Source organism: Burkholderia plantarii (assembly GCF_001411805.1).
Classification (GTDB): domain Bacteria; phylum Pseudomonadota; class Gammaproteobacteria; order Burkholderiales; family Burkholderiaceae; genus Burkholderia; species Burkholderia plantarii.
The window spans coordinates 3,478,877-3,533,375 of the sequence record NZ_CP007212.1 but is presented as its reverse complement, the minus strand read 5'-3'; the positions used below and the strand labels follow the sequence as shown (position 1 = coordinate 3,533,375).

Below are 54,499 nucleotides of genomic sequence, written 5' to 3'. Positions count from 1 at the left end.
GACGATCCCCGCCGCGGCGAACGCGTTGACCATGAATTCGTATTCAAACATCGTGCGCCTACTCGTGCGAAGTGCCGTGCGAATGATCGTGGCCGTGCCCATGTGAATGCGCATGGACGTGCCCGTGTCCGTGGTGGCCGTCGTCCTCGTGTTCGTGATCGTGCTTCTCCACCTCGACGTCGCCCGACATCACGAAGATCCGGCCGTTCACGTGCATCACGTCGATCGGCGAACCATACAGGCGCGACAGCACCGGCCGCGTGATCACCTCGTCGACGGTGCCGAGCGCGGCGGTGCCGTTGCCGAGATAGAGCACGCGGTCGAGCGCGTTCAGCAGCGGGTTCAGCTCGTGCGCCGAGAACAGCACGGTGATGCCGAGCTCGCGCTGCACGCGCCGCACCAGTTCCACCACGCCGCGCTGGTGATGCGGGTCGAGGCTGATCAGCGGCTCGTCGAGCAGCAGCAGTTTCGGCGCGCCGAGCAGGCACTGCGCGAGCAGCAGGCGCTGGCGCTCGCCGCCCGACAGTTCGGACAGCGGGCGCTGCGCGAGCGCCGCGGCGCCCACCAGGTCGAGCACGCGCGCCACGTCGGCGCGCACCGCCGGGTTCGCGCGCGGCAGCCCCCAGCGGTGGCCGTCGGCGGCCATCGCCACGAAGTCGTGGCCGCGCACGCGGCGCCCGGCCAGCGCGCTGCGGATCTGCGGCATGTAGCCGATCGCCGGATTGCCGCGCGAGACCGGCGCGCCGGCCACCGAGATGGTGCCGCGCGAGGCCGGCACGAGGCCCAGCACGGCGCGCATCAGCGTGGTCTTGCCGGCGCCGTTCGGGCCGAGCACGCCGACGAATTCGCCGGCCTCGACGGCCAGGCTGACGTCGCGCAGGATGGTGCGCCCGCCCAGTTCGAGCGTGACGCGATCGAGCGCGAGCGCGGCGGAAGCAGCGGCGGTCATGGTCTCAGTGGTGGCCCAGCGCGGCGCCCAGCGCATCGAGCTGCGCGAGCATCCACTGCTGGAAGGTCTTGCCGGCCGGTTCGGTCTCGGTGACGCTGACGGTCGGCACGGACGCGTCCTTCGCGATCTTGAGCATGCGCCTGGTCATCGGCTCCTCGGCCTGGCTGTTGTAGATCAGCGCGCGCACCTGGCGCGTGCGGAGGTCTTTCTCGAACGCCGCGATGTCGCTCGCGCTCGCCTCGGTGTCGTTCATGGTCGCGAGCTGGAAGCTCAGGTTGCGCATCGTCAGGCCGATCGCGTCCGACATGTAGCCGAACACCGGCTCGGTGGCCGTCACCGGCACGCCTTGGTACTGCGCGCGCAGCGCGGCGACCTTCGCGTCGATCGGCTTGAGCGAGGCGACGAAGCTCGCGAGGTTCTTCTCGTAGTCGGCCTGGTGCGCGGGATCGGCCGCCGTGAGGGCGGCGGCGATGGCGCGCGCGGCGGCCGGCATCGTGGCCGGATCGTACCAGAGGTGCGGGTTGTCGCCGGGCTTTTTGCCGACCAGGTCGGCCACCACGATGGTCTTGCGCGCGGCGTTGTTCGACGCGGCCAGCAGCTTGGCCATCCACGGATCGTAGTCGGCGCCGTTGTAGACCACCAGGTTCGCGTGCTGCAGCTCGCGCGCCGTCTTCGGGCTCGCCTCGAACAGGTGCGGATCCTGGTCCGGATTGCTGAGGATGCTCGACACCGCCACGTTGGCGCCGCCTATCTGCCGGACCACGTCGCCGTAGAAATTCTCGGCGGCCACCACCTGCAGCTTCGCGGCCTGCGCGAGCGCCGGCGCGGCGAGCGCGAGCGCGGCGCAGCCGGCGGCGAGCCAGCGGGCCAGGCGGTTGCGGGGGGCACGGGGGGAGCGGGCGCGCAGCGGCGCGCGCGACGTGGCGGCGAAAGTCATGCTTGTTCCTCGACGGGGTGGGCGAGCCGCGCGCCTGCGGGGGCACGCGGCGGGACGGGTCACGCGTTCGGCGCGCCCTTGGGGTGGGTTTTGCATTCGCCGCAGAGGCCCGTCAGTTCGACCACCTGACGATGCATCTCGAAGCCGTGGGCGGATTCGCTGGCGGAGAGCTGGCGCGCGAGATCGGCGCCGGGGATTTCGACCGTGTCGCCGCACGATTCGCAGATCAGGAACTGCCCCTGGTGGGGCGGGCCGATCTCGCAGCAGGCGAAGAACGCGTTGCGCGACTCGATGCGGTGGATGAAGCCGTGCTCGACGAGGAAATCGAGCGCGCGATAGACGGTGGTGGGCGGCATGCGGCCGCGTTCGGGCGTGAGTTCGGCGATCAGGTCGTAGGCGCCGATCGGCTTCTGCGCGGCCAGCACCTTTTCGTAGACCTGCCGCCGCAGCGGCGTCCAGGTCAGGCCGTGCTCGGCGGCGAACGCGTCGGCGCGGGCGAGGCGGGCATCCAGGGACGAGGTCGAGGCCATGGCGATACACCATCGAGAAGCGGAAGATGCCGGATGATATAACGTATCCAGCCATCGTGCATGCGGCCGGCTTGCGGAAACCGCGGCGGCGCTCTTCCAGCCCGGCCGCGCCGCCGTCCGCGCGATGCGGCAGCGCATCATCGAAAGCGGCGTTTTCGCCTTGACAGTCCCGCGGTGGTATCCGATTATTCGATCGCAATCTGAGCAAATGATCATTCGATGAGCGTTAGCTCACTGAATGCCGGATGACAGCACGAATAACGAAATCGGAGACAGCCAGTGAGATTGCAGGACAAGGTCGCGATCCTGACGGGCGCCGCCAGCGGCATCGGCGAGGCGGTCGCGCAGCGATATCTGGAAGAGGGCGCGCGCTGCGTGCTGGTCGATCTGAAACCGGCCGGCGGCTCGCTGGCGGCACTGATGGCCGCGCATCCGGAGCGTGCGATCGCGGTCACCGCGGACGTGACGCGGCGTGAGGACATCGCGCGCATCGTGGCCGCGGCCGTCGAGCAGTTCGGCGGCGTCGACATCCTGTTCAACAACGCGGCGCTGTTCGACATGCGCCCGCTGCTCGACGAATCCTGGGACATCTTCGACCGCCTGTTCGCGGTCAACGTGAAGGGCATGTTCTTCCTGATGCAGGCGGTCGCGCAGCGGATGGTCGAGCAGGGCCGCGGCGGCAAGATCGTCAACATGTCGTCGCAGGCGGGCCGCCGCGGCGAGGCGCTGGTCTCGCACTACTGCGCGACCAAGGCCGCCGTGCTCAGCTACACGCAATCGGCCGCGCTGGCGCTCGCGCCGCACAAGATCAACGTCAACGGCATCGCCCCGGGCGTGGTGGACACGCCGATGTGGGAGCAGGTCGATGCGCTGTTCGCGCGCTACGAGAACCGTCCGCTCGGCGAGAAGAAGCGCCTGGTGGGCGAGGCGGTGCCGCTGGGGCGCATGGGCCTGCCAGCCGACCTGACCGGCGCCGCGCTGTTCCTTGCCTCGGCCGACGCCGACTACATCACCGCCCAGACGCTCAACGTCGACGGCGGCAACTGGATGAGCTGACGCCATGGCCGAGATCGTCGTCGCGGGCGAGCTGCTCGCCGAATTCGTCGCCGTGAAGCGCGGCCAGGGTTTCGCGGCGCCGGGCGAATTCACCGGTCCGTTCCCGAGCGGCGCGCCGGCGATCTTCGCCGATCAGGCTGCGCGCATCGGCGTGTCGGTGGCCTACGCGGGCTGCGTCGGGCTTGATGCGTTCGGCGACGCGATCGTCGCGCGGCTCGATTCGCACGGCGTGCGCACCGGCGCGATCCGCCGCGTGGCGCGCCCCACCGGGCTCGCGTTCGTGGCCTACCGCGACGACGGCAGCCGCCAGTTCGTCTACAGCATCGATGGCAGCGCCTCGGCGCTGCTCGAGGCGGCCGACGTCACGGCCGAGCTGTTCGAGGGCTGCCGCTATTACCACGTGATGGGCTCGTCGCTGACGAGCGAGAACGCGATCGCCGCCGTCAAGCGCGGCGTGGTCGAGGCCGCGCGCGTGGGCGCGAAGATTTCGTTCGATCCGAACGTGCGCGCCGAGATGCTGGCCGCGTTCAAGCCGATGCGCGCCGCGCTCGAAGCACTGCTCGACGCCTGTCACCTGTTCCTGCCGAGCGAGGCCGACCTGCCGTTCTTCTGCGGCCCGCAGCCGGCCGAGCGTGCGATCGCCGGGCTGCTCGCCACGCGGCCGCTGCTCGAGCGCGTGGTGCTCAAGCGCGGCGCGGCCGGCAGCGCCGCGTTCGACCGCAATGGCCAGCTCGAAATCGGCGGCTACGACACCACCGAGGTCGATCCGACCGGCGCCGGCGACTGCTTCGGCGGCACGCTGGTGGCGAGCCTGATCCAGGGCTGGCCGATCGACGCGGCGCTGTCGCGCGCGAACGCGGCTGGCGCGCTGGCGGTGGCCAGGGTCGGCCCGATGGAGGGCAACAGCTCGCCGGCCGAGATCGTCGAATTCCTGACCCGCCGGGGGATCGCATGTCCGGCCTGAGCTCCGCCGCCGAACGTCACGAACGCCGCGAGCGCCGGGAAGCGCAGGTGGTCGACGCGGGCCGCACGCTCGGCGCGATCTTCGGCGCCAATCGCGCCGGCGCGCGGCGCGGCATCTATTCGGTCTGCAGCGCGCACGCGCTGGTGCTGGAGGCGGCGTGCGAGGCCGCGCGCGACGACGGCTCGCCGCTGCTGATCGAGGCGACCTGCAACCAGGTCAACCATCAGGGCGGCTACACCGGCGCGACGCCGGCCGATTTCCGCCGCGACGTGGAAGCGCTGGCCGCGCGCACCGGTTTCCCGCTCGACGCGCTGCTGCTGGGCGGCGATCACCTCGGCCCGAATCCGTGGCGCCATCTGCGCGCGAAGGATGCGATGCAGGAGGCGGCGGCGATGGTGGCCGCCTACGTGGCGGCCGGCTTCACCAAGATCCATCTCGACGCGAGCATGGCCTGCGCCGACGACAGCGCGCCGCTCACCGACACGATCGTCGCCGAACGCGCCGCGCAGCTCTGCGCGGCGGCCGAAGCCGCGGCCGAGGCGGCCGGCACGGCGCCCGTCTACGTGGTGGGCACCGAGGTGCCGGTGCCGGGCGGCGAGACCGGTGGCGAGGCGGCCTTGCAAGATGAAGAAGCGGGCGCCGGCCCGATGTCGCATATCAAGGTGACGCGCGCCGAGGCGATCCGCGCCACGCTCGACGCGCACCAGGACGCGTTCGCGCGCTACGGCCTCGACGCGGCCTGGGCCCGCACCGTGGCGGTGGTCGCGCAGCCCGGCGTCGATTTCGACGACCGCCAGGTGCTCGACTACGCGCCGGCCCGCGCCGAGGCGCTCGCCGCCAGCATCCTCGAGGTGCCGCGTTTCGTGTTCGAGGCCCACTCGACCGACTACCAGACCGAGGCCGCGCTCGCCGCGCTGGTGCGCGACCATTTCGCGATTCTGAAGGTCGGCCCCGGCCTGACCTTCGCGTTGCGCGAGGCGCTGTTCGCATTGAGCTACGTCGAGGACGCGCTGGTCGACGAGAATCAGCGCTCGCGGTTGCGCGACGTGGTGGACGAGGCGATGCTCGCGCGCCCCGAGCACTGGGCGCCGTATTACCGCGGCGACGCGGCCGCGCAGCGGCTCGCGCGCCAGTTCAGCTACAGCGACCGGATCCGCTACTACTGGCTGCAGCCGATGGTGGCCGCCGCGGTCGCGCGCCTGTTCGCGAACCTCGCGCGGCGCGCGCCGCCCGAGACGCTGCTCGCGCAGTGGCTGCCGGACGTCTACGAGGCGCGGCGCGCCCATGCGCTCGGCGACGATCCGGCCGCCTGGGTCCGGTTCCGGATCCGCCACACGATTGCCCGCTACGCTCGCGCGTGCGGGATGCAGCAAGGCGGGTGAGGGCGCACGACGGCGCGCCGCCGCCCGCAGATGGACAGACCCCAGACGACAAGCCGATAACACAGGAGACATGCCATGCAACGACCGACGCTCATCGCCGCCGCCACGCGAATTCTCGCGGGCGCCGCGCTCGCGTCGTCGGCACTGGCCGCGCAGGCGGCCACGCTGACGATCGCGACGCTGAACAACCCCGACATGATCGAGCTGAAGAAGCTCTCGCCGGCGTTCGAGAAGGCCAACCCGGACATCAAGCTGAACTGGGTGATTCTGGAAGAGAACGTGCTGCGCCAGCGCGCCACCACCGACATCACCACCGGCAGCGGCCAGTTCGACGTGATGGCGATCGGCACCTACGAGGCGCCGCAGTGGGGCAAGCGCGGCTGGCTCTCGCCGATGACGGGCCTGCCCGCCGACTACGATCTGAACGACGTCGTGAAGACGGCGCGCGACAGCCTCTCGTACAACGGCCAGCTCTACGCGCTGCCGTTCTACGTCGAGAGCTCGATGACCTACTACCGCAAGGACCTGTTCGCGGCCAAGGGCCTCAAGATGCCCGACCAGCCGAGCTACGACCAGATCCAGCAGTTCGCCGACAAGCTGACCGACAAGGCCAACGGCGTCTACGGCATCTGCCTGCGCGGCAAGGCCGGCTGGGGCGAGAACATGGCCTACGTGTCGACCGTGGTGAACACCTTCGGCGGCCGCTGGTTCGACGAGAACTGGAACGCCCAGCTGACCTCGCCGGAATGGAAGAAGGCGATCAACTTCTACGTCGACCTGCTGAGGAAGGACGGCCCCCCGGGAGCAAGCTCGAACGGCTTCAACGAGAACCTGACGCTGACCGCCTCGGGCAAGTGCGCGATGTGGATCGACGCCACGGTGGCGGCCGGCATGCTCTACAACAAGCAGCAGTCGCAGGTGGCCGACAAGATCGGCTTCGCGGCCGCGCCGGTGGCCGTCACGCCGAAGGGCTCGCACTGGCTGTGGGCCTGGGCGCTGGCGATCCCGAAGACCTCCAAGCAGCAGGACGCCGCGAAGAAGTTCATCACCTGGGCGACCTCGAAGCAGTACGTGGAAGCGGTGGGCAAGGACGAGGGCTGGGCGTCGGTGCCGCCGGGCACGCGCCAGTCCACCTACGCGCGAGCCGAGTACAAGGCCGCCGCGCCGTTCTCGGACTTCGTGCTGAAGGCGATCGAGACGGCCGACGTCAACGATCCGTCGCTGAAGAAGGTGCCGTACACGGGCGTGCAGTACGTCGGGATTCCTGAATTCCAGTCGTTCGGCACGGTCGTCGGCCAGTCGATCGCGGGCGCGGTGGCCGGCCAGATGACGGTCGACCAGGCGCTCGCCGCCGGCCAGGCCGCCGCCGACCGCGCGGTCCGCCAGGCCGGCTACAAGAAGTAATCGAGCCAGCCGCGATCCGTGCCGGGCCGGCGCGGATCGCCTCGATGCAAGGCACGCGCGCCGCCGCGCGGCACGCGTGCATCCGCTTCAAGAGGTCCGAGCATGCGTCACTTACGTCTTCCCCTACATCACCCGGCGCCCATGACCGATTCGTCTCCCGCCTCCGCCGCGTCCTCGCGCGGCAAGCCCGCCCGCTGGCTCGTCACGCCTTCGGTGGCGGTGCTGCTGCTGTGGATGTCGATCCCGCTCGCGATGACGATCTGGTATTCGTTCACGCGCTACAACCTGCTGAATCCCGACGAGAAGGGCTTCACCGGGCTCGACAACTACCGCTACCTGGCCACCGACCCGTCGTTCCTGCCGGCGATCTGGCACACGCTGGTGCTGATCGTGGCGGTGCTCGCGATCACCGTGGTCGGCGGCGTGCTGATGGCCGTGCTGTTCGACCGCAAGTTCTACGGGCAGGGCATCGCGCGCCTGCTCGCGATCGCGCCGTTCTTCGTGATGCCGACCGTCTCGGCGCTGATCTGGAAGAACATGATCCTGAACCCCGTCTACGGCCTGATCGCCCACCTGATGCGCGGGCTCGGCATGGCGCCGATCGACTGGTTCGCCGAATACCCGCTGACCGCCGTGATCATGATCGTCGCCTGGCAGTGGCTGCCGTTCGCGTTCCTGATCCTGTTCACCGCGATCCAGTCGCTCGACCAGGAGCAGAAGGAGGCCGCGCGCATCGACGGCGCCGGGCCGTTCGCGATGTTCTTCTACATCACGCTGCCGCACCTGAAGCGCGCGATCGCCGTGGTGGTGATGATGGAAACCATCTTCCTGCTGTCGATCTTCGCCGAGATCTACACGACCACCGGCGGCGGCCCCGGCAACGCCACCACCAACCTGTCCTACCTGATCTACGCGCTCGGGCTGCAGCAGTTCGACGTCGGCCTCGCCTCGGCGGGCGGCATCCTCGCCGTCGTGCTCGCGAACGTCGTGTCGTTCTTCCTGGTGCGGATGCTCGCGAAAAACCTCAAAGGGGAGTACGAAGCATGAGCGACCTGACCGCAACCCCGCGCGCCGCGGGCGCGTCCGGCCCGTCCGGCGGCCTCGGCGCCGCGCTCGGCACCGTCCGGCGCGCGATTCCCGGCGTGCTCGCGTGGCTGATCGCGCTGCTGCTGTTCTTCCCGATCTTCTGGATGGCGATCACCGCGTTCAAGACCGAGCAGCAGGCCTACTCGATGTCGCTGATCTTCACGCCGACGCTCGACAGCTTCCGCGAGGTGTTCGCGCGGAGCAACTACTTCGGCTTCGCCTGGAACTCGATCCTGATCTCGGTCGGCGTGACGCTGCTGTGCCTGCTGCTGGCGGTGCCGGCCGCCTACGCGATGGCGTTCTTCCCGACCCGGCGCACCCAGAAGGTGCTGCTGTGGATGCTGTCCACCAAGATGATGCCGTCGGTGGGCGTGCTGGTGCCGATCTACCTGCTCTGGAAGAACTCGGGCCTGCTCGACACCGTAAGCGGCCTCGTGATCGTCTACACGCTGATCAACCTGCCGATCGCGGTGTGGATGACGTTCACCTATTTCGCCGAGATCCCGCGCGACATCCTGGAGGCGGGCCGCATCGACGGCGCCAGCACCTGGCAGGAGATCGTCTACCTGCTGATGCCGATGGCGCTGCCGGGCCTCGCGTCCACCGCGCTGCTGCTGGTGATCCTGTCCTGGAACGAGGCGTTCTGGAGCATCAACCTGACGAGTTCGAACGCGGCGCCGCTGACCGTGTTCATCGCCTCCTACTCGAGCCCCGAGGGGCTGTTCTGGGCCAAGCTGTCGGCCGCCTCGCTGCTGGCCGTGGCGCCGATCCTGATCGTCGGCTGGCTGTCGCAGAAGCAGCTGGTGCGCGGCCTCACGTTCGGGGCGGTCAAATGAGCGCGAACGGCATGAGCCTGCCGGCCGGCGAGGGGCGCGACCGCCTGCTGATCTGCGATTGCGACGGCGTGCTGATCGACAGCGAGGCGGTGGCCGCCGGCGTGCTGGTGAGCGAGCTGGAAGCGCGCTGGCCCGGCGTGGACGTGCGCCCGGTGGTGATGCCGCTGCTTGGCCTGCGCACCGAACGCGTGCTGGAGCGCGCGGCCGAACAGGTCGGCCGCGCGCTCGCGGCCGCCGAGGTCGCCGCGATCCGCACGGCGGTGGAGCGCGCGGCGGTGCTCGCGCCGGCCGTGGACGGCATCGACGCGGCGCTCGCCGCGATCGCGCTGCCGATCGCCTGCGCGAGCAACAGCAATCGCGCCTACGTGGAGGCAGCGCTGACCCGCACCGGCCTCAAGCGCCATTTCGGCGAGCGGCTGTTCTGCGCCGACGGCGTCGAGCGGCCCAAGCCCGCGCCCGACGTCTACCTGGCCGCCGCCCACACGCTCGGCTTCGCGCCCGAGCACTGCCTGGTGGTGGAGGACAGCGCGACCGGCATCACCGCCGCGGCCGCGGCCGGCATGACGGTGATCGGCTTCATCGGCGGCGGCCACGCCTCGCCGTCGCAGGTCGACGCGCTGCGCGCGATCGGCGCGCGCCACGTGTTCGACCGGATGGACGCGCTGCCCGGCCTCGCCGCGCAGTGGATCGCGACCGGCAGCGTGCCGTCGCAGTGAGCGAAACGAATTGCGCGCCGCGCCGGCCGATCCGGCGGCGCGGCGCGTCACGAACCCAGCGGTAAGGAAAGCGGAGACAAAACATGGCAAGCCTGCTTCTGCGCAACATCGGCAAGCGCTACGACGACAACGAAGTGCTCGGCAACGTCAATCTCGACATCGCGGACGGCGAGTTCGTGGTGTTCGTCGGCCCGAGCGGCTGCGGCAAGTCCACCCTGATGCGGATGATCGCCGGGCTCGAGGACATTTCCAGCGGCGACCTGCTGATCGACGGCATGCGCGTGAACGATCTGGCGAGCGCCAAGCGCGGCATCGCGATGGTGTTCCAGTCCTACGCGCTGTACCCGCACATGACGCTGTACGACAACATGGCGTTCGGCCTCAAGCTGGCCGGCGCGAAGAAGCCCGAGATCGACGCGGCGGTGCGCAACGCGGCGAAGATCCTGCACATCGACCACCTGCTCGACCGCAAGCCGAAGCAGCTCTCGGGCGGCCAGCGCCAGCGCGTCGCGATCGGCCGCGCGATCACGCGCAAGCCGAAGGTGTTCCTGTTCGACGAGCCGCTGTCGAACCTCGATGCGGCGCTGCGCGTGAAGATGCGCCTCGAGTTCGCGCGGCTGCACGACGAGCTGAAGACCACCATGATCTACGTGACGCACGACCAGGTCGAGGCGATGACGCTGGCCGACAAGATCGTGGTGCTGTCGGCCGGCAGCGTGCAGCAGGTGGGCGCGCCGAACACGCTGTATCACGCGCCGGCCAACCGGTTCGTGGCGGGCTTCATCGGCTCGCCGAAGATGAACTTCCTGGAAGGCGTGGCGCAGGCCGTGACGGCCGACGAGGCGGTGGTGCGCTTCGAATCCGGAGAAGCGCAGCGCGTGGCGGTGCGCACCGGCGCGCTGAAGGCCGGCGACAAGGTGACGGTCGGCATCCGCCCCGAGCATCTGCTGGTGGGGGCCGCGCCCGACGGCGGGGGCGTGTCGGTGCGCACCATGGCCGTGGAGTCGCTCGGCGACGCCGCCTACCTGTACGCCGAATCGCCGGTCGCGCCGGACGGCATGATCGCGCGGATTCCGCCGCTCGAGACGCACCGGCCGGGCGAGATGCTGCGGGTCCACGCGCAGCCCGAGCACTGCCATCTGTTCAACGAGGACGGCCTCGCGTTCGAGCGGCGTTCGCCGCACGCGCTGGCCGCCTGAGGCGGCGCCGGGCCGCCGCGGGCGGCTCGGTGGGCGTGATGACGGGAAGGAAGCGACGCCGCGCGTTTTTTGCGCGGCGTTGTTGTTTGCGGCGTCGAACGTGGGTGTCGTGGATGGCGGGGCGGGCGTTGTTCCCGATGTCGGGGATGCACCGCGGGTTCGGCATCGCGGGGCGGGCGGCTGCGATCGTCTCGCGCGTGGTGGCGTCGGCCGGCGCGGTGACGATGCGATGCGCAGGCGTCAGGCGCCGCGGATGGCGCGCCACGCGTCTGCGTGAAGGAGTCTGGATGACGCGGCCGCGGCCGCGCGTTCAGTCGGCCAGCGCGGCCCGCGCGCAGGTCTCGTCGGTGACGAGCCCCGACAGCCAGCCGCCGCGCAGCGCGGCCAGCACGGCCGCCTGCTTGCGCGGCCCGCCCGCGAAGCCGATGGTCGGCCGGCGCGGCGGCGTCTCCATCGACACGCTCGTCACGCGCGCCGTCGACGGCGTGACCACGCGCCGGCCGTTCGCGTCGATCGGCAGCCCGACCATCTCGGCCACCGCGCCGCTGGCCATCATCTCGTTCAGCTCGTCGGGCGTGAGGAAGCCGTCCACGAACAGCGGACAGTCCGGGCCGACGTTGCCGATCCCGACGAACGCCACGTCGGCGTCGGCCGTCAGCTGCTCGACGATGCGATAGAGCCGGTGGTTGCACCACTGCGCGCGTTCGGCGTCGTTGTCGGCGACGAGCGGCGCCGGCAGCAGGAAGTGCTTGCCGCCCGTCTTCTCCGAGATGTGCTGCGCGACGTCGTAGGGGTTCGACGAGCCGTCGCGCGCGATCGCGCCCACCATCGACACGAGCCGGTGCTGGCGTCGATCGATCTGCGCGATCTGCGCGACCGCGGCCTTCAGCGTGCGGCCGCTGCTGACCGCGATCACCATCGCGCGATCCTCGTTCAGGTAGCGCTCCATCACCTGCGCGCCCGCCACCGCGAGCTTGCGGTCGACCGCGTCCGGGGTGTCCGAATCGATCGGCACCACCTCGCACATCGACAGCCCGTAGCGCTTCGAGAGCTGCGCGGCCAGGTCGAGGCAGTCGGCCACGCCGTGATCGACGCGCACGCGGATCAGGTTCTTCTCGACCGCGAACGCGACCAGCCGCTGCGCGACCGGGCGCGACACCTGCAGCTTTTCGGCGATCTCGCTCTGGGTGTCGCCGGCCACGTAGTAGAGCCAGGCGGCGCGGGTCGCGAGATCGAGTTTTTCAGAGGACTTGGGCACGGTGCGTGGGCGCTCGGGCGGGTGGCTGGCTGGCTGGAGAAGGAACGGATCGTAACGCAACCGGCGTCAGGCAAGGCGCGCGCGCGACGGCTCGAACAGCGGCCGGACATGGCGATACAGCGCGCGATAGGTGTCGAGCCGCTCGCGCAACCATGCATGGCGGCCCGCGTCGGGCACGTACTCGGCCGACAGCGGCGGCTTGGTCAGCACCTGCGACGGATCGCCTCCGTCGGCGAGCCAGCCGAGCCGCGCCGCGCCGAGCGCCGCGCCGGTCGCGCCGCCGCCGAGCTGATGGGTGCGCACGTCGAGCGCGTCGGCCACCAGCTGCGCCCAGTACGCGCTGCGCGCGCCGCCGCCGATCAGCGCCAGCGAGCCGGCCGCCGAGCCGGCCGCGACGAGCGCGTCGTGCCCGTCGGCGAGCGCCAGCGTCACGCCTTCGAGCACCGCGTAGCCGAGCCGCGCGCGATCGGTGCCATGCGTCATGCCGTAGAACACGCCCTGCGCGTAGGGGTCGTTGTGCGGCGTGCGCTCGCCCGACAGGTAAGGCAGGAACAGCGGCGCGTCGGCGAGCGCGGCCGGATCGAGCGCCTCGACCTCGCCGATCAGCGTCGGCTCGTCGGTGCCGGTCAGCTTGCAGACCCAGCGCAGGCAGCTCGCCGCCGACAGCACCACGCTCATCTGCTGCCAGCGGTCGGGAATCGCGTGGCAGAACGCGTGCAGCGCCGATTCGGGATAGGGCATGAAGCGGTCGCCGACGATGCTGAGCACGCCCGAGGTGCCGAGCGAGACGAAGCCGTCGCCGGGCTGGGTGGCGCCGATGCCGAGCGCGCTGGTGGCGTTGTCGCCGCCGCCGCCCGCCACCACGATGCCTTCGCGCAGGCCCAGCTCGCGCGCCACCTCGGCGCGCAGCGTGCCGGACGGCGCGTTGCCCTCGACGATGCGGGGCATCTGCTCGCGCGTCATGCCGCCAGCCTCGAGCAGCGAGCCCGACCAGTCGCGGCGCGCCACGTCGAGCCACAGCGTGCCGGCCGCGTCGGACGGATCGGACACGCGGTTGCCGGTCAGCCGCAGCCGCAGGTAGTCCTTCGGCAGCAGCACGCAGGCGATCCTCGCGAACGTGTCGGGTTCGTGGGCCGCCACCCAGATCAGCTTGGGCGCCGTGAAGCCGGGCATCGCGAGATTGCCGGCGAGCCGGTGCAGGTCCGGCGCGCGCTGCGTGAGCGCCGTGCATTCCTCGTCGCTGCGCATGTCGTTCCAGAGGATCGCGGGGCGCAGCACGCGGTCGTCGCGATCGAGCAGCACCGCGCCGTGCATCTGGCCCGACAGGCCGATCCCGCGCACCTGCGCGTACTCGGCCGGATGGCGCTCGCGCAGCGCGGCGAGCGCCTCGCGCGTGCCCTGCCACCAGTCTTCCGGATGCTGCTCCGCCCAGCGCGGATGCGGGCGCGACACGGTAAACGGCGTACCCGCCGTGCCGACGACCGCGCCGTCGGGGGAAAGCAGCAGCACCTTGACTTCCGAGGTGCCGAGATCGATGCCGAGATACATGATGGGCGCTAGCAGTTGGTCGTCTGAGAGTCGCTAATGTAGCCGCGCGACGCGGCCCGTGCCAATGCCGGTTGACCCGGAGCGGCGGCGGCCCGGAGCGTGCCGGGCCGCTGCCGCCGCGCGCGCCGCGCTCACGGATGCCACGCGTCGACGCGCGCGAGCCCGGCGCGCAGCGCCCTCACGAGCCGCGCGTCGCCGGCCAGCGAGCCCCACAGCAGCCGCTCGGCGGCCAGCGCGGCGACCGGATCGTCGGCCGCCACGATGGCGCGCGCGACGCCCGCGTCCATCACGCCGTCCTGGTATTCGTAGGGCAGCAGGCCCTGCGCCCAGCGGCCGAGGAAGCGCAGGAACAGCGCCGGCAGCACCGCGGTGGAGACCGGCTCGGCGCCGCGCGCGAAGCAGTCGGCGAAGGTTGGCGCGATGAAGCCGGGAATCTTCGAGAAGCCGTCGGCCGCGACGCGCTGGTTGGTGTCGAGGATGTACGGGTTGCCGAAGCGTTCGAGCACCACGTCGCGATAGCGCGCGAGATCGAGCGGGCTCGGCGTGAGCGAGTCGATCACGTCGTCGGTCACGTAGGCGTGCGCGAACGCGCGGATCGCCGGATCGTGGGTGCCTTCGTGGATGTAGGTCAGGCCCGCGAGCGTGCCGGCCCAGGCGATGCAGCTGTGGGTCGCGTTGAGGATGCGGATCTTCGCTTCCTCGTAGGGATGGACGTCGTCCACCAGTTCCGCGCCGGCCAGCTCCCAGCGCGGGCGGCCCGCCACGAAATCGTCCTCGATCACCCACTGGATGAACGATTCGCCCATCACCGGGCAGGCGTCGTCCACGCCGGTGGCGGCCTTCACGCGCTCGCGCACGTCGGGCGTCGGGCGCGGCGTGATGCGGTCGACCATCGCGCTCGGGCACGACACGTGCGCGTCGAACCAGCCGAGCAGGTCGGTCAGGCCGCGCCGTTCGAGGAACTCGCGCATGCCGGCGCGAAACCGCGCGCCGTTGCTGCGCAGGTTGTCGCAGCTCTGCAGCGTCAGCGGGCCGGCGCCGCGCGCCCGCCGTTCAGCCAGCAGCGCCGCGAGCGCGCCGTAGATGGTGGTGCGCGCTCCTTGCAGATCGGCCGCGAGGTCCGGGTTGCCGGCGTCGAGGCGGTTGTGCTCGTCGAGGTAGTAGCCGCCCTCGGTGACCGTGAACGAGACGATCCGGCAATCCGGATCGGCGCCCGCCTCGATCAGCGCGGCGAGGTCGATCGACCACGGCAGCACGCGCGTGATCGAGCCGATCGTCTCGTAGGCGCGCTCGCCGTCGGGCGTCACTGTCTCGAGTGTGTAGCGGCCCTGCTGCGCGGCCAGCGCGTCCATCGTCGCGCGCATGTCGTCGCGGATGTTGGCGACGACCAGCGACCAGCGGCCGGCCGGATCGTCCGGCGCGGCCTGCTCGTTGACGCGGTGCAGATACCAGGCCTGATGCGCGCGGTGGAACGAACCGGCGCCGATGTGGAGGATCACCGGCGCGGCGGTCGGCGGAGGATTCATCCGTTGTCTCCTTGCGGCCGAACACGGCCTCGTTAAGATCATTTGCTCTCGTGGTGGGCGAATGATCGTATTCGATTTCATGAAAGTCAAGGCGACCGGACTGGATTTCGATGCTGCACTGCGGCGCCTGAAAGCCCGGCCGCCTTTTTGTTCGCCCGCCCGGGGGCATCGAATCGTCTTATGATGCGCAGGCTCGTTCGGCGCCACGGCGCCAACCGGCGTGCGCGACGGGCGGGCGCGCCGGGAATCACGACAGGCCGCCTTTCGGCCGCCGCCGGCCATCTGCGTGCGGACCGGGGATTCCGAGGAGAGAAGAACATGAACCGATCCGTGCCGCGTCGCGCGATCCGATCCGGATTGCCCGCATCGCTCGCACCGTGCTTTCCGCGCGCGGCTGCGCCGGCCGCCGCCGCGCGCGTCGCCGTGCGCCGGAGGCGGGCATGAGCGCGGCGCGCGAGGCGGCCGCGCCGGCTCCCGTCGATGTCGGCGCGGCGCTCGACCATGGGCCGTTCACGCCGATGCAGGCGCTCGCGGTGCTGCTCGCCGCGCTGTCGATCGTGCTCGACGGCTTCGACGGCCAACTGATCGGCTTCGCGATCCCGGCGCTGATCCGCGAGTGGCACCTGACGCGCGACGCGTTCGCGCCCGCGGTGGCGGCGGGCCTCGTCGGGATGGGTATCGGCAGCGCCGGCGCGGGCCTGTTCGCCGACCGCTTCGGGCGCCGCCGCGCGGTGATCGCGAGCGTGTTCGTGTTCGGCGCGGCGACCTGCGCGGTGGGCGCCGCGCCCGACATCGTCACGCTCGCGTTGCTGCGCTTCGTGGCGGGCCTCGGGATCGGCGGCGCGCTGCCCACCGCCACCACGCTGACGGCCGAATTCACGCCGGCGCGGCGCCGCACGCTGATGGTGACGGCCACCATTGTCTGCGTGCCGCTCGGCGGCATGCTGGCCGGGCTGTTCGCGCACGACATGCTGCCGGCCTACGGCTGGCGCGGGCTGTTCATCGCCGGCGGGGCGCTGCCGCTGATGTTGGGCCTGGTGCTGGTTGCCGCGCTGCCCGAGTCGCCGCGCTTCCTCGCGCGCGAGCCGGCGCGCTGGCCCGAACTCGGCCGGCTGCTCGCGCGGATGCGCCGGCCGGCCGCCCCCGGCGCCCGCTTCATCGATCTCGTCGAGCCTCACCCGGGTCTGCGCCGCCGCGGCTTTCGCGCGCTGTTCGTCGACGGCCTCGCGCGCGACACGATCGCGCTCTGGTGCGCGTTCTTCATGTCGCTGCTGGCCGTCTACAGTGCGTTCAGCTGGCTGCCGGCGATGCTCGCCGCGCAGGGCCTGAGCGTGTCGGTGGCCGGCAGCGGGCTGACCGCCTACAACCTCGGCGGCGTGTTCGGCGCGCTCGGCTGCGCGGTGGCGATCGCGCGCTTCGGCTCGCGCTGGCCGCTGGTGGTCTGCAGCCTCGGCGGCGCGGCGAGCGCGGCCTGGCTGCTCGGCGTGGACGCGGCCAGCCAGCGCGGCTGGCTGCTGCTCGGGCTCGGCCTGCACGGCCTGTTCGTCAACGCGGTGCAGGCCACCATGTACGCGCTGTGCGCCTTCCTGTATCCGACGCAGGTGCGCGCCACCGGCGCCGCCGGCGCGCTGATGTTCGGGCGCCTCGGCGCGATCCTCAGCGCGTTCGCGGGCGCGTTCGTGATCACTTCGGGCGGCGCCGCGGGCTACCTGTGCATGCTGGCCGCGGCGATGGCGATCGCCGGGCTCGCGCTGGCGCTGCTGCGCGGCCATCTGAAACCGTTGCGCGCGCAACGGGCGGCGGCGCTCAGCGAACTGGCGGGACAGGGGCGCTGAACGGCGGGGGCGGCACGATGGATGACGTGCCGCGCGACCGCGCCATCGAGGGAAGGCGGGAGGACGCGACGGCCGGCGCGAATGCCGGCCGTGCAGGAACGCTTACAGCGTCGTGCGGACGTGCCAGAGTTCCGGAAACAGCACCACGTCGAGCATCTTGCGCAGATAGGGCGCGCCGTTGGTGCCGCCCGTGCCCTGCTTGAAGCCGATGATGCGCTCGACCGTCGTGACGTGGCGGAAGCGCCACTGGCGAAACGCATCCTCGAGGTCGACGAGTTCCTCGGCCATCTCGTACAGATCCCAGTGCGCCGACGGCTCGCGGTAGACGGCGAGCCAGGCCGCCTCGACCGACACGTCGTGCGTGGTCGGCGCGCGCCAGTCGCGCGCGAGCCGTTCGGCCGCGATCGGGAAGCCGCGTCGCGCGAGCAGGCGCACCACCTCGTCGTAGAGCGACGGCGCGTCGAGCGTGGCCTCGACCTCGGCCAGGATCTCGGGCCGGTGCGCATGCGGCTTCAGCATCTGCGCGTTCTTGTTGCCGAGCAGGAATTCGAGCTGCCGGTACTGGTACGACTGGAAGCCCGACGACGCGCCGAGGTAAGGCCGCATCGCCGAATACTCGGACGGCGTCATGGTGGCCAGCACGTTCCAGGCCTGCACCAGCTGTTCGAGGATCCGCGAGACGCGCGCGAGCATCTTGAACGCGGGCGGCAGCGCGTCGCCGCGGATCGAGGCGAGCGCCGCGCGCAGTTCGTAGAGCGCGAGCTTCATCCAGAGTTCGCTGGTCTGATGCTGGATGATGAACAGCATCTCGTTGTGGTCGGGCGAGAGCGGATGCTGGGCCGTGAGGATCGGGCCGAGCGAGAGGTAATCGCCGTAGCTCATCGACTTCGAGAAGTCGAGCTGGGCGTCGTGCCAGCCCTCGGGGCCGGCCGGCGCGGCGGCCGGCTCGCCCGAGAACGGGCAGCGCGCGGCGTCGGGTGCGCCCGCTTGCGGTGGTTGGGAACTCATGATTGGGGGACTCTCCGGCGGGTGTTCTTGGAAACGGACGGCTGCTCAGGTCACGGTGGTCCGAGCGGCGTACTCGGGCGCGCGCCAGGCCTCGGTATCGAGGATCTCGCGCAGCACTTCCACGGCATCCCAGACGTCCACGTAGCGCGTGTAGAGCGGCGTGAAGCCGAAGCGCAGGATGCGCGGCTCGCGGTAGTCGCCGATCACGCCGCGCGCGATCAGCGCGCGCATCACCTCGTAGCCGTGCGGATGCTCGAAGCTGACCTGCGAGCCGCGCCGCGCGTGCTCGCGCGGCGTGACGAGCGTCAGGTCGAAGCCGGCGCAGCGGCGTTCGACGAGCGCGATGAAGGCGTCGGCCAGCGCCAGCGACTTGCGGCGGATCGCCGGCATGTCGGTCTCGTGGAAGACGTCGAGCCCGCACTCGACCATCGCCATCGAGACGATCGGCTGGGTGCCGCACTGGAAGCGCGCGATCCCGGCGTCGGGCGCGAAACCGGGCTCCATCGCGAACGGCGCGCGGTGGCCCCACCAGCCCGAGAGCGGCTGCTCGAACTGCGCGACGTGGCGCTGCGGCACCCAGACGAAGGCCGGCGAGCCGGGGCCGCCGTTCAGGTACTTGTAGGTGCAGCCGACCGCGCCGTCCGCGCCGGCGCCGTTCAGGTCGACCGGCACCGCGCCGGCCGAATGCGCGAGATCCCACAGCATCAGCGCGCCGGCCTGCTGGGCGTGGCGCGTGACGGCCGGCATGTCGTGCATGCGGCCGGTGCGGTAGTTGACGTGCGTGATCATCGCCACGGCCGTCTGCGCGTCGATCGCCGTGTCGAGTTCGGCCGGATCGTCGACGAGTCGCAGCGTGTAGCCGCGATCGAGCTGGGCGATCAGGCCCTGCGCGATGTAGAGGTCGGTCGGGAAGTTCGAGCGCTCCGAGACGATCACGCGGCGCTCGGGCGCGCGCCTGGCCTGCTCGCGCAGCATCGCCGAGAGCAGCTTGAACAGGTTCACCGAGATCGTGTCGGTGATCGTCACCTCGCCGCTCGCCGCGCCGATCAGCGGGGCGAGCCGGTCGCCCAGGCGGCGCGGCAGCGCGAACCAGCCCGCGGTGTTCCAGCTGCGGATCAGGTCGCGGCCCCATTCGTCCTCGATCACGGCCTGGGCACGCGCGGCCGAGGCGGCCGGCCGCGCGCCGAGCGAGTTGCCGTCAAGATAGATCGTGTCGTCGGGCAGCAGGAAGCGGCCGCGCAGCGCGGCGAGGGGATCGTCGCGATCGAGCGCGAGTGCGTCTTCACGTGAGTTCATGGCGGAATCCGGGTGAGGAAGAAGAGAGTCTTTGATTCTGACCGGCCGCGCCGGGCGGGCGGATGATCGGGATCGGGTTGTCGATCATTCGGCTGCCCGGCGCGGGGCGGGGCGCCGTCGCGGCGACGGCCTACGGCGTGGCCGGCAGCGCGCGCAGCACCGCGCGCACCGGGCTCGCGTCGAGCGTCGTGAACTTGAGCGGCAGCGCGATCAGTTCGTAGTCGCCGGCGGCGACGTCGTCGAGCACGAGCCCCTCGAGGATCGCCATCGCATGCGCCGACACGCGCCGGTGCGCGTCCATCGTCTTCGATTCCTGCGGGTCGAGCGACGGCGTGTCGATGCCGACCAGCCGCACGCCGTGCGCGGCGAGCAGGTCGATGGTCTCGGGCGCCACGGCGCAGAACGCGCTGTCCCATGCCTCGCGCGGCGCGTGCGCGTAGGTGCGCAGCAGCACGCGCGGCGGCGCGCCGGCCAGCGAGGCGGCCACCTGTTCGGGACGCACCACCGGCGTGGCGCCGAGGCAGTGGATCACGCGGCAGGCGCCGAGATAGGTATCGAGCGGCACCGCGCCGATCGGCGCACCGTGCGCGTCGTAGTGCAGCGGCGCGTCGGCATGCGCGCCGGTGTGCGGCGAGAGCGTCAGCCGCGCGACGTTGACGGGCGAACCGGCCTCGATGCGCCAGACGCCGTCGACCGACACGGGAGTGTCACCCGGCCAGACCGGTGTATCGGGGAAAATGTCGGGAGAAATGTCCCAGAGCGTAGCCATCTGCGTTTGTTTTCGGGATATCGATGGGTTCGATCATAAGTAAACGTCGCCGAAAGGTGCTTGCGAAATAAACATGGACATTCGGCAAATATCGCAGATAATTTGAACGATAGCCAAAACGGGGACCAGAAATGCATGCAATCTCGCTGGACGCTACCGATTGCCGTATTCTCGCCGTATTGCAGCAAGAGGGCCGGATCAGTAACCTCGATCTGGCCGAACGTATTGCCCTGTCGCCGTCGGCCTGCCTGAGGCGCATGCGCCTGCTCGAGGAGCAGGGCGTGATCGAGTGCTACCGGGCCTGCCTGAGCCGCGAGAAGCTCGGTTTCGAGCTCGAGGCGTTCGTGCAGGTGTCGATGCGCAACGATCAGGAACAGTGGCACGAGCGTTTCGCGGAGGCGCTGAAGGCCTGGCCCGAGGTGGTGTCGGCGTTCGTCGTGACGGGCGAGACGCACTACCTGCTGCGCGTGCTCGCGCACAATTTGAAGCACTATTCGGATTTCGTGCTGAACCAGCTCTACAAGGCGCCGGGCGTGATGGACATCCGCTCGAACATCGTGCTGCAGACGCTGAAGGACGAGGCGGGCGCGCCCGTGTCGCTGGCGCGCACCGGTTCGGTCAGAGCGGACTGACGCCGTGGAACGTGCCGCCGTGGAACACCAGCGGCGCGGCCGAACCGAGGTCCGCGTGCAGCCCGCAGCGCTCGACCTCGCCCACGAAGATCACGTGGTCGCCTTCCTCGTAGCGGCTGCGGTTGTGGCACTCGAACCAGGCCAGCGCGTCGTTTAGCACCGGCATCCCCGATTGCCCCGCCGCGTGTGACACCCCCTCGAAGCGGTCTCCCTTGACGGTCGCGAAGCGCTTGCACAGGTCGAGCTGCGAGGCGGCCAGCACGTTGATCACGTAATGACTGTTGCCGCGGAACACCGGCAGCGAGGCCGAGCGCGTGGCCAGGCTCCACAGCACGAGCGGCGGATCGAGCGATACCGAATTGAACGAACTGGCGGTGATGCCGATCGGCGCGCCCGACGGCGCGCGCGTCGTGATCACCGTGACGCCGGTGGCGAACTGGCCGAGCGCCTGCCGGAACGCGGCGGTATCGAAATCGGGGGGCGCGGCGTGGGACGTCATCGCGGCACCGCCTGCGGCGCCGCGGCGGCAGGTGCCGGGGCCGGAAAGCGAGAAATCACGAAAGGAGCGGTCATCGGGCACTCGGAAAAGGTGTTCCGATTCTAGCGGAATCGATGGCGGGCCGGCTCGTTTGTCAATCGGCCCGGCCGATTGCGCCGCCGGGCGTTCGCGCGCGGACGGCAGCGCAAAGAATAATTTCGGCGGGCACCACGCAGCGGCGCCGGAGACGGGCATCATCATGCGAGACGATCTGCGCCGGCCGGGCCGGCGATGGAGACGGCACGGCGGGGCGCGATGGTCGACCCGGCCGTGCGGGGAAGCACGTTCGCCCGACAGTATTTCGCATCGTTCGACGGAAGGGAGATCCGGCATGAATCGCGGAAACGGTAAAAAAAATGGATCCGGCGTCGCGGCGTCGTCGAGCGTCCTCTCGCCGCAACAGCCTCATGAACCGCCGCCGCCGCGCGATCTGGTCACGGCGACGCTGGCGATTTCGGCGCCGCAAAGCACGCTGACGGGCGGCCGCGACAGCCTCGAGATCACGGGGAAAAACACCGGATGGACGAAGGGACCGGGCGCCGATGCCGCGGTGCCGCGCTACGGCTCGCGCAAGGCCTATCTGGAGCAAAATCAGGCGGGCCATCCGTTCGCGCGGCATTTCGCGAATCGTCACGTGCAGGCCGACGAGGCCGAGGACAAGCGGGGTCTGTCCTGCGCGGAAGGACACAGCGTGCTCGAGTCCCACCAGCGGCTGTCGAGCGAGGGCAAGACCTATGGCCTGGAGCACCTGGAGGCGCTCAAGCAGGCGATGGTGCCGATGCCGAAATTCAGCGCGAACACCAGTTCCACCCACAAGCGGAAGATGCTGAACAAGCGCGATGAGGCGTTGGGGGCCATCCTCGCCAGCACCGGCATGGATAGCTGGGAGCAGTATGTCGGCAGGGAGTCGTCGTATCTGGCATGGAACGACATCCAGCAGCACGCCCGGTTCTCGCGGGTGCGCCATGATCCGGCGAGCGACATCAAGCCGGGGCAGGACATGGATTACTGCACGCGATGCCGGACCGAGATCGCCGATCAATTGAAGAACGAGTCGTGAGGATGCGTTGCGCGGCTGCACGCGCCGCGGGCAAACGAAAAGCACCGCCGGGTGCTTTTTTGTTTGGTCGGGCAGCCGGTCTGCGACGGCGCCGCGCCGGGCGCTCCCGTTTTCCGCGAAGGCCGGCGGCCGGCCCCGCGTCCGGCCGCGGCAACTCGGCTAAACTTGCCGCATCGAAGCGGTCGTTGCGATCGCTCCGGACACATTGCATTTTCGAGAGGACATGACATGGAAAATCAGGTTTCGACGGCCGTGCTCGGCGGCGGATGTTTCTGGTGCACCGAAGCGGTGTTCCTCGACGTCGCCGGCGTCCACTCGGTCGAGTCGGGCTACGCCGGCGGCGCCGTCCGCAACCCGAGCTACGCGGCGGTCTGCGAGGGCGACACGGGCCACGCGGAAGTCGTGAAAGTCACGTTCGATCCGGCGCGCATCGGCTATCGCGAGATCCTCGAGATCTTCTTCGCGACGCACGATCCGACGCAACTGAACCGGCAGGGCGCCGACGTCGGCACGCAATATCGCTCGGCGGTGTTCGCCGAAAACGAGGAGCAGCGCGCGATCGCGCACGAAGTGATCGATGCGCTCGAGCGCGACAAGGTGTTCGACGCCCCGATCGTCACGCGCGTCGACATGCTCGACGGCAATTTCTGGCCGGCCGAGGAATATCACCGCGACTACTTCGCGCGCAATCCGCAGCAAGGTTATTGCGCGGCCGTGATCGGGCCGAAGATCGCGAAATTCCGCAAGAAGTTCGCGCATCGCCTGAAATCGAACGGCGGCTGAGCGAGCGGGACCGGGTGCAAGGCCCGATGCAGGAACCGACGGCGGCACAGGAATGTGCCGCCGTTTTTCATGGTGTCGTTGAATTTGCCGAGCCGCGCCGCAAGGCGCGTGTCTCAGGCCGGGTCCGCGCGCAGCCGCTCGATCGCCGCGTCGATCGCCTTGGCCAGTTCGATGCACGACAGCGGCGCCGAGCCTTCCGCCTTGTTGTTGATGGTGATCAGCACCGGCTGGCCGGCCAGCGCGTATCGCGCGGCCAGGTCGGCGAGCGCGCGACGCGTCTGCGGGTCCTCGTCGACGAGCCGGTCGAACGGATCGTATTTCGCCTTCGCCTGCTCGTATTTGAAGCCGCCGTGCAGGCTCCAGCGCACCACCAGCGGGCCGGGCGCGTCGCCGTCGAGCAGCGCGAGCGCCGCCGCCTGCCGCAGCGGGTCCGGCATCCGCGCGTGCAGGCCGACGCAGTAGCGCACGCCGGCCGCGGCGAGCGCGCGAATGAAGCGCGGCGTGAGCAGGCTCGCGTCGCGGATCTCGATCGCGTAGCGCGGGCCGTCGGTCTCGCCGCTTTCCGCTGATGGAGATGGCAGCGGCGGCAGCGCCGCGAAGAACGCCGCGAGCCGCTCGATCAGCGCGGCCGGATCGGCCAGCAGCCCGTCGGGCAGCGGCGAGAACTGGAACACCAGCGCGCCGGCCTTGCGGCCAAGGCCGTCGAGGCAGGGGCGCACGAAATCGTCGGTGGCGATGCGCGCGTCGAGGAACGCCGGGTTCGGTCCGGCCGGTTCGCCGCGCGGACCTCGCACGACGGCGTCGGTGACCGAGGCCGGCGCCTTCACGACGAAGCGGAAATCGTCGGGTACCTGCTGCGCGTAACGCAGATAGTCGGCCACCGACAGCGGCGCGTAGAACGAGCGGTCGATGCTGACGCTCTTGAGCAGCGGATGCGCGCCATAGGCATCGAGCCCGTCGCGAGAGAGCTTCTGCGCGGAGTAGTCGTCGCCGTAGACGATGCCGTTCCAGCCCGGAAACGACCAGGTCGAGGTGCCGAGCCGCACGTTCGGCGGCAGCGCGGCCGCGGTCGCGGCGACCTCGTCGCTGATCGCGGCGCGCGCCACGCCGCGTTTGCGCGAACGGCGCGGCGCGGCGGCCGGCTGGCCGGCGGCGCTGCCAGAAGCAGCGGAAGCGGGCGGCGGTGCCTCGTCGCCCCACAGCGACGGGGACGGTGCCGCTTCATTTTCGGCGGGCGCGGGGTGACGGGAGGGGGCGGGAGGCGGGGACGAACCGGCCGAGGCGGGCGGCGCTTCATCCACTGCGGGATCGGCCGTGGGCTCGACAGCAGGCTCAGGCGGCGCCGCGCCGAACAGGTCGAACTGTTCGGCGTCGCGCGGCGCCTCGTCGTGCTTCGTCGTTCGCGCGGCGTCGCGCCGCGTGCTGCCGTCACCCATGCATGGTCATTGCGTCGTCGGACGCCGCCGTCAGCGCGGCAGCGGGTTCTCGTAGATGTAGCGCCGCGACCACGGCAGCGTTTTCGCGCTGCGGCCGGCCTTGCGGCAGACGAGCTGATAGATCGACACGTCGTCGTTCTCGAACGCGTAGGCACAGCCGGCGAGATAGACGCGCCAGATCCGGAACTTCTCGTCGTCGACGAGCTGCCTCGCCGCGTCGGCCTTCGCCTCGAAGTTGTCGGTCCAGATGTCGAGCGTGCGCGCATAGTGCCGGCGCAGGCTTTCGACGTCAACCACTTCCAGGCCGCCGCGCTGCGCCGATTCGAGCGCGAGGCCGATGTGCGGCAGCTCGCCTTCCGGGAACACGTAGCGGTCGATGAATTCGCCGCCGCCCAGCGAGGTCTCGCCGCTGTCGGCGTCCGTCGAGGTGATGCCGTGGTTCATCGCGATGCCGTCGTCGGCCAGCAGCTCGCGCACCTTGCTGAAGTAGCCCGGCAGGTTCTTGCGGCCGACGTGCTCGAACATGCCGACGCTGGTGATCCGGTCGAACTGGCCGTCCACGTCGCGGTAGTCCTGCAGGCGGATCTCGATCTGGTTCTCGAGGCCGGCCTGCCTGACGCGCTCGGTGGCGAGGTCGAACTGGTTCTGCGAGAGCGTGACGCCCACGCAGCGCGCGCCGAACTTCTGCGCGGCGCGCAGCACCAGCGCGCCCCAGCCGCAGCCGATGTCGAGCAGGCGCTGGCCCGGCTGCAGCTGGATCTTGGTCAGGATGTGGTCGATCTTCTTGATCTGCGCGGTGGCGAGGTCTTCGTCGCCGTTCTCGAAGTAGGCGCAGGAATAGACCATGTTCTCGTCGAGCCACAGCTTGTAGAACTCGTTCGAGACGTCGTAGTGATACTGGATCGACTTCTTGTCCGAGTTCTTGGTGTGGCTGAAGTAGCGCGTCACGCGCGCGAGCTTGCTCGCGTTGGTGACGGTGTTGCGCGCGAGCGAATAGCCGATGTTGATGATGTCGGGCAGCCGGCCCTCGATGTCGATCTTGCCCTTCACGTAGGCCTCGCCGAGATTGTCGAGGCTCGGTTCGAGCAGCAGCGGCAGCGCCGAGGCGCTGTTGACCTTCAGCGTGACGTCCGGCGCGCTGAAGGTGCCGAAATCATGCTGGTCGCCGTTCCAGAGCACCAGGCGCGCCGGCAGGTTCGCCTTTTCCCGTACTTCGTCCGCCCACTGTGCCAGCTTCTTTTCCCAGAACATTTGGATTCTCCGTTGCCTGTTGAAATGAATACAGCCAAGTCATTGTTCCGGTCCGCCGCGGCGAGGCGGCGGGCCGTCATGCAAACCGAAACACGGAAGGCCGCGGAGCAACCCGGGCGGACCGGTGGGTGGCGCTGGCGCGGGCGATCAGCGCATCAGGGCGAGAGGCGCTCGACCACCCAGCGATCGGGGGCGCCGGCGTCGCGCGTGTAGCGCAGGCGATCGTGCAGCCGCGACGGCCGGCCCTGCCAGAACTCGATCGATTCCGGCACGACCCGGAAGCCGCCCCAATGCGGCGGACGCGGCGGGTTATCGCCGTAGCGCTCGCGGGCCTCGCGCTCGCGCGTTTCCAGCACGGCGCGGTCGGCGATCACGGTGCTCTGCGCCGACGCCCAGGCGCCGAGCCGCGAGCCGACCGGACGCGACGCGTAATAGGCATCGCTTTCCTCGGCGGCGATCTTTTCGAGGCGGCCTTCGATGCGCACCTGACGCTCCAGCTCGATCCAGTAGAACAGCAGCGCCGCGTGCGGGTTCGCCTCGATCTCGCGGCCCTTGCGGCTCTCGTAGTTCGTGAAGAACACGAAGCCGCGCTGGTCCACGCCCTTGATCAGCATGATGCGCGCGGACGGGCGCCCGGCGGCGTCCGCGGTCGCGAGCGTCATCGTGTTCGGCTCGGGCAGCTTGGCGTCGAGCGCCTCGTTGAGCCACTTGTCGAATTGCCGGAACGGATCGGATGCCACGTCGTGCTCGTCGAGCGACGCGCGGGAATAGTTGATACGGAGATCAGCGAGAGAAGTCATTTTTATGCGAACCCTTCAATCTGGGGCCAGTATAGCCAAGGATGCAAAATCATGCGTCGAGACGACACGCCCGGCCGACACCGCGCCGATCAGGCAAAATAGGCGCTTTCGCGGCCAGGCCGCTTTCATTTCACTTACCTCAGCATGGCCCGAATCGACGTCGTCACGACGCAAGCCGATCTTACTCCTGGCCCGGCGGGACATTTTGACCCGGATCGGGCGCGACGCTTTGGCGGCGTCTCGCGCCTGTACGGGTCCGACGCGCTGGCCGCGTTCGAGCGCGCGCACGTGGCCGTGATCGGCATCGGCGGGGTCGGCTCGTGGACGGTCGAGGCGCTCGCGCGCAGTGCGATCGGCAACCTGACCCTGATCGATCTCGACAATATCGCGGAAAGCAACACGAACCGCCAGATCCACGCGCTCGACGGCAATTACGGAAAGGCCAAGGTGGACGCGATGGCCGAGCGGATCGCGCTGATCGATCCGGCCTGCCGCGTGCATCGCGTGGAGGATTTCGCCGAGGCCGGGAACTTCGACGCGCTGCTCGGCGGCGGCTTCGACTACGTGATCGACGCGATCGACAGCGTGCGCACCAAGGTGGCGCTGATCGCCTGGTGCGTCGCGCGCGGCCAGCCGCTCGTGACGGTCGGCGGCGCGGGCGGCCAGCTCGACCCGACGCGGATCCGCATCGACGACCTGGCGCTGACGATCCAGGATCCGCTGCTCTCGAAGGTACGCGCGCAGCTGCGCAAGCAGCACGGCTTCCCGCGCGGGCCGAAGGCGAAGTTCAAGGTCAGCGCGGTCTATTCGGACGAGCCGCTGATCTATCCGGAAGCGGCGGCCTGCGAGATCGACGACGCGACGGCCGGCGACGTGGCCGGCACGGGCGGGCCGGCCGGGCTCAACTGCGCCGGCTTCGGGTCGAGCGTGTGCGTGACGGCGAGCTTCGGGTTCGCGGCCGCCGCGCACGCGCTGCGCGCGCTCGCGGCGCGATAGCGGACACGGTAACCGCCGCAGTCACCCCCTGGCAAAAAAACGGGCGCGTGCCACGATGGCACGCGCCCGTTTTGCGTCCGGCGTCCGGCCGCGCCGGCGCCTCAGTACAGCAGCGCGCTGAGCTTGCGGCGCCACGCGGAGACCAGGTTCGGCTGGTCGGCGGCCAGCTCGAACACCGACACCATGGTCTTGCGGCCGACGTCGTCCTTGAACGCGCGGTCGCGCTTGACGATCTCGAGCAGCTGCTCCAGCGCGCCTTCGTAGACGCGGTGCGCGATCAGCAGCTGGGCGAGATCGAAGCGTGCCTCGAGATCGTTGCCGTCGGCGGCGATGCGGGCTTCCAGCGCGTCGGTCGGCGGCAGCTCGACGGCGGCGTCGAGCGAGTCGAAGCGCGTCTTGATCGCCTGGTAGCGCGGGTCCACGCCGTTCACGGTCTGCGGCGAGAGGCGCGTGGCCTCGTCGCGCGCGGCCTCGACGCGATCGATGGCCAGCAGCAGCTCGATCAGGTCGAGGCGGATGTCGTCCTGGCCCGGATTCAGCGCGAGCGCCGACTGCAGGTGCGTGACGGCGTCGTCGTAGCGTTCCTCGGCCAGCGCGATCTGCGCGGCGCGGCGCTCGGCGTCGTCGGGCGACGGCAGCAGGCGGTCGATGAAGGCGCGGATCTGGCCTTCGGGCAGCATGCCGATGAACTGGTCGACGGCACGGCCGTCGGCGAACGCGATCACGTGGGGGATGCTGCGGGTCTGGAAATGCGCGGCGAGTTCCTGGTTCTCGTCGACGTTGACCTTGACGAGTTTCCAGCGCCCCGCGTAGTCAGCCTCGAGGCGTTCGAGCAGCGGGCCGAGCGTCTTGCACGGGCCGCACCAGGGCGCCCAGAAGTCGACGAGTACCGGGGCGTCGAGCGATGCTTCGATGACGTCGCGTTCGAAGGTGGCGAGCGTGGTTTCCATGGAGGTCCTCGTGGATCGGATTAATCGCGTAGATGGGGCCGAAGCCGGATCTTTCAATGCGGGCGCGCCGGCCGCCGCGGGCCGTCGGCGCGCCCCGGGGTTCAATGCGCGCGGCGCTCGGGCAGCGGAATCCAGTCGGTCTCGCCCGGTACGCCGCCCATCGTCTGTTCGGTCCAGGCCGTCTTCGCGCGCTCGATCGCCTCGCGGCTGCTCGCCACGAAATTCCACTCGATGAAGCGCTCGCCGGCCAGCTTCGCGCCGCCCAGCAGCATCAGGCGCGCGCCGCCGCGGCTCGCGAGCGAGACCGCCGCGCCGGGCGTGAGCACGGCCATCTGTTCCGCTTCGAGCGGCGTGCCGTCGATCGTCAGGTCGCCCGCCACCAGGTAGACGGCGCGTTCCTCGTGATCGGCATCGAACGCGAGCGTCGCGCCGGCCGCGAACTCGGCGGCCGCGTAGAGCGTGCGCGAGAACGTGGTGACGGGCGAGACGAGGCCGAACGCGTCGCCGGCGATCACGGTCAGCGCGACGCCGTCGCGCGCGAGCTTCGGCAGCGTCGCGGCCGGATGGTGCTCGAACGCGGGCTCGGTGGTCTCGTGTTCGAGCGGCAGCGCCACCCAGGTCTGGATGCCGTGGATGGTCTGGCCGCGCTCGCGGACTTCGGCGGGCGTGCGCTCGGAGTGGACGATGCCGCGCCCGGCCGTCATCCAGTTCACGTCGCCGGGCACGATGGTCTGCACCGAACCGAGGCTGTCGCGGTGCAGGATCGCGCCGTCGAACAGGTAGGTGACCGTGGCGAGGCCGATGTGCGGATGCGGGCGCACGTCGAGGCCGCTGCCGGGCGGCAGCTCGGCCGGCCCCATGTGGTCGAAGAAGATGAACGGGCCGACGAGGCGCGCGGCCATCGCGGGCAGCGTGCGGCGCACCTGCAGGTTGCCGATGTCGCGGACATGCGGTTTCAGGACCGCTCGGATCGAATCGCTCATGGTGGTCGTGGGGCCGGCTGAGGGCGGACTGGAATTGCGCTCATTGTATCGGGCTCGCGGAAAGCGCGGCGACAGGTTGCCGCAGCCGTTACACTGCCGGGTTCGTGCAATCGGGATAACGGAGGACATGACGCGATGATGGCCATGAAGGACCTGCTGCTCGCGCTGGTGGTGATCGTCGCGTGGGGCGTCAATTTCGTCGTGATCAAGGTGGGCCTGCACGGCGTGCCGCCGATGCTGCTCGGCGCGCTGCGCTTCACGCTCGCGGCGCTGCCGGCGGTATTTTTCGTGCCGCGGCCGCGCATCCCGCTGCGCATGCTGGTGCTGTATGGCGCGACCATCCTGCTCGCGCAGTTCGTGTTCCTGTTCACCGCGATGAACGTCGGCATGCCGGCCGGGGTCGCCTCGCTGGTGCTGCAGGCGCAGGCGTTCTTCACGCTTGGCTTCGCGCGGGTGTTCCTCGGTGAGCGCGTGCGCATCTGGAACCTGACGGGCCTCGCGATCGCCGCGCTCGGGCTCGTGACGATCGCCGCGCAAAGCGGCGGGGCGATGACGCTGGCCGGCTTCGCGCTGACCATCTGCGCGGCCGCCTCGTGGGCGCTCGGCAACATCGTCACGAAGCGGATCGGCAAGGTGGAGCTGGTGCCGCTGGTGGTGTGGGGCAGCCTGGTGCCGCCGCTGCCGTTCTTCGCGCTGTCGCTCGCGCTCGAAGGTCCGGCGCGGATCGAGGCCGCGCTCGGCGCGCTGTCGGGCGCGTCGATCTTCGCGATCGTCTATCTCGCGTTCGTCGCCACGCTGGTCGGCTACGCGCTGTGGGGGCGCCTGCTGTCGCGCTACCCGGCCGCGCAGGTCGCGCCGTTCTCGCTGGTGGTGCCGGTGGTCGGCATCGCCTCGTCGGCGCTGCTGCTCGGTGAACGGATGAGCGGCGCCGAATATCTCGGCGCCCTGCTGGTGATGGGGGGGCTGGTGGTCAACGTGTTCGGCGGCCGGCTCGCGCGGCGCGCGGCCTGAGGGCGGCTGCCGGCGGCACGCCTGGCGCCGGAAGGAAAAAGGCCCCGCGAACGCGGGGCCTTTGCGTCCGGCGGCGCTTTGTGGCCATGAAGCGGCCATGAAGCGGCCGTGAAGTTGCCGCAAACCGGCGGCCGGGGTTCAGGCCATCCGGCTTTTCGCGAGCGGCGGATTCGCCGCGAAGTAGCGCTTGATGCCGCGGAAGATCGCGTCGGCCATCTGCTCGCGATAGGCGTCGTCGTTGAGGCGACGCTCTTCTTCCGGATTGCTGATGAACGCGGTCTCGACCAGGATCGACGGAATGTCGGGCGCCTTCAGCACCGCGAAGCCGGCCTGCTCGACCGAGCCCTTGTGCAGTTTGTTGATGGTGCCGACTTCCTTCAGCACGAAGTTGCCGTAGCGCAGCGAGTCGCGGATCTGCGCCGTGGTCGACATGTCGAACAGCGCGCGGTTCACCGACACGTCCTGCGTCTTCACGTTGATCCCGCCGATCGTGTCCGACGAGTTCTCCTTGTTCGCCATCCAGCGCGCGGCGGCGCTGGTCGCGCCATGGTCGGACAGCGCGAACACCGACGAGCCGTGCGCCTGCGGCGTGGTGAACGCGTCGGCGTGGATCGACACGAACAGGTCGGCGCCGACGCGCCGCGCCTTCTGCACGCGCACGTTCAGCGGCACGAAGAAGTCGTTGTCGCGCGTCATCATCGAGCGCATGTTCGGCGCACCGTCGATCTTCGCGCGCAGCCGCTTGGCGATGTCGAGCGCGACGTGCTTCTCGTAGGTGCCGCCGCCGCCGATCGCGCCGGGATCCTCGCCGCCGTGGCCCGGGTCGATCGCGACGGTGAGCAGCCGCACCGTGCCGTTCTTGCCCTTCGGCGCCGTGAACGCATAGGACGAGTCGGTGTCGTCATCGTCGTCCTGCTTCGCGACGGCGGGCGGCGGCTTGATGGCGGGCCTGGCCGGGCTCGACGGCGCGGCGGGCGAGGGCCGCGCGGCCGGCGCCGTGTTCTGCGCGAAGCGCTGGAAGAACGCGTCGCTGCCGTCGCCGTTCGCGGGCGGCGGCGTGCCGGGGCCGTTCAGCGCCGCCTGCGGCGGCTGCGCTTCCTGCGCGCGCACCGAGTCGTTCAGCTGCTGTTGCTTGTGCTCGGTCTGCGCGATCAGGTCCGACAGCGGATCGGGCGCGACGGCCGGATACAGGTCGAACACCAGCCGGTAGCGATACGAGCCGACCGGCGGCAGCGTGAACATCTGCGGCTTCACCAAACCTTTCAGGTCGAACACCATGCGCACCACGTGCGGCTGGTACTGGCCGACGCGCACCGACTGGATCTGCGGATCGTTCGGCGCGATCTTCGAGACGAGCTCGCGCAGCGCCTGGTCGAGGTCGAGCCCGTCGAGGTCGACCACCAGCCGGTCGGGGCCTTGCAGCAGCTGCTGGGCCGCCTGCAGCGGCTGGTCGGATTCGATCGTCACGCGCGTGTAGTCGCGCGCGGGCCAGACCCGCACGCCGAGCACCGACGACGCGCGCGCCAGGCTCGGCGCGACCAGCCCGAGCACGAGCGTCGAGGCGCCCGCGACGAGCACCTGCCGGCGCCGCCAGTTGTGGGTGACGGTGGCGGCCGATTCGATCGACCGGAACGGTTTGATCAACATCTTTCGAGACATGCGGTTCCTGAAGCGCTGTAGGCCCGCGCGTCGAGCCGGCGGCCGTCGCCGTCGACATCGAGCGCGAACACGAGATCCGGCACGCCGAGCAGGGTACCGGCCTGCTGCGGCCATTCGACGAGGCAGATCGCACCGGCGTTGAAATATTCGCGAAAGCCCGCGTCCGCCCATTCGGCCGGATCACTGAATCGGTAGAGATCGAAATGATGGACCGTGAGTTCCCCGTTTTCGCGCGCGAGCACGTAGGGCTCGACGAGCGTGTAGGTGGGACTCTTCACGCGGCCGGCGTGGCCGAGGCCGCGCAGGATCGCGCGAACCAGCGTGGTCTTGCCGGCGCCGAGGTCGCCCGCGAGCTGGATCTGCAGGCCGGTGAACGCGTGCCGGGCGACGGCCTGCGCGCGCACCGCGTCGAGCGCGTGCGCGAAGCGTTCGCCGAACGCGGCGGTCGCGGCCTCGTCCGGGAGCGCGAAGCGGCGCTCGGCCAGCGGTGCGGCGGGGACGGACACGGCGTGCGGATGGCTGGGCTGCGCGGGCATTCTCGTAAAATAGCGCGATGAACCGTAAACCGGAACTCGCCGTGATCGACGCGCCCGCTTCGCAAAGCGACGGCGCCGCGTGGCGCCGCCTCGACGATGCGGCGCTGGAGGCGCTTGCGCGGCGCATCCGGGCCTGGGGGCGCGAACTGGGTTTCGGGGCGATCGGCATCAGCGATACCGATCTCTCGGATGCCGAAGCGGGGCTCGCCGCCTGGCTGGAAGCCGGTTGCCACGGCGAAATGGATTATATGGCCAAACACGGCATGAAACGCGCGCGCCCGGCCGAACTTGTGGCCGGTACGCGACGTGTGATCTCGGCGCGGCTCGCCTATCTGCCGGCCGCCACGGTGGCCGACGGCGCCGCGTCGGACGCAGGCGGCTGGCGCGCGCACGAGCTCGCGCGGCTCGAGGACCCGGCCGCTGCCGTGGTGTCGATCTACGCGCGCGGCCGCGATTATCACAAGGTGCTGCGCAACCGGCTGCAGACGCTCGCCGAGCGCATCGAGGCCGAGATCGGCCCGTTCGGCTATCGCGTGTTCACCGATTCGGCGCCGGTGCTCGAGGTCGAACTCGCGCAGAAGGCCGGCAACGGCTGGCGCGGCAAGCACACGCTGCTGCTGCAGCGCGACGCCGGCTCGCTGTTCTTCCTCGGCGAGATCTTCGTCGACGTGCCGCTGCCGACCGACGCCGAGCTGCACCCCGAGGCCGCGCCCGAAACGCCGGGCTCGCATTGCGGCAGTTGCACGCGCTGTCTCGACGCCTGCCCGACGGCGGCGATCGTCGAGCCGTTTCGCGTCGATGCGCGGCGCTGCATCTCGTACCTGACGATCGAACTGAAAGGCAGTATTCCGGAAGCGATGCGCCCGCTGATCGGCAATCGCGTGTATGGCTGCGACGACTGCCAGCTCGTCTGCCCCTGGAACAAGTTCGCACAGGCCGCGCCGGTGGCCGATTTCGACGTGCGCCACGGGCTCGACCGGGCCTCGCTCGTCGAGCTGTTCGGCTGGAGCGCGACGGAATTCGACGAGCGCATGCAGGGCAGCGCGATCCGGCGCATCGGCTACGAACGCTGGCTGCGCAACCTCGCGGTCGGGCTCGGCAACGCGCTGCGCGCGCCGGCCGGGCGCGTGACCGACGAGGCGCGCGCGGCGATCGTGGCGGCGCTCGCGGCACGCGCCGACGATGCCTCCGGGCTCGTGCGCGAACATGTGGAATGGGCGCTGCGGGCCGCCTGACGGCGGCATGGCGCGGCGGAGGATGAATGGGTGGCGGGGATCGCGCGGCGCCGGCCGCGCTTCGGGAGACCGTGATGTTCAATGCAGTGATCGACGCGCCGTTCGGCAGGATCGGCATTCGCACCGAAGGGAGCGTGGTGCGCGAGCTCGTCTATCTGCCCGATTCGGTGCGCGCCGTGGCGCCCGACAACGCGCTCGCGCGGCGCGCCGCGAAGCAGATCGAGCGGTATTTCGAGCGGGCCTCGGCGCGCTTCACGCTGCCGCTCGCCGAGGTCGGCTCGGCGTTCCAGCAGCGCGTCTGGCAGGCGATCCGCGAGGTGCCCCCCGGCAACGTGGTGACTTACGGCCAGCTCGCGAAGCGGATCGGCAGCGCACCGCGCGCGGTCGGCCAGGCCTGCGGCGCGAACTGGTTTCCGCTCGTGATCCCGTGCCATCGCGTCGTCGCGGCGAGCGGCATCGGCGGCTTCTCGAATCACGACGATGAAGGTTATTTCCTGAAGATCAAGCGCTGGCTGCTCGCGCATGAAGGGATTCGTTACTGATGGCGACGCGGATCGACGAACAGACCGGCGTGCCGGCGGATGAGCCGCGCGAGGCGCGGGCGTCCGGCGCGGACGAGGACACGGCGGTGTCGCCTGGTGGACAGGGTGGCGTGCCTTCGGCGACCGTGGGCGCCACGGGCGCGATCGACGCGGCCGCCGGCGAGGCGGCCGACGGCGCGAAGCCTGTCAAGGGTGCGAAGGGCACGAAGGCCGTGAAGGATGTGAAGGGCACGAGAGGCGCCGCCGCAGCGCCGGCAGCGGCGGGCAAGCCGCCTGTCGTGGCGGGCCGAAAGCCACGCGCGGCGGCGGGGCGGCCGGCCGGGTCCGGTGCCGGCGACGGGCCGGCCGACGGCGGACATCCGCTCGGCGGCAGCCCCGAGCGCGAGGCGAGCCGGACCTCGATCGACCTGTTCTGCGACGCGCTCTGGCTCGAGCACGGCCTGTCGCAGAACACGCTCGATGCCTACCGGCGCGATCTGACGTTGTTCGCGCAATGGCTCGCGGCCGCGCACGGCGCGAATGTCGACGCCGTGGACGAGGCGATGCTGACGGGCTACATCGCGGCGCGCAGCGACGGCAAGGCCACCTCGTCGAACCGGCGCCTGTCGGTGTTCCGCCGCTACTACGGCTGGGCGCTGCGCGAGCATCGCGCCGCGACCGATCCGACGCTGCGCATCCTGTCCGCGAAGCAGCCGGCGCGGTTTCCGTCGACGCTGTCGGAGGCGCAGGTCGAGGCGCTGCTCGCGGCGCCCGACGTCGAGACCGCGCTCGGGCTGCGCGACCGCACCATGCTCGAACTGATGTACGCGAGCGGGCTGCGCGTGAGCGAACTCGTGACGCTGAAGAGCGTCGAGGTCGGCCTCAACGACGGCGTGGTGCGCGTGATGGGCAAGGGCTCGAAGGAGCGGCTGGTGCCGTTCGGCGAGGTCGCGCACGGCTGGATCGAGCGCTACCTGCGCGAAGCGCGCCCGGCGCTGCTCGGCGCGCGCGCCTCGGACGCGCTGTTCGTGACCGCGCGCGGCGAAGGCATGACGCGCCAGCAGTTCTGGAACATCATCAAGCGCCACGCGACGCACGCCGAGATCCGTGCGCACCTGTCGCCGCACACGCTGCGGCACGCGTTCGCGACGCATCTGCTCAACCACGGCGCCGACCTGCGCGTGGTGCAGATGCTGCTCGGCCACAGCGACATCTCGACGACGCAGATCTACACGCACGTCGCGCGCGAGCGGCTGAGGACGCTGCACGCCGCGCATCATCCGCGCGGCTGAAGCGGCTTGGGCTGGCGTCAGCGATCCACGGCACGGGATCGCCGCATCGAATCACGCACGGTGCAGCGCGGCGCCCCACGAGCGCCGCGCCGCATCACTGGCCATAGGCAGGATGCTCGCGCAGCCGATGCTTGAGCACCTTGCCCGTCGAGGCGGCCGGCAGCGCATCGACGGCGACGATGCGCGCGGGCCGCTTGTACGGCGCGAGCCGCGCCGCGCACCAGGCCTCGAGTTCGTCATGCGCGAGCGCCGCGCCCGGCGTCAGCTCGACGAAGGCCATCACTTCCTCGTTGTCCGCCACCGGCCGGCCGATCACGGCCGACTGCACGACCGCCGGATGCGCGTTGAGCACATGCTCGACCTCGGCCGGATAGACGTTGAACCCCGAGCGGATGATCAGTTCCTTGCTGCGGCCGGCGATGGTCAGCGCGCCGTCGCCAGCGGCGCTCGCGAGGTCGCCCGTCTTCAGCCAGCCGTCGGCCGTCACCGCCGCGCGCGTCGCCTCCGGGTTGCGGTAATAGCCGAGCATCACGTTCGGCCCGCGCACGAGGATTTCGCCGACTTCGCCGGGTGCCACGTCGCGGCCGTCCACACCGGCCAGGCGCACCTCGATGCCGGGAATCGGCGTGCCGACCGAGCAGTCGGCGCGCGGCGCGTCGAGCGAGGTCTGCGTGACGGTCGGGCTGCTCTCGGTCATGCCGTAGCCGTTGTGCATTGGCAGGCCGTAGATGCGCTCGACGCGCGCCTTCAGGTCGGCGTCGAGCGGCGAGCCGCCCGAATAGATGAAGCGCAGATGCGGCGCATGCCACGCGTGGCCTCGCGCCTGCAGATGGTCGAGCAGCTTCGCGTGCATCGCCGGCACGCCCTGGAAGATCGTCACGCGTTCGTCGGCGAGCGCGCGGCGCACGGCCTCGGGCGTGAAGCGCTGCACCAGCCGCAGCGTGGCGCCGGCGTAGAGGCTGCCGAGGCAGACCGAGGTCAGGCCGTAGACGTGCGATATCGGCAGCACCGTGTAGACGACGTCGTCGGCGCTCACGCGCCGCAGCGTGCTCGACATCGCGGCGACGAACAGCAGGTTGCGGTGCGACAGCATCACGCCCTTCGGCGTGCCGGTGGTGCCGGTGGTGTAGATCAGCGCCGCGCACTGCCGGGCCGCGTCGGATTCGACCGGCTCGGCGGTGGCGTCGGGATCGAGCGCGACGGCCCAGGTGCCGATGTCGGGCTCGCCCGTGGCGGCGGGCAGCGCGCGGTGGCGTGCCGCGTGGGCGGCCGCGTCGGGCGAGGTGGCGGTGACGAACGCGATCGCGCGCGGCCGCGCGTGCGCGGCGATCGCGTCGAGTTCGGCCGCCGACAGCCGCGCGTTCGCGAGGAACGCCCAGGCATCGAGGGAGGCGGCCGCGAACAGCAGCACGATCTGCGCGATGCTGTTCTCGGCGACGATCATCACACGGTCGCCGCCGCGCACGCCGAGCGCGCGCAACCGGCCGGCCGTCGCGTCGACGGCCGCCACGAGCTGCCGGTAGCTGAGCCGGCGCGCATCCTCGACGAGCGCCGGGTGATCGGGCAGGCGCGCCGCGATCCGCGCGGGCACCTCGGTAATCCGCTCGGGCAGCGCGGCGAGCAGCGCCGCGACGTCGAGGCTCGGGGAGGGCGGTGAAAGGGGCATCAGGGCTCCGGAAACGAGGCCGGCGCGGGCGGGGCGCGGCCTTTCGCAGGAAAACGTGCCGATCGTGCCACGCCCACCCCGGGCGCCGCAATCGGCCGAACGGACAATAGTGCTTCGCGGCGCCCGCAATTAAAATGCGCGCATGAGCAAATCCCGACACGTATCCGAAACACCGGCGACGCAATGGTTGCGCCGCCACGGCATCGCCTTCGGCGAACACACCTACGATTACGTCGAGCACGGCGGCACCGGCGAATCGGCGCGCCAGCTCGGCGTGGACGAGCACGCCGTGGTCAAGACGCTGGTGATGGAGGACGAGCACGCCAAGCCGCTGGTGATCCTGATGCACGGCGACCGCACCGTGTCGACCAAGAACCTGGCGCGGCAGATCGGGGCCAAGCGCGTCGAGCCTTGCAAGCCCGAGGTCGCCAACCGCCATTCCGGCTATCTGGTCGGCGGCACGTCGCCGTTCGGCACGAAGAAGGCGATGCCGGTCTACGTCGAGGCGAGCGTGCTCGACTTGCCCTCGATCTTCGTCAACGGCGGCCGGCGCGGCTACCTCGTGAGCCTCGCGCCGGCGGTGCTGACCACGGTGCTCGGTGCGACGCCGGTGCAGTGCGCGAGCGTCGACTGAGGGTTTCACCGGCGGCCCCGGCCGGCGCGCTTCGGTAGAATGGGCGCCGCCGCGGCCCGGCAGACGGCGCCGCTTCCTCATTCATTCGTCGAAATTACGTCCCCATGCAGATTCTGATCGCTACCGTCGCTGCCTACCTGATCGGCTCGGTGTCGTTCGCCGTCGTCGTCAGCGCGTTGATGGGTCTCGCCGATCCCCGCTCGTATGGCTCGAAGAACCCCGGCGCGACCAATGTACTGCGCAGCGGCAACCGCAAGGCCGCGATCCTGACGCTGCTCGGCGACGCGTTCAAGGGCTGGCTGGCCGTCTGGCTGGTGCGGCACTTCGGGATCGGCGGCGAGACCGGCATCGGGCTGGCCGCGATCGCGGTGTTCCTCGGCCACCTGTACCCGGTATTCTTCCGCTTCCAGGGCGGCAAGGGCGTGGCGACGGCGGCCGGCGTGCTGCTCGCGATCTCGCCTGCGCTCGGCATCGCGACGCTCTTGACCTGGCTCGTGATCGCGTTCTGCTTCCGCTACTCGTCGTTCGCCGCGCTGGTGGCCGCCGTGTTCGCGCCGCTGTTCGACGTCTACCTGTTCGGCACGCACGACAATCCGGTCGCCTGGGCCGTGCTGGCGATGAGCGTGCTGCTGGTCTGGCGGCACCGCGGCAATATCTCGAAGCTGCTGAAGGGGCAGGAAAGCCGGATCGGCGAGAAGAAGAAAGCCGCGGAGGCGCCCCGCGCGGAGTGACCCGGCGCGGCCGGCGGGTGGTACGGAACACGCGGCACGCCGGCAGGCATCGCCGGCGCCGCGCCGCGATCAGTCGCGGAAGTTGTTGAAGTCGAGCGGCGTATCGGAGATTTCCTTGCGCAGCAGCGCGATCACGCTTTGCAGATCGTCGCGCTTGGTGCCCGACACGCGCACGGCGTCGCCCTGGATGCTGGCCTGCACCTTGATCTTGCTGTCCTTCACGGTGCGCACGACGCGCTTGGCCAGATCGCCCGTCACGCCCTTCTTGATCGTGACGACCTGCTTGAGCTTGTCGCCGCCGATCTTCTCGACCTTGCCGTAGTCGAGGAAACGCACGTCGACGCCGCGCTTGGCCATCTTGCCGATCAGCACGTCCTTCACCTGGCCGAGCTTGAAGTCGTCGTCGGCAAACATCGTCAGCTCCTGCTCCTTGTGCTCGACGCGCGAGTCGGAGCCCTTGAAGTCGAAGCGCGTCGAAATTTCCTTGTTCGACTGCTCGATGGCGTTTTTCACTTCAATCATGTTCGCTTCGGAAACGACGTCGAACGATGGCATGCGATTCTCCCTGTAAAACGCGCGCGCCGCGCGAAGCGGGCGCGCTCACTCGCTATAATTGCGGACCGATTGCCATTTTACCGATGCCCCCGCGTTTGCCCAAGGCCGCCCGCCTGTTGCGCCGGCGCGGTTTGCGCGAACCCCGCGCCGTTCCCTGCCCGCCGCCGATGTCCGAAGCCCCGATGCCGTCCGATCCCGCCCTGCCGCCGCCGTCCGCCGACACCCCGGTGTTGCGTCCCGATTACCCGCTGCGCGAGCACAACACGTTCGGCTTCGACGTGCGTGCGCGTTTCGCGGCGACGGTCGGCACGCCGGCCGGGTTCGTCGCCGCGGCGCGCGACCCACGCGTGGCCGGGCTGCCGGTGCGGGTGCTCGGCGGCGGCAGCAACGTGGTGTTCACCGGCGACGTGGACGCGCTGGTGCTGATCAACGACGTGCGCGGCCGCGCGCTGGTGGGCGAGGACGGCGAGGCTTGGTACGTGGAGGCGGGCGGCGGCGAGAACTGGCACGCGTTCGTCGACTGGACGCTCGCGGCCGGCATGCCGGGGCTCGAGAATCTCGCGCTGATTCCCGGCACGGTCGGCGCCGCGCCGATCCAGAACATCGGCGCCTACGGCATCGAGATGCGCGAGCGCTTCGCCGCGCTGAAGGCCGTCGAGCTGGCCAGCGGCGAGCTGGTGCAGTTCGACGCCGCGGCCTGCGCGTTCGGCTATCGCGACAGCGTGTTCAAGCGCGAGGCGCGCGAGCGTTTCGCGATCGTGTCGGTCACGTTCCGGCTGCCGAAGCGCTGGGAGCCGCGTACCAACTACGCGGACGTCGCGCGCGAGTTCGCGGCGGGTGGCATCGAGCCGGCCGCCGCGACGCCGCGCGACGTGTTCGACGCGGTGGTTGCGATCCGGCGCGCGAAGCTGCCCGATCCGCGCGTGCTCGGCAACGCCGGCAGCTTCTTCAAGAATCCGGTGATCGACGCGGCGCAATGCGCGGCGCTGCGCGAACGCGAGCCCGAGCTGGTCGCATATCCGCAGCCCGACGGGCGCGTCAAGCTCGCGGCCGGCTGGTTGATCGACCGCTGCGGCTGGAAGGGGCGCGCGCTCGGCGCGGCGGCGGTCCACGATCGCCAGGCGCTGGTGCTGGTGAATCGCGGCGGCGCGACGGGGGCGGACGTGCTGGCGCTCGCCCGTGCGATCGAGGCCGACGTGGAGGCGCGCTTCGGCGTGCGGCTCGAGGCCGAGCCGGTCGCGATCTGAGTGGCGGCGCGGGCCGTTCGTGCCGTTTCGTGCCGCTTCAGCCCGCGCGCCCATGAAAAAGCCCCGCCTCGGCGGGGCTTCGTCCGTCTTTGCTGCGACGCGGCGCTCAGTGATTGAGCTTGCCGAGCAGCAGGAATTCCATCAGCGCCTTTTGCACGTGCAGGCGGTTTTCCGCCTCGTCCCAGACCACGCTCTGCGGGCCGTCGATCACGCCGGCCGACACTTCCTCGCCACGATGGGCGGGCAGGCAGTGCATGAAGAGCGCGTCGGGGCTCGCGCCGGCCATCATCTCCTCGTCGACGCACCAGTCGGCGAAGGCCTGCTTGCGCACCTCGTTCTCGGCCTCGAAGCCCATGCTGGTCCAGACGTCGGTCGTGACGAGATCGGCGCCGCGGCAGGCTTCGTTCGGGTCCTCGACCACCTCGTAGGCCGACGCGCTGCCGGCGTCGACGAGCGACATGTCGAGCGCGTAGCCGGGCGGCGTGGACAGGCGCAGCTTGAAGCCGAGGATCTGCGCGGCCTGGATCCAGGTGTAGAGCATGTTGTTGGCGTCGCCGACCCAGGCCACCGTCTTGCCGCGGATCGGGCCGCGGTGTTCGTAGTACGTGAAGATGTCCGCCAGCACCTGGCACGGGTGAAACTCGTTGGTCAGACCGTTGATCACCGGCACGCGCGAGTTGTCGGCGAAGCGCTGGATGATCTCCTGCTCGAAGGTGCGGATCATGATGATGTCGACCATCCGCGAGATCACCTGCGCGGAATCCTCGACCGGTTCGCCGCGGCCGAGTTGCGTGTCGCGCGTGCTCATGAAGACCGCGTGGCCGCCGAGCTGGAAGATGCCCGCCTCGAACGAGAGCCGCGTGCGCGTCGAGTTCTTCTCGAAGATCATCGCGAGCGTGCGGTCGTGCAGCGGATGATAGGTTTCGTAGTTCTTGAACTTGCGCTTCAGGATACCCGTGCGCTCGAGCACGTACTCGTAGTCTTCCAGCGAGAAATCCTTGAACTGCAGGTAGTGACGAATGGTTTTGGCGGTCATGAAACGAGACGCGGCGGGAGGCAACCGGCGCTCGCGCGCCGGACGGCGCCGGCCGTCGGGGTGTGGTAATCCGGTCGAGCATAAAGGATTTTGCCGGCTTTGACGAGCCGGGCCGCCCCGGCGCGCCAGCTCCCGGCGGGCGGCCGGCGCCGCGCGGTCTAGCCGCGCAAATCGGGGTGACGGGGAGGGGACGGGCGGGCAAGCGTTGGCGCGCGAATCGGTCCGGCACCGGCATCGTGGCGCCGCTGGATGCGGCGGTGCGGTATAATTTCGCGGTTTTCCGAAGCCCGGCAGATCGCGCTGCCGGATACGGGCGGCGCCGCGCTCATGCGCGGCTGCGTACACCGGTGTGCTTGCGGGCAGCGCCCGGCGAGGGCGGCGGCAACGCGCCACGCAGCCGGCACCGCAAGCGGCCGTTCCCCGTTTCCGCCGCGGCAGCGTCATGCCGTCGGCCCATCAACTGGGACCCTTCATGGCAGAAACTCCCCCGACCGAATTCTTCATTCAAGGCATCACGAAAGAAGGAAAGACGTTTCGTCCGAGCGACTGGTCGGAACGGCTTGCCGGCGTGATGGCCCAGTTCGGACCGGGCGCGAGCGGCCGCAATGCGTACATGAAATATTCGCTGTACGTGCGGCCGACGATCGTCAGCGGCATCAAGTGCGTGATCGTCGACACGCGTCTGCGCGACCTCGAGCCGATGGCCTTCGATTTCGTGATGAACTTCGCGCGCGACAACAACCTCGTCGTCACCGAAGCCTGTGAGCTGCATCTGGGCAAGCATCCCTGAGTGAACCCGCGCGGGCGGAGCGGCACGGCCGCCGCCGGCGTCATCACCATTCCCTCCCCCGTTATCGCCGGCACGCGGCGGCGCACCGCCTGGCGGCCAGGCTACCGTCATGTTGGCGTCGCGCATGCGACGCGGCTGGCGGCAAGTCGCGTAGGCACGACAAAAAGCCCGCCGAAGCGGGCTTTTCGCGATCGCGGGAAACAGGGGCCCGTGCGAGCCGGGCACACCGGATTCGAGTTACTGCGCGGCGGCCTGCAGGCCCTTGACCGCTGCCGACAGGCGGCTCTTGTGGCGAGCGGCCTTGTTCTTGTGAACGATCTTCTTGTCGGCGATCGTGTCGATCGTCTTCGTGGCGGCCTTGTACAGCTCGGCAGCCTTGGCTTGATCGCCGGCGTCGATCGCCTTGCGAACCGCCTTGATTGCGGTACGGAATTTCGAGCGCAGCGCCGAGTTGTGCGAGTTAGCCTTCGCTGCCTGGCGGGCGCGCTTGCGTGCTTGTGCGGAATTAGCCATGACGGTTCCTTATCCTGTCCTGTTCCCAGAGCTTGGAGCCTGACGGCCAAGCGCTGCTTTTCGATCCGACCCTCGAGAGCGATTGCCCGGGGCGCAAAAAAACATTGGTTTCACCGAGGTCGGCAACGTGCTCGATGATCACCGCAGCGCGAATGCAGACTCAGAAACGCGAGATTATAGCAACAAAATCAAGGCAGTGACAAGCTCGGCGATATCGGCCGGTCTCGTCGCGCGTCATTCCATGCCGGCGCCGGCCGGAGTTCCGCGCGCGGCGCGTCCGGCGCCTTTTTCCGCCGAAGGGGCGGACCGCAACGGGGCTTCCGTATAATAGGCGCCCCATGAATCTATTCCGAGCCCTGCTGACGGTCAGCGGCTTCACGCTGTTGTCGCGCGTGACCGGTCTGGCCCGCGAAACGCTGATCGCCCGTGCGTTCGGCGCCAGTCAATACACCGACGCGTTCTACGTCGCCTTCCGGATTCCGAACCTGCTGCGCCGGCTGTCGGCCGAGGGCGCGTTTTCGCAGGCGTTCGTGCCGATCCTCGCCGAGTTCAAGAACCAGCAGGGCCACGATGCGACCAAGGCGCTCGTCGACGCGATGTCGACCGTGCTCGCCTGGGCGCTCGCGCTGCTCTCGGTGGTGGGCGTGGCGGGTGCGTCGTGGGTGGTCTACGCGGTCGCCTCGGGCTTGAGCAACGACGGCCATGCCTATCCGCTCGCGGTCACGATGACGCGGATCATGTTCCCGTACATCATCTTCATCTCGCTGACCACGCTCGCCTCGGGCGTGCTGAACACCTACAAGAACTTCTCGCTGCCGGCGTTCGCGCCGGTGCTGCTGAACGTTGCGTTCATCGTGGCCGCGGCGTTCGTCGCGCCGCACCTGAAGATGCCGGTCTACGCGCTGGCCTGGGCCGTGATCGTCGGCGGCCTGCTGCAGTTCGTGGTGCAGTGGCCGGGGCTCAAGCGCATCGACATGATGCCGCGCATCGGGCTCAATCCGCTGCGCGCGCTCGCGCACCCGGGCGTCAAGCGCGTGCTCGCGAAGATGGTGCCGGCCACCTTTGCCGTCTCGGTCGCGCAGCTCTCGCTGATCATCAATACGAACATCGCGTCGCGGCTCGGGCAGGGCGCCGTGTCGTGGATCAACTACGCCGACCGGCTCATGGAGTTTCCCACCGCGCTGCTCGGCGTCGCGCTCGGCACGATCCTGCTGCCGAGCCTGTCGAAGGCGCACGTCGACGAGGATTCGACCGAGTATTCGGCGCTGCTCGACTGGGGCCTGCGCGTGACCTTCCTGCTCGCGGTGCCGAGCGCGCTCGGGCTGCTGTTCTTCGCCACGCCGCTCACGGCCACGCTGTTCAACTACGGCAAGTTTGACGCGCACACGGTGCAGATGGTCTCGCGCGCGCTGGCCGCCTACGGCGTCGGCCTGATCGGCATCATCCTGATCAAGATCCTCGCGCCGGGCTTCTACGCCAAGCAGGACATCAAGACGCCGGTGAAGATCGCGATCGGCGTGCTGATCGTCACCCAGCTGTCGAACTACGTGTTCGTGCCGCTGCTCGGCACGGCCGGCCTCACGCTCAGCATCGGCGTGGGCGCGTCGCTGAATTCGCTGCTGCTGTTCCTCGGGCTGCGCCGGCGCGGCATCTACCGGCCGTCGCCGGGCTGGCCGCGCTTCTTCGCCCAGCTGACGGGCGCCTCGCTGGTGCTCGCCGGCACGATCCACTGGTTCGCGATCAATTTCGACTGGACCGGGCTGCGCGCGCAGCCGCTCGCGCGCATCGCGTTGACGGCCGCCAGCCTGATCCTGTTCGCCGCACTATATTTCGGTATGTTGTGGTTGATGGGATTCAAATACGCGTATTTCCGCCGCCGCGCCAAATGACGACCACCATGACCCGCGTTCTCGATTTCTTCAGCGCCCTCGTCGCCGAGGATGACAGCCTGCCCTTGACCGAGGCGGCGCTCTCGCTCGCCCAGGACGCTTATCCCGACCTCGACATGCAGGCGGTGCTCGCCGAGCTCGACGCGCTCGTCGTGCGCTTTCGCCGGCGCGTGCGGGCCGACCTGCCGGCGCGCGAGCTGGTGAACGCGCTCAACGACTATTTCTTCCGCGAGCTCGGCTTCGCCTGCAATCACAACGATTACTACGATCCCGACAACAGCTACCTGAACATGGTGCTCAAGCGCCGCCGCGGCATCCCGATCTCGCTCGCGGTGCTCTACCTGGAGCTGGCGGGCCAGCTCGGGCTGGCGGTGCGCGGCGTGTCGTTCCCGGGCCACTTCCTGCTGCGCGCCAAGCTGGCCGACGGCGACGCGATGATCGATCCGACCACCGGGCGCTCGCTGTCGGAGGCCGATCTGGTCGACATGCTGGAGCCGTATGTGGCGCATCCCGAGGAAACCATGTCGAGCACGCTGCGCGCGCTGCTGCAGCCGGCGACGAGCCGCGAGGTGCTCTCGCGCATGCTCAACAACCTGAAGTCGATCTACCTGCAGACCGAGCGCTGGCAGCGGCTGCTGGCGGTGCAGCAGCGGCTCGTGATCCTGCTGCCGGGGCAGCCCGACGAGGTGCGCGACCGCGGCTTCGCCTACGCGCGGCTCGACTACCTGCGCCCGGCGCTCGAGGATCTCGAGTCCTATCTCGACGACTGCCCCGAGGCGGTCGATGCGACCATCGTCGAGGCGCAGCTGACCGAACTGCGGCAGCGCATGCAGCGCGGCGACGACTGACGCCTGCGCCGTCGGCCGACACCAGCCGATTCAAACGACGACGCCCGCGCACTCCGTCACCGGAGTCGCGGGCGTCGTCGCATCGGGCGCGCGGCTCGCGGGCCGCGCCGGCGTTCATTTCGGCTGCATGCGGATCGCGCCGTCGAGACGGATCACCTCGCCGTTCAGCATCGGATTCTCGAGGATCTGGCGCACCAGCATCGCGTACTCGTCGGGCTTGCCGAGCCGCGGCGGGAACGGCACCATCGCGCCGAGCGCGTCCTGCACTTCCTGCGGCATGCCGAGCAGCATCGGCGTCTCGAAGATGCCGGGCGCGATCGTCATGACGCGGATCGCGCTGCGCGACAGGTCGCGCGCGAGCGGCAGCGTCATGCCGGCCACGCCGGCCTTCGAGGCGGCGTAGGCGGCCTGGCCGATCTGGCCGTCGAACGCGGCCACCGACGCGGTGTTGACGATCACGCCGCGCTCGCCGGTCTCGACCGGCGCGTTCGCGGCCATCGCGGCCGCGGCCAGGCGCGCCATGTTGAAGCTGCCGACCAGGTTGATCGACACGACCTTCGCGAACAGGTCGAGCGAGTGCGGGCCGTCCTTGCCGACCGTCTTCGCGGCCGGCGCGATGCCGGCGCAGTTGACGAGGCCGCGCAGCGTGCCGAGCCCGGTGGCCGCCTCGACGGCGGCCTGCGCATCGGCCTCGCGCGTGACGTCGCAATTGACGAAGCGCCCGCCGAGTTCGCCGGCGAGCGCCTCGCCCGCCTCGCGGTTCAGGTCCGCGAGCACCACCTTCGCGCCCGCGCCGGCCAGCATGCGCGCCGTGCCGGCGCCGAGGCCCGATGCGCCGCCCGTGATCAGAAAGACGTTGCCGCGTAATTCCATCTTCGCTCCTTGGTTGTCGGGATCCGCCGCCGTGATCGGCCGGCGCGATCCATTGCCGGTCGATTGTACGAAACCGCGCGTGGCGATGGCGTGAAGCGAACGTTCATGCGATTTTTCGACGGACGAAAAAAAGCCGCTCCGGAGAGCGGCGTGGCGCGGCGGCCGGGCGTCGTGCCCGCAGCCGACGCTTACTTCAGTGCGTCGAACACGCGCTGACGGATTTCGTCGACCGTGCCGAGGCCCGAGATCTTGCGATAGGCGGGCGCCTGCAGGCCGTTTTCGGCACCGCGCGCGGCCCAGTCGCCGTAATACGAGATAAGCGGCTTGGTCTGTGCCTCGTAGACGTCGAGACGCTTCTTCACCGTGTCTTCCTTGTCGTCGTCGCGCTGGATCAACGGCTCGCCCGTCACGTCGTCCTTGCCCTCGACCTTTGGCGGGTTGAACGTGACGTGATAGGTGCGGCCCGAGGCCGGGTGAGTGCGGCGGCCGCTGATGCGCTCGATGATCGCCGAGAACGGCACGTCGATCTCGAGCACGTAGTCGATCGCCACGCCGGCGTCCTTCATCGCGTCGGCCTGCGCGATGGTGCGCGGGAAACCGTCGAACAGATATCCGTTGGCGCAGTCCGCTTCCTTCAGGCGTTCCTTCACGAGGCCGATGATCAGCGAATCCGGCACCAGCTTGCCCTCGTCCATGTAGCCCTTGGCCTCCACGCCGAGCGGCGTGCCGGCCTTCACGGCCGCGCGCAGCATGTCGCCCGTCGAGATCTGCGGAATCCCGAACTTTTCCTTGATGAACGTGGCCTGGGTGCCCTTGCCGGCGCCGGGAGCGCCCAACAGGATCAAACGCATGGTGATATCTCCAAGTTTCATGAATATGTGGCGCGAGGGGATCGCATCGGCGCGCGGCCCGGAGGTCGGCTTCCACACAACTCCGGCCGGTCTGACGGCGGCGCGGGCGGTGAAGCCCGCGCGGCGGCCGGCGGAGGGAGCTGGCGAGCGCGACTCAACGTGGGCGGCGCCTGACGGCTCGCACAGTCGTCCGATTATGCCATGGGTTATTTTTGCGGCGACCGAAAAAGGGCCTGCACGCGCGCGAGATCGGCCGGCGTGTCGACGCCCGGCGCCGGCGCGGCATCGGTCACGAGCACCGCGATCCGCTCGCCGTGCCACATCGCGCGCAGCTGTTCGAGCTGCTCGGCCTGCTCGATCGGCGCCTGCGCGAGCGACGGGTAACTGCGCAGGAAACGCGCGCGATAGGCGTACAGCCCGATGTGGCGATATACCGGGAAGGCCGGCTCCGGCATGGATTCGACGGCAGGCCAGTGCGGCTGCCAGGCATCGCGCGACCACGGGATCGGGGCGCGCGAAAAATACAGCGCGACGCTTTTCGCGTCGAGCGCGACTTTCACGACGTTCGGATTGAACACGTCGGCGGCGTCGTGGATCGGATGCGCGGCGGTGGCGATCGCGCAGGCCGGATGGGCGGCCAGGTGCGACGCTACGTCGCGGATTAGCGCGGGATCGATCAGCGGCTCGTCACCTTGAACATTCACGACGATCGTTTCATTCGGCAATTCGAGCAGCGTCGCGACCTCGGCGAGGCGGTCGGTGCCGGACGGATGGTCGGCGCGCGTGAGCAGCGCGTCGAACCCCTCCGCCCGCGCGGCGTCGAGCACGCTCTGCGCGTCCGAGGCGACCAGCACGCGCGCGGCGCCCGCTTCGCGTGCTCGCTCCGCCACGCGCACCACCATCGGCTTGCCGCCGAGGTCGGCGAGCGGCTTGTTCGGCAGGCGTGTCGAGGCAAGGCGGGCGGGCACGACGGCGATGAAGGGCGGCGGAGTGGTCATCGGGGTTTCGGCGGCGAACGAGAATGGAATCGAAGGGAAGGCCGGCGCGGGCGCCGGAGATGGTGCGCGTGCCGCGAAGGGCGGGCGCGACCGCTGCCGCTGGTTTGGCGCCGGTGCCGTTGAGCGGTCGGCATCGGCCGACCCGGCGCGGCAGCCCCCGTCAGTGCGTGGCGGCGGGGCCGGCCGGATCGACCGGCGTGCCTTCCACGGTCTGGCGCGCCTCGTCGACGAGCATCACGGGGATGCCGTCGCGGATCGGGTAGGCGAGCTTGTCGGCGTGGCAGATCAGTTCCTGCGCGGCGCGGTCATGGTGGAGCGGGCCTTTGCAGATAGGGCACACGATGATTTCAAGCAGGCGAGCGTCCACGGAGTTTCTCCACAACGAGAGCGATGAGGCGGGGATCGAGCGCGGCCTCGACAGGGACGACCCAGAGTCGGGCATCGCGCCAGGAAGTCCCCAATTTTACTGCATCCTTCTCGGTGATCAGGATCACCTCGGCGTCGTCGCTCGTGAACGGGTTGTCGGCGAACGCGTAATGGTCGGGCAGCGCGCGCGTGGCAGGCGTGAGGCCGGCCGCGCGCAGCGTCGCGAAGAAGCGCTCGGGCGCGCCGATGCCGGCCGCGGCCAGCACGCGCTCGCCGGCGAACTGCGCGAGCGGGCGGCGCCGCGACGGCTCGTCGAGATGCCAGGCGTCGCCGGGCGCGAGCCGCAGTGCGAAGGTGTCGGGCCACGGCGGCAGCGCGCGGCTGTACGGATCGTTGACGAGCGTGGCGTCGCGGTGCCGCGTGAGCGGTTCGCGCAGCGGGCCGGCCGGCAGCAGGAAGCCGTTGCCGCCGAGACGGTGGTCGAACACCACCAGCTCGACGCGGCGCGCCATCCGGTAATGCTGCAGGCCGTCGTCGCTGACCACCACGTCCACCTCGGGATGCGCGGCCGCGAGCGCCCGGATCGCGGCCACGCGGTCGGGGCAGACCATCACGGGCGCCTGGGTGCGTCGCGCGATCAGCAGCGGCTCGTCGCCGGCGCGCGAGGCGAGCGAATCGGGGCGGACCTCGGCGGGCTCGCGGATCGCGGCGCCGTAGCCGCGCGAGACCACGCCGGGGTGGAAGCCGTTGGCGCGCAGCGCGTCGACCAGCGCGATCACGGTCGGCGTCTTGCCGGTGCCGCCCACCGTGACGTTGCCGACCACCACTACCGGCGGGCCGGCATCGACGGTTTCCTTCCAGCCGGCCGCGAACGCGGCGCGGCGCAGCGCGGCGCAGGCGCCGAACAGCGCGGCGAGCGGCGTGAGCGCCCACGCGAGCGGGCCGCGTCGCCGCCATTCGCGGGCGATGCGCGCCTCGGCGCGTGCGAGCAGGCCGCCGCTCATCGGGCGATGGCGCCGGCGAGGCGCAAGGCGGGCGACGGATCGATCAAGCGGATTCTCCAGGACAACCGGGACCAGGGCGGCGCGGCCGGGACGGCGCGCCGGATTCCCCTCGAAAGGCGGCACTCTAGCGCGGCGGCGCCGCGCGCGGCAAGTCGGGCTGGGCAGGCGGCCTTGCGGCCGCGGCGGCGTTCTCACGGGGTCAGATAAAGGCGCGCCTGTGGATAACTCTGTGAAAAACTGCCTGGGGGATCGGCGCAAACGCCCGCGTGGCGGGCGTCCGATCGGCGGGTTGACACAATATGTCACAAAGATATTGTGTTAAATCAACAGGTTATTGAGATTTACGCGGGTTTTCCAGGGGCTTGACACAAGCGGCGAGCCGACCGGGGGCACATGTGGACACTTCGTGTCCGATGGGCGCGCGGGCCGGCCTTGGGGCGGCCCCGATGCAACGCCGGACGCGCGGGCCCGGTGCCGGCGCGAAGCACGAAGCTTGCCGCCGGGGCGCGACGGGGCTATCGTGTGCGCGCCTTCATTCCTCCCTACGCGATGCCATCCGATTCCTTTCCGTCCGGCCCGGGCGGCGCCACCTTCGGCCGTGCCGGCGACGCCGGCGACGGCGTGATTCCCGTTTCCGCGCTGAACCGCGCGATCGGCTCGATGCTCGAGCGTTCGTTCCCGCTCTGCTGGGTGTCGGGCGAGGTGTCGAACTTCACGCGCGCAGCGAGCGGCCACTGGTATTTCTCGATCAAGGACAAGGACGCGCAGATGCGCTGCGTGATGTTCCGCGGCCGGGCCCAGCATGCGCCGTTCACGCCGCGCGAGGGCGACCGCATCGAGGTGCGCGCGCTGGTCAGCATGTACGAGCCGCGCGGCGAGTTGCAGCTCAACGTCGAGGCGGTGCGGCGCACCGGCCAGGGCAAGCTGTTCGAGGCGTTCCTGCGGCTCAAGGCGCAGCTCGAGGCCGAGGGGCTGTTCGACCCGCGGCGCAAGCGGCCGCTGCCCGTGCATCCGCGCGCGATCGGCATCGTCACCTCGCTGCAGGCCGCGGCGCTGCGCGACGTGCTGACCACGCTCGCGCGCCGCGCGCCGCATGTGCCGGTGATCGTCTATCCGGCGCCGGTGCAGGGCGCGGGCGCGGCCGACAAGCTCACGGCGATGGTCGAGACGGCCAACGCGCGGCGCGAGGTGGACGTGCTGATCATCTGCCGCGGCGGCGGCTCGATCGAGGATCTCTGGTCGTTCAACGACGAGGCGCTGGCGCGCGCGATCGCCGCGAGCGAACTGCCGGTGGTGAGCGGGGTCGGCCACGAGACCGATTTCACGATCGCCGATTTCGCCGCCGACCTGCGCGCGCCGACGCCGACCGGGGCGGCCGAGCTGGTCAGCCCGCAGCGCGCGCTGCTGCTGCGCGAACTGGCCGAGCGCCAGGCGGCCCTCGCGCGCGGCTTGCGGCGCGGGCTCGACGCGCGCGCCCAGCAGCTCGACTGGCTGGCGCGGCGCCTGGTGAGCCCGGCCGAGCGGCTGGCGCGACAGCGCACCCACCTGCAGCAGCTCGCGCTGCGGCTCGGCTCGGCCGGCGCGCGGCCGGCGCGCGATGCGCGGGCGCGCTTCGCGCTGGTGATGCTGCGCTGGCAGCGCACCCGGCCCGACGCGGCCGCCGCCCGGCAGTCGCTCGCCGGCTGGTCGCAACGGCTCGACACCGCGCTGCGGCACCGGCACGAACGCGCCGCGGCGCGCGTGGCCGGCTACGCGGCGCGACTCGAGGTGCTGAGCCCGCAGCGCACGCTGGAGCGCGGTTACGCGGCGCTGATCGACACCCAGACGGGGCGTGCCGTGCGCGCGCCGGGCGCGCTTGCGCCGCAGCGCCGGCTTACCGTGCATCTCGCCGAGGGCACCGCGGACGTGTCGATCGCCGACGTCCAGCCGCGTCTTGATGAAACGTTCTGAACGAGCGTTTCACGAGGCGCGTCGCAGCGGGACCGAATCATGCTGGACCAGGCGGGCGTGCTGTCATCACGCTGATTTTTATATTCGTTATTACAGCGGTTATCACGCCGGGGCCGCTGGTCGAACGAAGGCGGGCGGATCCGAATACCCGCGAGTTTGCGGGGTTATTCGGTCTCGCCTACAATCGGACGCTCTGCAGGCCCTAGTCCCTACACATACACTTCAAAGGAATCCGTCATGGCTCATACGCTCCCGCCGCTGCCCTATTCTGAAGACGCGCTTGCTCCGCACATCTCGCAGGAAACGATCCAGTTCCACTACGGCAAGCACCATCAAACGTATGTGACGAACCTGAACAATCTGATCCCGGGCACGGAATTCGAAAACCTGTCGCTCGAAGAGACCGTGAAGAAGTCGTCGGGCGGTATTTTCAACAACGCCGCGCAAATCTGGAACCACACGTTCTTCTGGAACAGCCTGTCGCCGAACGGCGGCGGCGCTCCGACGGGCGCGCTGGGCGACGCGATCAACGCCAAGTGGGGTTCGTTCGACGCGTTCAAGGAAGCGTTCGCGAAGACCGCGATCGGCACGTTCGGCTCGGGCTGGGCATGGCTCGTGAAGAAGGCCGACGGCTCGCTCGACCTGGTCTCGACCAGCAACGCCGCCACGCCGCTGACGACCGACGCGAAGCCGCTGCTGACGATCGACGTGTGGGAACACGCGTACTACATCGACTACCGCAACGCGCGTCCGAAGTTCGTCGAGGCGTTCTGGAACGTCGTGAACTGGGACTTCGCCGCGAAGAACTTCGCCTAAGGCCCGCCGTCACGCTGCTGCGCCGGCCGGCTGGCCGGCGTGCCTCGCCGATGCCCTCCTTGCGAGGGCATTGTCGTTTCTGGCGTGCCGTTCCTGAATCGCTTCCGGCGGCACCGCGCGCTGTCCCGCCTTTCCATGACGCGGCACCGATCGAGACCGATCGCGTGCCGGATTCGTCATGATCGCCGCGATCGTTTCGACGGTTTCCTCCAGAGCGCGCAGCATCGCGCGGCCGGCTCAGATCGCGCGGCCGATCTCGCCGCTCGCCGCGCGCAGCGCGTCGAGGTCGAGGATCTCGATTTCCCCCACCTGCACGCGCACCACGCCGCGCGCGGCCAGCTCCTTCAGCAGCTGGTTGGCGGTCTGCCGCGTCAGCGAGGCGAGCGCGGCGAGCCGCTCCTGCGAGAGCCGGATGCGCGTGTGGCCGGTGCTGATGCCGCCGTAGCCCTCGGCGATCATCAGCAGCCGCGCGGCCAGCCGCTGCGCCGCCGGCATCAGGCTGATGGCCTCCACGGTCATGAACGACAGCCTCAGCTTCTGCGCCATCAGGAGCCCGAAATGTCGCCAGTAGCGCGGCTCGTCGTCGAGCAGTTGTTGCAATGCAGCTTGCGTGAAATGCAAAAGTCGTGTGTTCTCCACGGCAATCGCATCGTGCGTACACGGCTGGCCGTCGAACAGCGAGATCTCGCCGAACCAGGTGGTGGGTTCGAGCACGGTCAGCAACGCTTCGCGGCCGTCGGGATCGACCGCGCCGATGCTGAGCGCGCCGGACAGCACCGCGTAGAGGCCGCAGGGCGGGTCGCCGCGCCGGAACAGCGTGGCGCCGGCCGCGAGCGTCTGCACGGTGGCGCCGGCGCGCAGCCGGGCGCGCAGCGCGTCGGGCAGGGTCCGGAACCAGGGGTTCGCGTCGAGTTGCGACGAATCGAGGTCGGACGGCGTGGGCATGGGGGATGTCGGGTAGCTGACAGCGCGGGCCTGGGGCAACGCGCATGATAGCGCTCGTCCAAGGAGACAGGCACGATGAAAACACTGGTCGATCAACTCGCGAACTACGCCGCGTATCACCGCGATACACGCAACATCGTCACCCACCTGTTCGGCATCCCGATGATCGTCGTCGCGGTCGCCGTGCTGCTGTCGCGGCCCGTTGCCGGCGGCGCGGCTGGCGTCGCGCTGACCCCGGCGCTGGTGCTGACGGTGGCCACCGCGATCTACTACCTGCGCCTCGACCTGCGCTTCGGCTTGGCCATGAGCGTGCTGCTCGGGCTGGCGCTGTGGGCCGGCCAGGCGCTCGCGGCGGGGCCCACCGCGCACTGGCTCGCCTGGGGCATCGGGCTGTTCCTGGTCGGCTGGGTGATCCAGTTCGTCGGCCATGCGTTCGAGGGGCGCAAGCCCGCGTTCGTCGACGACGTGATCGGCCTCGCGATCGGGCCGCTGTTCGTGGTCGCCGAGGTGGCGTTCTACGCCGGGCTGCGCCGCGAGTTGCGCGATGAAGTGGAACGGCGTGCGGGGCCGCAGCGTCACGGGCCGCACGGCGCGCGAATCTGAGCGACGGTGACGACGCTCGCGGTGTTCGGCGCGGGCGCCATCGGCTGCTATCTCGGCGGCCGGCTCGCGGTCGCCGGTGCCGAGGTGCGCTTCGTCGGCCGTGCCGCCACGGGCGAGATGCTGCGCCGGCACGGCCTGACGTTGACCGATTACCTGGGCCGCGAGGCGCAGGTGGATGCCGCGCGGATCGCCTTCGACACCG

56 protein-coding genes (2 of these 56 cut by a window edge) are annotated in these 54,499 nt (G+C 70.0%); 27 read left to right on the top strand and 29 right to left on the bottom strand.

Annotated elements, in window-relative coordinates:
- The 4 genes in view from bpln_RS15155 to bpln_RS15140 are tightly spaced (at most 59 nt apart) and all read right to left on the bottom strand, a layout consistent with a single transcriptional unit that may run on beyond the window.
- Positions 1-51 carry the 5' portion of a metal ABC transporter permease gene (locus bpln_RS15155; RefSeq protein WP_055139190.1) on the bottom strand. 753 nt of this gene lie to the left of the window's left edge, so only the first 51 of its 804 coding nucleotides appear in the window; it begins with the start codon at positions 49-51; the stop codon falls past the left edge of the window.
- Positions 52-58: 7 nt separating this feature from the next.
- A complete protein-coding gene (locus tag bpln_RS15150; RefSeq protein ID WP_055139550.1) occupies positions 59-949 on the bottom strand; it encodes an ABC transporter ATP-binding protein in 891 nt (296 codons plus the stop codon).
- A gap of 4 nt (positions 950-953) precedes the next feature.
- Positions 954-1,886: a metal ABC transporter solute-binding protein, Zn/Mn family gene (locus bpln_RS15145; protein WP_055139189.1), complete on the bottom strand. Its 933-nt coding sequence runs from the start codon at positions 1,884-1,886 to the stop codon at positions 954-956.
- Positions 1,887-1,945: 59 nt separating this feature from the next.
- Positions 1,946-2,416, bottom strand: a complete 471-nt coding sequence (locus tag bpln_RS15140) for a Fur family transcriptional regulator (protein ID WP_042625871.1) — start codon at positions 2,414-2,416, stop codon at positions 1,946-1,948.
- Positions 2,417-2,695: 279 nt separating this feature from the next.
- Here bpln_RS15140 and bpln_RS15135 point away from each other — a divergent pair, with 279 nt between their 5' ends.
- From bpln_RS15135 to bpln_RS15100, 8 genes are all read left to right on the top strand, one after another.
- Positions 2,696-3,472, top strand: coding sequence for an L-iditol 2-dehydrogenase (locus bpln_RS15135; protein WP_042625870.1), 777 nt, complete (start codon positions 2,696-2,698; stop codon positions 3,470-3,472).
- Positions 3,473-3,476: 4 nt separating this feature from the next.
- Entirely contained in the window at positions 3,477-4,436 is a 960-nt protein-coding gene (locus bpln_RS15130; protein ID WP_055139188.1) for a sugar kinase, read from the top strand.
- Positions 4,424-5,818, top strand: a complete 1,395-nt coding sequence (locus tag bpln_RS15125; RefSeq protein ID WP_055139187.1) for a D-tagatose-bisphosphate aldolase, class II, non-catalytic subunit — start codon at positions 4,424-4,426, stop codon at positions 5,816-5,818. The genes bpln_RS15130 and bpln_RS15125 overlap by 13 nt, the downstream gene beginning before the upstream one ends.
- Before the next feature lie 75 nt (positions 5,819-5,893).
- Positions 5,894-7,222 (top strand): ABC transporter substrate-binding protein, encoded by a 1,329-nt coding sequence (locus bpln_RS15120; RefSeq protein WP_042625867.1) that lies wholly within the window; start codon positions 5,894-5,896, stop codon positions 7,220-7,222.
- Positions 7,223-7,324: 102 nt separating this feature from the next.
- Positions 7,325-8,269 (top strand): carbohydrate ABC transporter permease, encoded by a 945-nt coding sequence (locus bpln_RS15115; RefSeq protein ID WP_042625866.1) that lies wholly within the window; start codon positions 7,325-7,327, stop codon positions 8,267-8,269.
- Positions 8,266-9,144, top strand: a complete 879-nt coding sequence (locus bpln_RS15110; RefSeq protein ID WP_042625865.1) for a carbohydrate ABC transporter permease — start codon at positions 8,266-8,268, stop codon at positions 9,142-9,144. The genes bpln_RS15115 and bpln_RS15110 overlap by 4 nt, the downstream gene beginning before the upstream one ends.
- Positions 9,141-9,860: an HAD-IA family hydrolase gene (locus bpln_RS15105; protein ID WP_042625864.1), complete on the top strand. Its 720-nt coding sequence runs from the start codon at positions 9,141-9,143 to the stop codon at positions 9,858-9,860. Before bpln_RS15110 ends, bpln_RS15105 begins: the two co-directional genes overlap by 4 nt.
- An 83-nt stretch (positions 9,861-9,943) precedes the next feature.
- Entirely contained in the window at positions 9,944-11,059 is a 1,116-nt protein-coding gene (locus bpln_RS15100; protein WP_055139186.1) for an ABC transporter ATP-binding protein, read from the top strand.
- A 310-nt stretch (positions 11,060-11,369) separates the two neighbouring features.
- Here bpln_RS15100 and bpln_RS15095 read toward each other — a convergent pair whose 3' ends face one another.
- The 3 genes from bpln_RS15095 to dalD form a co-directional block, all read right to left on the bottom strand.
- Positions 11,370-12,317 carry a sugar-binding transcriptional regulator gene (locus tag bpln_RS15095; RefSeq protein ID WP_055139549.1) on the bottom strand — a complete coding sequence of 316 codons (948 nt, stop codon included), beginning with the start codon at positions 12,315-12,317 and terminating at the stop codon, positions 11,370-11,372.
- A 66-nt stretch (positions 12,318-12,383) separates the two neighbouring features.
- A complete protein-coding gene (gene xylB, locus bpln_RS15090) occupies positions 12,384-13,865 on the bottom strand; it encodes a xylulokinase (protein WP_055139185.1) in 1,482 nt (493 codons plus the stop codon).
- Between the two features lie 131 nt (positions 13,866-13,996).
- Positions 13,997-15,391 (bottom strand): D-arabinitol 4-dehydrogenase, encoded by a 1,395-nt coding sequence (gene dalD, locus bpln_RS15085; protein ID WP_042625860.1) that lies wholly within the window; start codon positions 15,389-15,391, stop codon positions 13,997-13,999.
- 440 nt (positions 15,392-15,831) lie between these two features.
- Between dalD and bpln_RS15080 the strand changes: the two genes are divergently transcribed.
- Positions 15,832-17,226, top strand: coding sequence for an MFS transporter (locus tag bpln_RS15080; protein ID WP_055139548.1), 1,395 nt, complete (start codon positions 15,832-15,834; stop codon positions 17,224-17,226).
- Between the two features lie 102 nt (positions 17,227-17,328).
- Here bpln_RS15080 and kynA read toward each other — a convergent pair whose 3' ends face one another.
- From kynA to kynB, 3 genes are all read right to left on the bottom strand, one after another.
- Entirely contained in the window at positions 17,329-18,234 is a 906-nt protein-coding gene (gene kynA, locus bpln_RS15075; protein ID WP_042625859.1) for a tryptophan 2,3-dioxygenase, read from the bottom strand.
- A gap of 45 nt (positions 18,235-18,279) precedes the next feature.
- Positions 18,280-19,530: a kynureninase gene (kynU, locus tag bpln_RS15070; protein ID WP_055139184.1), complete on the bottom strand. Its 1,251-nt coding sequence runs from the start codon at positions 19,528-19,530 to the stop codon at positions 18,280-18,282.
- Between the two features lie 130 nt (positions 19,531-19,660).
- The gene (kynB, locus tag bpln_RS15065) at positions 19,661-20,299 is read right to left on the bottom strand and encodes an arylformamidase (RefSeq protein ID WP_042625857.1); all 639 of its coding nucleotides are present in this window, start codon (positions 20,297-20,299) and stop codon (positions 19,661-19,663) included.
- 131 nt (positions 20,300-20,430) lie between these two features.
- Here kynB and bpln_RS15060 point away from each other — a divergent pair, with 131 nt between their 5' ends.
- Entirely contained in the window at positions 20,431-20,931 is a 501-nt protein-coding gene (locus bpln_RS15060; RefSeq protein WP_055139183.1) for an Lrp/AsnC family transcriptional regulator, read from the top strand.
- Here the strand turns inward: bpln_RS15060 and bpln_RS15055 are convergent.
- Positions 20,918-21,430 (bottom strand): flavin reductase family protein, encoded by a 513-nt coding sequence (locus tag bpln_RS15055; protein WP_042626738.1) that lies wholly within the window; start codon positions 21,428-21,430, stop codon positions 20,918-20,920. The genes bpln_RS15060 and bpln_RS15055 overlap by 14 nt on opposite strands.
- A gap of 370 nt (positions 21,431-21,800) precedes the next feature.
- Between bpln_RS15055 and bpln_RS15050 the strand changes: the two genes are divergently transcribed.
- On the top strand, positions 21,801-22,529 hold the full coding sequence (locus tag bpln_RS15050) for a hypothetical protein (RefSeq protein ID WP_055139182.1): 729 nt from the start codon (positions 21,801-21,803) through the stop codon (positions 22,527-22,529).
- Positions 22,530-22,757: 228 nt separating this feature from the next.
- Positions 22,758-23,312, top strand: a complete 555-nt coding sequence (gene msrA / locus bpln_RS15045; protein ID WP_042625855.1) for a peptide-methionine (S)-S-oxide reductase MsrA — start codon at positions 22,758-22,760, stop codon at positions 23,310-23,312.
- A 113-nt stretch (positions 23,313-23,425) separates the two neighbouring features.
- Here msrA and bpln_RS15040 read toward each other — a convergent pair whose 3' ends face one another.
- From bpln_RS15040 to pdxH, 3 genes are all read right to left on the bottom strand, one after another.
- Positions 23,426-24,748, bottom strand: a complete 1,323-nt coding sequence (locus bpln_RS15040) for a DUF72 domain-containing protein (protein ID WP_055139181.1) — start codon at positions 24,746-24,748, stop codon at positions 23,426-23,428.
- 30 nt (positions 24,749-24,778) lie between these two features.
- The gene (locus bpln_RS15035; protein WP_042625853.1) at positions 24,779-25,999 is read right to left on the bottom strand and encodes an SAM-dependent methyltransferase; all 1,221 of its coding nucleotides are present in this window, start codon (positions 25,997-25,999) and stop codon (positions 24,779-24,781) included.
- A 155-nt stretch (positions 26,000-26,154) separates the two neighbouring features.
- Positions 26,155-26,799 (bottom strand): pyridoxamine 5'-phosphate oxidase, encoded by a 645-nt coding sequence (gene pdxH, locus bpln_RS15030; protein WP_042625852.1) that lies wholly within the window; start codon positions 26,797-26,799, stop codon positions 26,155-26,157.
- Between the two features lie 144 nt (positions 26,800-26,943).
- Between pdxH and bpln_RS15025 the strand changes: the two genes are divergently transcribed.
- A complete protein-coding gene (locus bpln_RS15025) occupies positions 26,944-27,795 on the top strand; it encodes a tRNA threonylcarbamoyladenosine dehydratase (RefSeq protein ID WP_055139180.1) in 852 nt (283 codons plus the stop codon).
- A gap of 101 nt (positions 27,796-27,896) precedes the next feature.
- Here bpln_RS15025 and trxA read toward each other — a convergent pair whose 3' ends face one another.
- Both trxA and bpln_RS15015 read right to left on the bottom strand, forming a co-directional pair.
- On the bottom strand, positions 27,897-28,745 hold the full coding sequence (trxA, locus tag bpln_RS15020) for a thioredoxin (RefSeq protein ID WP_042625850.1): 849 nt from the start codon (positions 28,743-28,745) through the stop codon (positions 27,897-27,899).
- A gap of 101 nt (positions 28,746-28,846) precedes the next feature.
- Positions 28,847-29,728, bottom strand: coding sequence for a pirin family protein (locus tag bpln_RS15015; protein WP_055139179.1), 882 nt, complete (start codon positions 29,726-29,728; stop codon positions 28,847-28,849).
- 138 nt (positions 29,729-29,866) lie between these two features.
- Between bpln_RS15015 and bpln_RS15010 the strand changes: the two genes are divergently transcribed.
- Positions 29,867-30,739, top strand: coding sequence for an EamA family transporter (locus bpln_RS15010; RefSeq protein WP_123863637.1), 873 nt, complete (start codon positions 29,867-29,869; stop codon positions 30,737-30,739).
- A 138-nt stretch (positions 30,740-30,877) separates the two neighbouring features.
- On the opposite strand, the gene bpln_RS15005 is transcribed toward bpln_RS15010, so the two are convergent.
- Together bpln_RS15005 and tsaE are read right to left on the bottom strand one after the other, a co-directional pair.
- The gene (locus bpln_RS15005; protein WP_055139178.1) at positions 30,878-32,398 is read right to left on the bottom strand and encodes an N-acetylmuramoyl-L-alanine amidase; all 1,521 of its coding nucleotides are present in this window, start codon (positions 32,396-32,398) and stop codon (positions 30,878-30,880) included.
- Positions 32,380-32,934: a tRNA (adenosine(37)-N6)-threonylcarbamoyltransferase complex ATPase subunit type 1 TsaE gene (gene tsaE, locus bpln_RS15000; protein ID WP_042625846.1), complete on the bottom strand. Its 555-nt coding sequence runs from the start codon at positions 32,932-32,934 to the stop codon at positions 32,380-32,382. Before tsaE ends, bpln_RS15005 begins: the two co-directional genes overlap by 19 nt.
- Positions 32,935-32,951: 17 nt before the next feature.
- Between tsaE and queG the strand changes: the two genes are divergently transcribed.
- The 3 genes from queG (at position 32,952) to xerD (ending at position 35,982) form a co-directional block, all read left to right on the top strand.
- Positions 32,952-34,169, top strand: coding sequence for a tRNA epoxyqueuosine(34) reductase QueG (gene queG, locus bpln_RS14995; RefSeq protein WP_055139177.1), 1,218 nt, complete (start codon positions 32,952-32,954; stop codon positions 34,167-34,169).
- 74 nt (positions 34,170-34,243) lie between these two features.
- A complete protein-coding gene (locus bpln_RS14990) occupies positions 34,244-34,711 on the top strand; it encodes a methylated-DNA--[protein]-cysteine S-methyltransferase (protein WP_055139176.1) in 468 nt (155 codons plus the stop codon).
- Positions 34,712-34,989: 278 nt separating this feature from the next.
- Positions 34,990-35,982 (top strand): site-specific tyrosine recombinase XerD, encoded by a 993-nt coding sequence (xerD, locus tag bpln_RS14985; RefSeq protein WP_055139547.1) that lies wholly within the window; start codon positions 34,990-34,992, stop codon positions 35,980-35,982.
- Between the two features lie 94 nt (positions 35,983-36,076).
- Here the strand turns inward: xerD and bpln_RS14980 are convergent, their stop codons facing one another.
- Positions 36,077-37,648, bottom strand: coding sequence for a class I adenylate-forming enzyme family protein (locus bpln_RS14980; RefSeq protein ID WP_055139175.1), 1,572 nt, complete (start codon positions 37,646-37,648; stop codon positions 36,077-36,079).
- Positions 37,649-37,790: 142 nt separating this feature from the next.
- Here bpln_RS14980 and ybaK point away from each other — a divergent pair, with 142 nt between their 5' ends.
- Complete coding sequence (ybaK, locus tag bpln_RS14975; protein WP_042625842.1) at positions 37,791-38,282, top strand: Cys-tRNA(Pro) deacylase; 492 nt, start codon at positions 37,791-37,793, stop codon at positions 38,280-38,282.
- 104 nt (positions 38,283-38,386) lie between these two features.
- A complete protein-coding gene (gene plsY / locus bpln_RS14970; protein WP_042625841.1) occupies positions 38,387-39,013 on the top strand; it encodes a glycerol-3-phosphate 1-O-acyltransferase PlsY in 627 nt (208 codons plus the stop codon).
- A 69-nt stretch (positions 39,014-39,082) separates the two neighbouring features.
- Here plsY and bpln_RS14965 read toward each other — a convergent pair whose 3' ends face one another.
- A complete protein-coding gene (locus bpln_RS14965) occupies positions 39,083-39,568 on the bottom strand; it encodes a YajQ family cyclic di-GMP-binding protein (protein WP_042625840.1) in 486 nt (161 codons plus the stop codon).
- Positions 39,569-39,750: 182 nt separating this feature from the next.
- On the opposite strand from bpln_RS14965, the gene murB reads away from it, so the two are divergent.
- Positions 39,751-40,815: a UDP-N-acetylmuramate dehydrogenase gene (murB, locus tag bpln_RS14960; protein WP_055139546.1), complete on the top strand. Its 1,065-nt coding sequence runs from the start codon at positions 39,751-39,753 to the stop codon at positions 40,813-40,815.
- A 106-nt stretch (positions 40,816-40,921) separates the two neighbouring features.
- Here murB and argF read toward each other — a convergent pair whose 3' ends face one another.
- Complete coding sequence (gene argF / locus bpln_RS14955) at positions 40,922-41,851, bottom strand: ornithine carbamoyltransferase (RefSeq protein ID WP_055139174.1); 930 nt, start codon at positions 41,849-41,851, stop codon at positions 40,922-40,924.
- 472 nt (positions 41,852-42,323) lie between these two features.
- Here argF and bpln_RS14950 point away from each other — a divergent pair, with 472 nt between their 5' ends.
- Positions 42,324-42,641 (top strand): DUF3579 domain-containing protein, encoded by a 318-nt coding sequence (locus bpln_RS14950; RefSeq protein ID WP_042625838.1) that lies wholly within the window; start codon positions 42,324-42,326, stop codon positions 42,639-42,641.
- A gap of 237 nt (positions 42,642-42,878) precedes the next feature.
- On the opposite strand, the gene rpsT is transcribed toward bpln_RS14950, so the two are convergent.
- Positions 42,879-43,154, bottom strand: coding sequence for a 30S ribosomal protein S20 (gene rpsT / locus bpln_RS14945; RefSeq protein WP_013699183.1), 276 nt, complete (start codon positions 43,152-43,154; stop codon positions 42,879-42,881).
- A gap of 338 nt (positions 43,155-43,492) precedes the next feature.
- On the opposite strand from rpsT, the gene murJ reads away from it, so the two are divergent.
- Entirely contained in the window at positions 43,493-45,043 is a 1,551-nt protein-coding gene (gene murJ / locus bpln_RS14940; protein ID WP_042625837.1) for a murein biosynthesis integral membrane protein MurJ, read from the top strand.
- 8 nt (positions 45,044-45,051) lie between these two features.
- On the top strand, positions 45,052-45,891 hold the full coding sequence (locus tag bpln_RS14935; protein WP_042626735.1) for a SirB1 family protein: 840 nt from the start codon (positions 45,052-45,054) through the stop codon (positions 45,889-45,891).
- Between the two features lie 114 nt (positions 45,892-46,005).
- Here bpln_RS14935 and bpln_RS14930 read toward each other — a convergent pair whose 3' ends face one another.
- The 5 genes from bpln_RS14930 to lpxK all read right to left on the bottom strand — a co-directional run bounded on the left by bpln_RS14930 (position 46,006) and on the right by lpxK (position 49,983).
- Complete coding sequence (locus bpln_RS14930; RefSeq protein WP_042625836.1) at positions 46,006-46,764, bottom strand: SDR family NAD(P)-dependent oxidoreductase; 759 nt, start codon at positions 46,762-46,764, stop codon at positions 46,006-46,008.
- Between the two features lie 188 nt (positions 46,765-46,952).
- Positions 46,953-47,615 (bottom strand): adenylate kinase, encoded by a 663-nt coding sequence (gene adk / locus bpln_RS14925; protein ID WP_042625835.1) that lies wholly within the window; start codon positions 47,613-47,615, stop codon positions 46,953-46,955.
- Positions 47,616-47,821: 206 nt separating this feature from the next.
- Positions 47,822-48,613, bottom strand: a complete 792-nt coding sequence (kdsB, locus tag bpln_RS14920) for a 3-deoxy-manno-octulosonate cytidylyltransferase (protein WP_055139173.1) — start codon at positions 48,611-48,613, stop codon at positions 47,822-47,824.
- 160 nt (positions 48,614-48,773) lie between these two features.
- A complete protein-coding gene (locus bpln_RS14915) occupies positions 48,774-48,980 on the bottom strand; it encodes a Trm112 family protein (protein WP_015876828.1) in 207 nt (68 codons plus the stop codon).
- Complete coding sequence (gene lpxK, locus bpln_RS14910) at positions 48,961-49,983, bottom strand: tetraacyldisaccharide 4'-kinase (protein ID WP_055139172.1); 1,023 nt, start codon at positions 49,981-49,983, stop codon at positions 48,961-48,963. Before lpxK ends, bpln_RS14915 begins: the two co-directional genes overlap by 20 nt.
- Before the next feature lie 549 nt (positions 49,984-50,532).
- On the opposite strand from lpxK, the gene xseA reads away from it, so the two are divergent.
- Entirely contained in the window at positions 50,533-51,933 is a 1,401-nt protein-coding gene (gene xseA, locus bpln_RS14905) for an exodeoxyribonuclease VII large subunit (RefSeq protein WP_042625831.1), read from the top strand.
- A gap of 237 nt (positions 51,934-52,170) precedes the next feature.
- A complete protein-coding gene (gene sodB, locus bpln_RS14900) occupies positions 52,171-52,749 on the top strand; it encodes a superoxide dismutase [Fe] (RefSeq protein WP_055139171.1) in 579 nt (192 codons plus the stop codon).
- 9 nt (positions 52,750-52,758) lie between these two features.
- Here the strand turns inward: sodB and bpln_RS35610 are convergent, their stop codons facing one another.
- On the bottom strand, positions 52,759-52,974 hold the full coding sequence (locus bpln_RS35610; protein WP_123863570.1) for a hypothetical protein: 216 nt from the start codon (positions 52,972-52,974) through the stop codon (positions 52,759-52,761).
- A 12-nt stretch (positions 52,975-52,986) separates the two neighbouring features.
- Positions 52,987-53,694 (bottom strand): Crp/Fnr family transcriptional regulator, encoded by a 708-nt coding sequence (locus tag bpln_RS14895; RefSeq protein ID WP_055139170.1) that lies wholly within the window; start codon positions 53,692-53,694, stop codon positions 52,987-52,989.
- A 75-nt stretch (positions 53,695-53,769) separates the two neighbouring features.
- On the opposite strand from bpln_RS14895, the gene bpln_RS14890 reads away from it, so the two are divergent.
- The gene (locus bpln_RS14890; protein ID WP_055139169.1) at positions 53,770-54,297 is read left to right on the top strand and encodes an Mpo1 family 2-hydroxy fatty acid dioxygenase; all 528 of its coding nucleotides are present in this window, start codon (positions 53,770-53,772) and stop codon (positions 54,295-54,297) included.
- A gap of 6 nt (positions 54,298-54,303) precedes the next feature.
- A protein-coding gene (locus bpln_RS14885) for a 2-dehydropantoate 2-reductase (protein WP_055139168.1) crosses the window boundary here: on the top strand, positions 54,304-54,499 show its 5' end (the start). 848 nt of this gene lie beyond the right edge of the window; 196 of the gene's 1,044 nt are visible here — the first part of the coding sequence; its start codon is at positions 54,304-54,306; the stop codon falls past the right edge of the window.

What these genes read in the sequence shown, in the direction of transcription:
- bpln_RS15150 (WP_055139550.1), bottom strand. Translation starts at nt 949, where the DNA reads ATGACCGCCGCTGCTTCCGCCGCGCTCGCGCTCGATCGCGTCACGCTC.
- bpln_RS15145 (WP_055139189.1), bottom strand. Translation starts at nt 1,886, where the DNA reads ATGACTTTCGCCGCCACGTCGCGCGCGCCGCTGCGCGCCCGCTCCCCC.
- bpln_RS15140 (WP_042625871.1), bottom strand. Translation starts at nt 2,416, where the DNA reads ATGGCCTCGACCTCGTCCCTGGATGCCCGCCTCGCCCGCGCCGACGCG.
- bpln_RS15130 (WP_055139188.1), top strand. Translation starts at nt 3,477, where the DNA reads ATGGCCGAGATCGTCGTCGCGGGCGAGCTGCTCGCCGAATTCGTCGCC.
- bpln_RS15125 (WP_055139187.1), top strand. Translation starts at nt 4,424, where the DNA reads ATGTCCGGCCTGAGCTCCGCCGCCGAACGTCACGAACGCCGCGAGCGC.
- bpln_RS15120 (WP_042625867.1), top strand. Translation starts at nt 5,894, where the DNA reads ATGCAACGACCGACGCTCATCGCCGCCGCCACGCGAATTCTCGCGGGC.
- bpln_RS15115 (WP_042625866.1), top strand. Translation starts at nt 7,325, where the DNA reads ATGCGTCACTTACGTCTTCCCCTACATCACCCGGCGCCCATGACCGAT.
- bpln_RS15110 (WP_042625865.1), top strand. Translation starts at nt 8,266, where the DNA reads ATGAGCGACCTGACCGCAACCCCGCGCGCCGCGGGCGCGTCCGGCCCG.
- bpln_RS15105 (WP_042625864.1), top strand. Translation starts at nt 9,141, where the DNA reads ATGAGCGCGAACGGCATGAGCCTGCCGGCCGGCGAGGGGCGCGACCGC.
- bpln_RS15100 (WP_055139186.1), top strand. Translation starts at nt 9,944, where the DNA reads ATGGCAAGCCTGCTTCTGCGCAACATCGGCAAGCGCTACGACGACAAC.
- xylB (WP_055139185.1), bottom strand. Translation starts at nt 13,865, where the DNA reads ATGTATCTCGGCATCGATCTCGGCACCTCGGAAGTCAAGGTGCTGCTG.
- dalD (WP_042625860.1), bottom strand. Translation starts at nt 15,391, where the DNA reads ATGAATCCTCCGCCGACCGCCGCGCCGGTGATCCTCCACATCGGCGCC.
- bpln_RS15080 (WP_055139548.1), top strand. Translation starts at nt 15,832, where the DNA reads ATGAGCGCGGCGCGCGAGGCGGCCGCGCCGGCTCCCGTCGATGTCGGC.
- kynA (WP_042625859.1), bottom strand. Translation starts at nt 18,234, where the DNA reads ATGAGTTCCCAACCACCGCAAGCGGGCGCACCCGACGCCGCGCGCTGC.
- kynU (WP_055139184.1), bottom strand. Translation starts at nt 19,530, where the DNA reads ATGAACTCACGTGAAGACGCACTCGCGCTCGATCGCGACGATCCCCTC.
- kynB (WP_042625857.1), bottom strand. Translation starts at nt 20,299, where the DNA reads ATGGCTACGCTCTGGGACATTTCTCCCGACATTTTCCCCGATACACCG.
- bpln_RS15060 (WP_055139183.1), top strand. Translation starts at nt 20,431, where the DNA reads ATGCATGCAATCTCGCTGGACGCTACCGATTGCCGTATTCTCGCCGTA.
- bpln_RS15055 (WP_042626738.1), bottom strand. Translation starts at nt 21,430, where the DNA reads ATGACGTCCCACGCCGCGCCCCCCGATTTCGATACCGCCGCGTTCCGG.
- bpln_RS15050 (WP_055139182.1), top strand. Translation starts at nt 21,801, where the DNA reads ATGAATCGCGGAAACGGTAAAAAAAATGGATCCGGCGTCGCGGCGTCG.
- msrA (WP_042625855.1), top strand. Translation starts at nt 22,758, where the DNA reads ATGGAAAATCAGGTTTCGACGGCCGTGCTCGGCGGCGGATGTTTCTGG.
- bpln_RS15040 (WP_055139181.1), bottom strand. Translation starts at nt 24,748, where the DNA reads ATGGGTGACGGCAGCACGCGGCGCGACGCCGCGCGAACGACGAAGCAC.
- bpln_RS15035 (WP_042625853.1), bottom strand. Translation starts at nt 25,999, where the DNA reads ATGTTCTGGGAAAAGAAGCTGGCACAGTGGGCGGACGAAGTACGGGAA.
- pdxH (WP_042625852.1), bottom strand. Translation starts at nt 26,799, where the DNA reads ATGACTTCTCTCGCTGATCTCCGTATCAACTATTCCCGCGCGTCGCTC.
- bpln_RS15025 (WP_055139180.1), top strand. Translation starts at nt 26,944, where the DNA reads ATGGCCCGAATCGACGTCGTCACGACGCAAGCCGATCTTACTCCTGGC.
- trxA (WP_042625850.1), bottom strand. Translation starts at nt 28,745, where the DNA reads ATGGAAACCACGCTCGCCACCTTCGAACGCGACGTCATCGAAGCATCG.
- bpln_RS15015 (WP_055139179.1), bottom strand. Translation starts at nt 29,728, where the DNA reads ATGAGCGATTCGATCCGAGCGGTCCTGAAACCGCATGTCCGCGACATC.
- bpln_RS15010 (WP_123863637.1), top strand. Translation starts at nt 29,867, where the DNA reads ATGGCCATGAAGGACCTGCTGCTCGCGCTGGTGGTGATCGTCGCGTGG.
- bpln_RS15005 (WP_055139178.1), bottom strand. Translation starts at nt 32,398, where the DNA reads ATGTCTCGAAAGATGTTGATCAAACCGTTCCGGTCGATCGAATCGGCC.
- tsaE (WP_042625846.1), bottom strand. Translation starts at nt 32,934, where the DNA reads ATGCCCGCGCAGCCCAGCCATCCGCACGCCGTGTCCGTCCCCGCCGCA.
- queG (WP_055139177.1), top strand. Translation starts at nt 32,952, where the DNA reads ATGAACCGTAAACCGGAACTCGCCGTGATCGACGCGCCCGCTTCGCAA.
- bpln_RS14990 (WP_055139176.1), top strand. Translation starts at nt 34,244, where the DNA reads ATGTTCAATGCAGTGATCGACGCGCCGTTCGGCAGGATCGGCATTCGC.
- bpln_RS14980 (WP_055139175.1), bottom strand. Translation starts at nt 37,648, where the DNA reads ATGCCCCTTTCACCGCCCTCCCCGAGCCTCGACGTCGCGGCGCTGCTC.
- ybaK (WP_042625842.1), top strand. Translation starts at nt 37,791, where the DNA reads ATGAGCAAATCCCGACACGTATCCGAAACACCGGCGACGCAATGGTTG.
- plsY (WP_042625841.1), top strand. Translation starts at nt 38,387, where the DNA reads ATGCAGATTCTGATCGCTACCGTCGCTGCCTACCTGATCGGCTCGGTG.
- bpln_RS14965 (WP_042625840.1), bottom strand. Translation starts at nt 39,568, where the DNA reads ATGCCATCGTTCGACGTCGTTTCCGAAGCGAACATGATTGAAGTGAAA.
- murB (WP_055139546.1), top strand. Translation starts at nt 39,751, where the DNA reads ATGCCGTCCGATCCCGCCCTGCCGCCGCCGTCCGCCGACACCCCGGTG.
- argF (WP_055139174.1), bottom strand. Translation starts at nt 41,851, where the DNA reads ATGACCGCCAAAACCATTCGTCACTACCTGCAGTTCAAGGATTTCTCG.
- bpln_RS14950 (WP_042625838.1), top strand. Translation starts at nt 42,324, where the DNA reads ATGGCAGAAACTCCCCCGACCGAATTCTTCATTCAAGGCATCACGAAA.
- rpsT (WP_013699183.1), bottom strand. Translation starts at nt 43,154, where the DNA reads ATGGCTAATTCCGCACAAGCACGCAAGCGCGCCCGCCAGGCAGCGAAG.
- murJ (WP_042625837.1), top strand. Translation starts at nt 43,493, where the DNA reads ATGAATCTATTCCGAGCCCTGCTGACGGTCAGCGGCTTCACGCTGTTG.
- bpln_RS14935 (WP_042626735.1), top strand. Translation starts at nt 45,052, where the DNA reads ATGACCCGCGTTCTCGATTTCTTCAGCGCCCTCGTCGCCGAGGATGAC.
- bpln_RS14930 (WP_042625836.1), bottom strand. Translation starts at nt 46,764, where the DNA reads ATGGAATTACGCGGCAACGTCTTTCTGATCACGGGCGGCGCATCGGGC.
- adk (WP_042625835.1), bottom strand. Translation starts at nt 47,615, where the DNA reads ATGCGTTTGATCCTGTTGGGCGCTCCCGGCGCCGGCAAGGGCACCCAG.
- kdsB (WP_055139173.1), bottom strand. Translation starts at nt 48,613, where the DNA reads ATGACCACTCCGCCGCCCTTCATCGCCGTCGTGCCCGCCCGCCTTGCC.
- lpxK (WP_055139172.1), bottom strand. Translation starts at nt 49,983, where the DNA reads ATGAGCGGCGGCCTGCTCGCACGCGCCGAGGCGCGCATCGCCCGCGAA.
- xseA (WP_042625831.1), top strand. Translation starts at nt 50,533, where the DNA reads ATGCCATCCGATTCCTTTCCGTCCGGCCCGGGCGGCGCCACCTTCGGC.
- sodB (WP_055139171.1), top strand. Translation starts at nt 52,171, where the DNA reads ATGGCTCATACGCTCCCGCCGCTGCCCTATTCTGAAGACGCGCTTGCT.
- bpln_RS35610 (WP_123863570.1), bottom strand. Translation starts at nt 52,974, where the DNA reads ATGCTGCGCGCTCTGGAGGAAACCGTCGAAACGATCGCGGCGATCATG.
- bpln_RS14895 (WP_055139170.1), bottom strand. Translation starts at nt 53,694, where the DNA reads ATGCCCACGCCGTCCGACCTCGATTCGTCGCAACTCGACGCGAACCCC.
- bpln_RS14890 (WP_055139169.1), top strand. Translation starts at nt 53,770, where the DNA reads ATGAAAACACTGGTCGATCAACTCGCGAACTACGCCGCGTATCACCGC.